The organism is Paracoccus stylophorae, assembly GCF_028553765.1.
GTDB classification, from domain to species: domain Bacteria; phylum Pseudomonadota; class Alphaproteobacteria; order Rhodobacterales; family Rhodobacteraceae; genus Paracoccus; species Paracoccus stylophorae.
Genome location: NZ_CP067134.1, coordinates 1,175,617 through 1,230,601 on the forward strand (window position 1 = coordinate 1,175,617; position 54,985 = coordinate 1,230,601).

Consider the following 54,985-nt stretch of genomic DNA (forward strand, 5'->3'; position numbering starts at 1 on the left):
CTGCCAGTTTCCCTTTTACATCGCGAGGCAATGCGGCATGACGCTTGACGACAAGCACGCCCCCACGCCCGATCCCGATGTCATTGCCGCCGCCGAAGCCACGGCGCTTGACGACGATATCGACGATTCCAAATACGTATCCGGCCTTCCCGGCATCCTGGGTGTCATCGACGTCGCCATCGCCCGGATCGAGGCGGTGCTGCTGGCCGTGGGCGTGCTGCTGATGGCGGTCAACACGATGGCCAATGTGATCGGGCGGTTCGTGATCGGCGAAAGCCTGTTCTTTTCCGAGGAACTGAACCGCGCCCTGATCATCCTGATCACCTTCGCGGGCATCTCTTATGCCGCGCGGCATGGCCGGCATATCCGCATGTCGGCCTTTTTCGACGCGATGCCGTTCCGGATGCGCAAGACGATGATGGTCGTCATCTCGGTCGTGACCTCGCTGGCGATGCTGCTGCTGGCCTGGTATTCGATGGATTACGTGCTGACGCAGGCGTCGCGCGGGCGGTTGCTGCCGGCGCTGCAGGTTCCGCAATGGTGGATCATCGTCTGGGCGCCGTTGGGGTTCTTTCTGACCGGGCTGCAATACGGGCTGACCGCGATCAAGAACATGCTGGACAAGGACATCTGGCTGTCGACCAGCACGCTGGAAGGTTACGACGACAGCGTGGAAGAGGAGGTCTGAGCCATGATGACCTGGCTGATTTTCGGCTCGATGATCGTTCTTCTGCTGCTTGGCTTTCCGATGATGATCCCGCTGATCGCCGGATCGCTGATCGGGTTCGTAGGGCTGTTCGGCGGTTTCGGCCAGCTGGACACGATGATCCAGCAGATCCTGGGCGGCATCCGCCCCGCCAGCCTGATCGCGGTGCCGATGTTCATCTTTGCCGCCGACATCATGACGCGCGGGCAGTCGGCCACGCGGCTGATCGACCTGGTGATGGCCTTCGTGGGCCATTTCAAGGGCGGTCTGGCCATCGCCACGGCCGGCGCCTGCACCATGTTCGGCGCGGTGTCGGGCTCGACGCAGGCAACCGTGGTGGCCGTCGGCGGGCCGCTGCGTCCGCGGATGCTGAAGGCGGGCTATAACGACAGCTTCATCCTGGCGCTGATCGTCAATTCCTCCGACATCGCCTTTCTGATCCCGCCCTCGATCGGGATGATCATCTATGGCGTGGTGTCGGGCACCTCGATTTCGGAACTGTTCATCGCCGGCATCGGCCCGGGTCTGCTGATCCTGGTGATGTTCTCGATCTACAGCTATATCTATGCGTCGCGAAACGGCGTGCCGACGCTGGAAAAGGCCAGCTGGGGCGAACGGTGGCAGGCGTTGCTGCGCGCGCTGTGGCCGCTGGGCTTTCCGGCCATCATCATCGGCGGCATCTATGGCGGCGTGTTTTCACCGACCGAGGCGGCGGCGGCCTGCGTGATGTATGCGCTGTTTCTGGAAATGATCGTCTTTCGCGAGATGGGGATGAAACAGCTTTACGCGACGGCGAAATCCACCGGGCTGATCACCGCGGTGGTGTTCATCCTGGTGGGCGCGGGCGCGGCCTTCAGCTATGTCATCAGTTTCGCGCAGATCCCGCAGCATATCCTGGGCGCCATCGGCATCGACCAGATGGGCCAGTACGGGGTTCTGTTCACGATTTCCATCGCGTTCTTCGTCGGCTGCATGTTCGTCGATCCGATCGTCGTCATCCTGATCTTCGTGCCGATCTTCGCGCCGGTGGTGCAGTCGGTCGGGCTGGACCCGGTTCTGGTCGGCACGATCATCACCTTGCAGGTCGCCATCGGCAGCGCCACACCGCCCTTCGGCTGCGACATCTTCACCGCCATCGCGGTCTTCAAGCGGCCCTATGTCGAGGTGGTGCGGGGCACGCCGCCCTTCATCGTCATGCTGCTGCTGGTTGCGGTGCTGCTGATCTTCTTCCCGCAGATCGCCCTGTTCCTGCGCGATCTGGCGTTCAACAAGTAAGAGAGTGCGATGTTCGAAAGGATTCTTGTCCCCTATGACGGGTCCACCGGGGCCGAGCGTGCGCTGTGGAAGGCCATCGACCTGGCCAAGCTGTGCGGATCGCATCTGATCGTGCTGACCGTCTATCGTCATCATTCGATGCTGGAGGCGTCGCTGTCGATGGTGCGCGGGACGCTGGACCCCGGCGGCAACCTGGACGAGACGATGCGCCAGACCGCGCGCGACGCGGCCGATTACGCCAAAAGCCAGGCCATCGACGCGGGCGTCGAAAAGGTCAGCGCGTTCATCAAGGCGGGACAGCCGGCGCGCTGCATCGTGACCATGGCGCGCGACAAGGAATGCGACCTGATCGTGATCGGCTCGCGCGGGTTGGGATCGACCGAAGGCTATCTTCTGGGGTCGGTCAGCCACAAGGTGACGGGGCTTTCCGACCGCCCGGTCATGGTCGTCTAGGGAAAGGCGGCACCCTGCATGTGGCGCGACAATCTAAGCCGTTTCGGGCTGATCGCCCTTGCCACCGACATGACCATCGAGGGGGATGCGCTGCGGCTGCTGCCCGACGGCTGCCGGCTGCACGTCACCCGGATCGCGTTCGACAATCCGACCACGGCCGAGAATCTGAAACGCACCGGCCCGCATCTGCGCGCGGCCTCGGACCTGCTGGTGCCGGGGGTCGAGTTGAAGGGGATCGGGTTCGGCTGCACCTCGGCCTCGGCGGTGCTGGGCGATGAGGTACAGACGGCCATCGGCGACCGCGCGCCGATCAGCACCCCCGTCGCCGCCGCGCTGCGCGGGTTCCGGGCGCTGAAGGTGGACCGGATCGCGCTGATGACGCCCTATCTGCGCGCGACCACCGATCTGGTCGGCGATCATTTCGAGGCCAACGGTCTGGGCGTCGTGTCGCGCATGTCGATGGAATATGCCGACGACCGCGACATGGCGCTGCTGCCGGGCGATGCGATCGTGGATTTCGCCCGCCAGTCCGATCACCCGGATGCGCAGGCGCTGTTCCTGTCCTGCACCGCGCTGCCCGCCGTCGCGGTGATCGACCGGATCGAGCAGGCGTTGGGCAAGCCGGTGGTCAGTTCCAACCTGGCGCTGTTCTGGTCGATGCTGGATCTGGCGCAGATCCCGGCGTCGGGGCCGGGCAGGCTGTTTCAGGTGCGGACATGGTGACGTTGCAGGATGTGTCCGCCGCCGCCGAACGCATCGGCGACATGATCCGCGTGACGCCGTGCCGGAGTTCGGCCAGCCTGTCGCGGCTGGCGGGCGGGCAGGTCTGGCTGAAATGCGAGCATCTTCAGGAAACCGGCGCGTTCAAGCTGCGGGGCGCGGCGAATGCGGCGGCGCGGTTGGGCGACGTGGCGGGGGTCACGACCGCCTCGACCGGCAATCACGGCCGGGCGCTGGCGCATGCGGCGCGACAGCTTGGCCTGCCGGCGGTGATCTGCGTGTCGCGGCTGGTGCCGCGCAACAAGCTGGATGCGATTAAGGCGTTGGGCGCCGAGGCGCGGGTGATCGGCGCCAGCCAGGACGAGGCGTTCGAGGAGGCAAGGCGGCTGAAACGGGACGAGGGGTTTGCCCTGATCCCGCCCTTCGACCACCCGGACGTGATCGCGGGGCAGGGGACATTGGGGCTTGAGATCATCGACCAGATCCCCGACGCTGCGACCATCGCCGTGCCGCTGTCGGGCGGCGGGCTGCTGGCGGGGGTGGCACTGGCGGTCAAGGGGCTGCGCCCCGACATCCGCATCGTCGGCATCAGCATGGAACGCGGCGCGGCGATGGCGGCCAGCCTGACGGCCGGCCACCCGGTCGCCGTGGAGGAGGTCGAGACGCTGGCCGACAGCCTGGGCGGCGGGATCGGGCTGAACAATCGGCTGACCTTCGCCATGTGCCGCGACCTGATGGACCGGATCGTCCTGCTGACCGAGGCCGAGATCGCCGCCGGCATCCGCCACCTGGCGCTTGAGGACGGCGAAACGGTCGAGGGCGCGGCGGCGGTCGGCGCAGGCGCCATCATCGCAGGCAAGCTGCGCGCCGAGGACGGGCCGCTGGTCCTGATCCTGTCGGGCGGAAATATCGACCCCGACCGCCACGCGGCCATCGTCAGGGGCGAGGCATGAGCGAGATCCGGATTCTGACCGAAGACCAGCTGCGCCAGCGCGTGACGCTGGACGCGGCCGCCATCGCGGTGATCGAGGATGCGTTCGCCACGCTGGCGCAGGGTCATGTGGTGATGCCCGACATCATGTCGATGCAGATGCCCGACGTGAACGGCGAACTGGACGTCAAGACCGCCTATGTGCCCGGTCTGCCGGGCTTTGCCGTCAAGCTGTCGCCGGGGTTTTTCGACAACCCGTCGCGCGGCCTGCCCTCGACCTCGGGGCTGATGGTGGTTCTGTCCAGCCAAACCGGCCGGGTGCAGGCGCTGCTGCTGGACAACGGCTATCTGACCGATCTGCGCACCGCCGCGGCCGGGGCCGTGGCCGCCCGGCACCTGTCGCGTTCCGATGCCAGCCGGGCGGCGATTTTCGGGGCCGGCTTGCAGGCGCGGATGCAGTTGCAGGCGCTGGAACTGGTCCGACCCATCGGCGAGGCGGTGATCTGGGCGCGCGATCACGATAAGGCGCGGGCGCTGGCCCAACGGCTGTCGCGGTCCGATCTGCCGGTTCGCGCTGTCAAGGACCCGCGCGAGGCCGCCGAAAGCGCCGATATCATCGTCACCACGACGCCCGCCAAGCATCCGATCATCCGCGCCGACTGGCTGCGGCCCGGCCAGCATCTGACCGCGATGGGCAGCGATCAGCAGGAAAAGAACGAGCTGGACCCGTTCTGTCTGGACCGCGCCGATCTTTACGTGGCCGACCGGCTCAGCCAGACCCGCCGCATGGGCGAATTGCGCGCCGCGGTCGAGGCGCGGCTGTTCGGCGGCGACGCCCATTTCCCCGAGCTGGGCGACATCGTGACCGGACGCCATCCCGGCCGCACCGCCGCCGGACAGATCACCATCGCGGACCTGACCGGCACCGGCGTGCAGGATACCGCCATCGCCAACCACGCGCTTGCCGCGTTTTCACCCGAGGTCTGAATGCCAGAACTGCAACGAACGCCCGAGCGTTTCTCGACCGAAGAATACGAGGAACGCCTGCGCAAGACCCGCGCCAGCATGGCCAGGCTGGGGCTGGACCTGCTGATCGTGTCCGATCCGTCGAACATGGCCTGGCTGACCGGCTATGACGGCTGGTCCTTTTATGTCCATCAATGCGTGATCGTGGGTCCCGACGGGCCGCCGATCTGGTATGGGCGCGGGATCGATGCGCCCGGCGCGTTGCGCACGGTCTGGATGACGGACGATCACATCATCGGCTATCCCGATTACTACGTGATGTCGGTCGAGCGCCACCCCATGGACTATCTGTGGGCGACGCTGGCCGACCGGGGATGGCATCGCGGCTTCATCGGCGTCGAGATGGACAATTACTGGTATTCGGCCAAGGCCCATGAACGGCTGGTCCACGGCCTGCCCGAGGCGCAGATCCTGGACGCGACCGGGCTGGTCAACTGGCAGCGCGCGGTCAAGACCCCGAAAGAGCTGTCCTATATGCGCCGGGCCGCGCGGATCGTGGAACGGATGCATCGCCGCATCGCCGACCGGATCGAGGTGGGGATGCGCAAATGCGACCTGGTGGCCGAGATCTATGATGCCGGGCTGCGCTATGACGAGTGGTCGGGCCATGGCGGCGATTATCCGGCCATCGTGCCCATGCTGCCCTCGGGGCCGGATGCGGCGGCCGCGCATCTGACCTGGGACGATCAGCCGCTGAAGATCAACGAGGGCACGTTCTTCGAGATCGCGGGCTGTTACCAGCGTTACCACGTGCCGCTGTCGCGCACGATCTTTCTGGGCAAGCCGCCGCAAGAGATGCTGGACGCCGAAAAGGCCGTGCTGGAGGGGATGGAGGCGGGCCTGGGCGCGGCCCGCGCCGGCAATACCTGCGAGGATATCGCCAACGCCTTTTTCACCGTTCTGGACCGCTATGGCATCGTCAAGGACAACCGCACCGGCTATCCCATCGGGCTGTCCTATCCGCCCGATTGGGGCGAACGGACCATGTCGCTGCGCCGGGGCGACCGGTCGGAACTGAAACCGGGCATGACCTTCCATTTCATGACCGGGCTGTGGATGGAGGATTGGGGCTATGAGACCACGGAATCCATCGTCATCACCGAAAGAGAGCCGGAACTGCTGTGCAACATGCCGCGCCGGATGCTGGTGAAATCATGAGCAGGAACCCGATCTCATCCACCGTTCCGCTGGACGGGCAGGGCAAGCAGCACGGCTTTCTGCGCCTGCCCTATTCCCGCAACGACAGCGCGTGGGGCAATGTGATGATCCCCATCACCGTGATCGCCAACGGCACCGGCCCGACCGCCCTGCTGACCGGGGGCAATCACGGCGACGAATACGAAGGCCCGATCGCGTTGCAGACCCTGTCATGGGAGATCGATCCTGCGGACGTCACCGGGCGCATCGTCATCGTGCCCTATATGAACTATCCCGCGTTCCGCAGCGGCACCCGCGTCAGCCCCATCGACCAGGTGAACCTGAACCGCTGTTTTCCGGGGCGGCCGGACGGGACGGTGACGCAGAAGATCGCGAATTATTTCCACGACGTGCTGGTGCCGATGGCGGATCTGGTGCTGGATTACCATTCCGGCGGCAAGACGCTGGATTTCCTGCCCTATGCCGCCGCCCATTATCAGGACGACCCGGACAAGGAGGCCGCCTGCGTCGCCGCCGTCAAGGCGTTCGGCGCGCCCTATACGATGATGATGCGCGAAATCGACAATGTCGGCATGTTCGACACCGCCGTCGAATCGCAGGGCAAGATCTTTGTCACGACCGAACTGGGCGGCGGCGGCACGGCCACCGCGCGTTCGGCCAAGATCGCGATCCGCGGCGCGCGCAACGTGCTGCGCCATGCCGGCATCCTGGCCGGAGAGATCGAGGTCGAGGGCGAAAGCCCGGTGCTGGACATGCCCGACGACGATTGTTTCCACTTTGCCACCCGCGACGGGTTGATGCATCCGCTGGTCGATCTGGGCGATCAGGTGCGCGCGGGCCAGCCCATCGCGTGGATCTGGCCGCCCGACCGCACCGGCGTCGATCCGGTCGAGGTGCTGGCAAATCGCGACGGCATCCTGGCCGCGCGGCATTTCCCCGGACTTGTCCAGACCGGCGACTGCCTTGCCGTTCTGGCGGTCAGATAGGCGGCGCGGAGCGCGCGGGGGCGGGCCTGCGTCAGGTCCGACCTTAGCGCCGCAATGTCACCACGTTCGAGGCGCTTGCGATTTCGACGGCGGTGATCCGGGCCAGCTGAATGCTCGACAGGGCCATGGCGGCGGTGATCAGGTCCGTCTCCGGACGGGCCGGCATCCGCGCCGCCGGGCTGTCGGGCAGGGGCGGCACACCGACCATGCGCAGGCGCAGCACGCCATCGGGGTCGGGCAGGATGCGCCCGCCCGGCGAAGGCCGCGTCGTGACCAGCTCGACCAGGCTGTAGCCCTTGGTCGGCGCCATTGCGGTGACGACCAGCAGCCGCCCCTCGCCCAAAGGCTGCCATGCGGCGCCGGTGATCTGCGGGATGGCCGGGCGGGCGTCGGCGACGCTGTCGTAACCCTCATCCGGCTCCAGCGTGGGGCGGGGCGCGTTGCCGCCGCCGAACCAGCCGAAAGGGTTCAATCCGCTGTCGCTGAACCGGCCGCCGCAGCCCGAAAGCAGCAGGGCCGAGATCAGCAGGGGTGCGGTCAGTCTGATCATGTCACCATCCCAAGGTCTTTGCCCGATTGTTAGGGGAAAGCGGGGCGCGGTGAAAGCCTCTTTGACCTTGCGCTTGCATCGCGCTAACCCGAACGCGCAGCCGACAGGAGTCCGCCATGGCCAGCGCCGCCTTCGAAGACATCGCCGAGACGTTCGAGTTCCTGGACGACTGGGAAGACCGATACCGCCACGTCATCGAACTGGGCAAGGCCATGCCGCCGATGGAACCCGCCTTGCAGGTGCCCGCCACCAAGGTCGAGGGGTGCGCCAGCCAGGTCTGGATCATGCCCCGGATCGAGGAGGGGCGGTTCGATTTTCAGGGCGACAGCGATGCGATGATCGTGCGCGGCCTGATCGCCATCCTGCATGCGCTGTATTCCGGGTTGCCGGTCAAAGAGGTCACCGCCGTCGATGCCCCGGCGGAACTGGCGCGGCTTGGGCTGGACGATCACCTGTCCGCGCAGCGGTCGAACGGGCTGCGCGCGATGGTCGAACGGATCAGGCTGCTGGCCGCCGACGCAGCGTGATCCAGCCGCCGCCCAGCACCCGCGTGCTGTCGGGCGCATAGAACACGCAGGCCTGTCCGGGGCTGACGCCTTCCTCGGGGTCCAGCAACTCGACCTCGGCGCGGGTCGCGCCGATGGGCCGCAGGATCGCGGGCCGGGGCGGACGGGTGGACCGGATCCGCACCATGCAGGAAATTTCGCCGGCAAATGCCTGATCGCCCAGCCAGTTCACCTCGCTGACCGGGACGATGGTCGTGGCCAGCGCGGATTTCGGGCCGACGACAACACGCCGCGTCTGCGGCTCAAGCCGCACGACGTAAAGCGGATCGCCCAGCCCGCCGATGCCAAGACCGCGCCGCTGCCCGATCGTATAGTGGATGACGCCACGGTGACGGCCCAGGACGGTGCCGTCCATATCCACGATCTCGCCCGGATCGGCCGCGCCGGGACGCAGCTTTTCGATGACGGCGGCGTAATCGCCGTTGGGAACGAAGCAGATGTCCTGGCTGTCGGGCTTGTCGGCCACCGACAGACCGTATTCGGCGGCCAGCGCGCGGGTTTCGGCCTTGTCCGCCAGATGACCCAACGGAAAGCGCAGGAAATCCAGCTGTTCCTGCGTGGTCGAGAACAGGAAATAGCTTTGATCGCGGGCGGGGTCGGCGGCCATGTGCAATTCGGCCCGCAGGGCGCCGTCCTTGCGCCTGATATAGTGGCCCGTCGCCATGCAGTCGGCATCCAGATCGCGGGCCGTTTCCAGCAGGTCGCGGAACTTCACCCGTTCGTTGCAGCGGATGCAGGGCACGGGCGTCGCGCCGGCCAGATAGGCGTCGGCAAATTCGTCAATCACCGATTCGCGGAACTTGTTTTCGTAATCCAGCACGTAATGCGGAAAGCCCATGCGCTCGGCCACCCGGCGCGCATCGTGAATGTCCTGCCCGGCGCAGCACGCCCCCTTCTTCGCCAGTGCCGCGCCGTGATCGTAAAGTTGCAGCGTCACGCCGATGACGTCATAGCCTTCCGATTTCAGCTTGGCGGCGACGACCGAACTGTCCACGCCGCCCGACATCGCCACCACCACGCGCGTCTGCGCCGGCGGCTTGGCAAAGCCCAGGCTGTTTCGGTCGGTATCCCCCGCACCGGCGGGGGAAGAAAGCGTCATCGTGGTCATGATTTTCCGGGCCTGTCGCGAACTGTGTCGAAATATAGGCAAATGCTGCGGATTCTCAACCGCGACGGGGCGGAAAAGGGGGCGGGACCTAACCGCGGCTTAAGGGCTTTGGGCCAAGGTCGCGGGACAGGACCGAAGGACAGGTGGAATGTTCGTGAAGAAAACCAGTGCCCCCCGCATCGTGACATTGCCGAATGGCACGATTCTAAGTGTGGCCGATCTGCCGCCGGTGGCGACGCGATGGGTGGCCAGCCGCAAGGAAACCGTGGTTCTGGCGGTGGAACACGGGCTGATCACCCGCGACGACGCCCTGCGCCGCTATGGCCTGTCCGACGAGGAATTCGACGGCTGGATTGCGGCGATGAAGCGGCACGGGCGGGCGGCGCTGAAGGTGACGGGGTTGCAGAAATACCGACAACCACAGGTTGTAAATCCGACTTCTGCCGGGCATAAGTAACAGGATCTTAAACATATCGGCCGAATGTCGGCGCAGGATCTTAGACGAATCGAGGGCAAGACACGTCATGCGTATACTTCTGGTTGAAGACGATCCCAGCACGGCGCGCGCGATCGAACTGATGCTGACTGCGGCAAGCTATAACGTCTTTCGCACCGATATGGGTGAGGAAGGAATCGATCTGGCCAAGCTGTATGATTACGACCTGATCCTTCTGGATCTGGATCTTCCCGACATGCACGGGATGGAGGTGCTGCGGCATCTGCGGCTGGCCCGGATCGACACGCCGATCCTGATCCTGACCGGATCGGACGATACCGAAAGCAAGCTGCGCGGGTTCGGGTTCGGCGCCGATGACTATATGACCAAGCCCTTCAACCGGGAGGAATTGCAGGCCCGCATCCAGGCGATCATCCGCCGGTCAAAGGGGCACAGCCAGTCGCTGATCCAGACCGGCGAAATCGTCGTGAATCTGGATGCGCGCGCGGTCGAGGTTCGGGGAAAGCCGGTGAACCTGACCGGCAAGGAATACCAGATCCTTGAACTGCTGAGCCTGCGCAAGGGCACGACGCTGACGAAGGAAATGTTCCTGAACCATCTTTACGGCGGCATGGACGAACCTGAACTGAAGATCATCGACGTGTTCATCTGCAAGCTGCGCAAGAAACTGTCCGAGGCGCTTGGCGGCGAAAACCATATCGAGACGGTGTGGGGCCGCGGCTATGTCCTGCGCGATCCCGGCCCCGCCAGCGACGAACGCCTGGCCATCGGCGCCTGATCCGCGTCGACGCAGGATCGGGCCGGCGCGCGCAGGCGATGCCGGCCCTCGCGTTGCGCGCGGGCGTCAGCGTCTTGCGCACGCCGCCGGTCTGCGCGACATCTGTTCCGTTCATGTCGCCACGGGTGGCTGGCGCCCGTCGGATCGGGCATTTTCGGGCAGGATCGCAGGAACGGGACGAACGACGATGGCGCGCAGCAGGGGACAGGATCGGGACGCCGCGATCGGGGATCGCGCCCCCGCCGAGGGGCTGAGCGCGCAACAGGCCGCGGATGAGATCGCGGATCTGACCGCGCAAATCGCCCAGGCGAACGAGGATTATCACGGCCGCGACGCGCCCCAAATCACGGATGCGGAATACGACGCGCTGAAACGCCGTCTGGCCCAGCTTGAGCAGGCTTTTCCCGATCTGGCCGCGCCCGACAGCCCCACCGGCAAGATCGGTGCGGCCCCGTCCGAAGGCTTCGGCAAGGTCACGCATGCGCAGCGGATGATGTCGCTGGCCAATGCCTTCGACCGCGACGAGGTGGTGGATTTCGTCCATCGCATCCGCAATTTCCTGAACCTGCCCGCCGACGCGCCGCTGGATTTCACCGCCGAGCCGAAGATCGACGGGCTTTCGCTGTCGCTGCGCTATGAAAAGGGCAGGCTGGTGCAGGCCGCGACGCGCGGCGACGGCACGGTGGGCGAAAACGTCACCGCCAATGCAAGCATGATCGCGGACATCCCCGACCGGCTTGCAGCCAAGGCGCCCGGCATCGTCGAGATCCGGGGCGAGGTCTATATGTCGCACGACGATTTCGCGCGCCTGAATGCCGGCGGCACGGGCCGGGTCTTTGCCAATCCGCGCAACGCCGCCGCAGGCTCGCTGCGCCAGCTTGATCCGCAGATCACCGCCCAGAGGCCGCTGAAGTTCTTTGCCTATGGCTGGGGCGAACTGTCCGAGCCGCTGGCCCGGACCCAGATCGAGGCGATCGCGCGGCTGGACCGATTCGGCTTTCGCACCAACAGCCTGACCCGGCTTTGCCACGATGCCGACGGGCTGATTGATGCCTGGGCCGATATCGAACAGCAGCGTGCGACGCTTGGCTATGACATCGACGGCGTCGTCTACAAGGTCAACGATCTGGATCTTCAGGCGCGTCTGGGTTTTCGCTCGACCACGCCGCGATGGGCGCTGGCGCATAAATTCCCGGCCGAGACCGCGTGGACGCGGCTGAACCGGATCGAGATCCAGGTCGGGCGCACCGGTGCGCTGTCGCCGGTGGCGCGGCTGGAACCGGTGACGGTGGGCGGTGTGGTCGTGTCGAACGCGACGCTGCACAACGAGGATTACATCGCCGGGCGCGACAATACCGGCGCCCCGATCCGCGAGGGGCGCGATATCCGCGAGGGCGATTGGGTCAAGATCTATCGCGCGGGCGACGTGATCCCCAAGATCGCCGATATCGACCTTGCCCGCCGGCCGTCGGGCAGCCGCCCCTATTCGTTTCCGACGCGCTGTCCCGAATGCGGCTCGGACGCGATCCGGGAACCAGGCGATTCCGTGCGCCGCTGCACCGGCGGTCTGATCTGCCCCGCGCAGGCCATCGAGAAGCTGAAACATTTCGTCAGCCGCGCCGCCTTCGACATCGAGGGGCTGGGCGCGCGGCAGATCGAGATGTTCTTTGCCGACGATATCCTGCCGATCCGCGAACCGGCCGACATCTTCACGCTGGCGCGCCGCGACGCCGCGAACCTGACAAAGCTGAAGAACCGCGAGGGTTTCGGCCCGCGCTCGGCGCAGAAGCTGTTCGACGCGATCGAGGAACGGCGGACCATCCCCTTGAACCGGTTGATCTTTGCGCTTGGCATCCGGCATGTGGGCGAGGTGGCCGCCGCCACGCTGGCGCGGCATTTCGGCACATGGGACGCCCTGATCGCGGCGGTCGATGCGGCGGCGCGCGAACCCGCCTTCGCGGCCGGCGACGACAAAACCCGGCGCGCGGCCTTGCCCGAAAGCCCGAACTGGGCCGACCTGACCGGCATAGACGGGATCGGCGCGGTGCTGGTCAATTCGCTGGTCACGACGTTCCAGCAACAGGCCGAACGGGCCAGTATCGACCGGCTGACCGCGCAGCTGACCATCCTGCCCGACCAGACGCAGACGGCCCGCGATACCGAAATCAGCGGCAAGACCCTGGTCTTCACCGGCACGCTGGAGCGGATGACCCGCGCCGAGGCCAAGGCCGTGGCCGAACGGATGGGCGCCAAGGTGGCGGGATCGGTCAGTTCCAGGACCGATCTGCTGATTGCGGGACCGGGGGCGGGGTCCAAGGCCACCAAGGCCGCCGAACTGGGCGTCACCGTCATAGACGAGGATGAGTGGCTGCGGATCGCGGGACAATGACGCAGCCCAAGGGCCGGCCTCCGGCGCTGTTTCCGCTGTTCGCCTCGGTCGAGACACTGCCGGGGATCGGCCCCAAGGGGCAGGCGGCGCTGGCCCAGATGGGGATCGAGCGGCCGCGCGACCTGATCCTGACCCTGCCCGGCAGCGGCGTCACCCGCCGGCGCATCGCCCGGATCACCGAGGCCCGCGCGCCCGAAATCGTGACGCTGACCTTGACCGTCGGCCGCCATCACCCGCCGACCGTGCGGGGCCGCCCGTGGCGGGTGCACTGCACCGACGATCATGGCGGCGACCTGTCGCTGGTATTCTTCCATCCCCGGCGCGACTGGATCGAAAGCCAGCTGCCGACCGGTCAGCGCCGCGTCGTCAGCGGCAAGCTGGAACTGTTCGACGGGCTGGCGCAGATGGTCCATCCCGACCACATCCTGCGCGACAGCGACGCCCCCCTTCCGGCCGAGTTCGAGCCGGTCTATCCGCTGTCCGCCGGGCTGACACAGCGCGCGATGTCCGGGGCGGTCGCGGCGGCCCTGACGCGGGTGCCCGCCTTCGAGGAATGGATCGATCCGCAGGTGCTGTCCGCGCGCGGCTGGCCCGGCTTTGCCGACGCGCTTGGCATGGCGCATCGGCCGGAATCGCCGCGCGATCTGTCGCCGGACAGCCCGGCGCGGGCGCGGCTGGCCTATGACGAGTTTCTGGCCCATCAGATGACGCTGGCGCTGGTGCGGCGCGAAAAGCGGCGGTCGCGGGGGCGGGCAAGCACGGGCGACGGTCGGCTGCGCCGGGCGGTGCTGAACAGCCTGCCCTGGCCGCCCACCGCCGCGCAGATCCGCGCGGTCGATGAGATCGCCGCCGATATGGCTGGCGACCACCGGATGAGCCGGCTGTTGCAGGGCGATGTCGGGGCCGGAAAGACGCTGGTGGCGATGCTGGCCGCGCTGATCGCGGTCGAGGCGGGCGGACAGGCGGTGCTGATGGCCCCGACCGAGATCCTGGCCCGCCAGCATGCCCGCGCGCTGGAGCCGCTGGCGCGGGCGGCGGGCGTGCGACTGGCCGCGCTGTCCGGGCGCGACAAGGGCGATCTGCGGGCGCAGTTGTTACAGGATCTGGCCGAGGGGCGGATCGACATTCTGGTCGGCACCCATGCGGTGTTCCAGAAGGACGTGCATTTTCAGGATCTTCGCCTGGCGATCATCGACGAACAGCACCGCTTTGGCGTGGCGCAGCGGTTGCAGTTGTCGGCCAAGGGTCACGCGCCGCCCGACATGCTGGTGATGACGGCGACGCCGATTCCGCGGTCTCTGGCGCTGACGCAATACGGCGATCTGGATCTGTCGGTGCTGGGCGAAAAGCCGCCCGGACGCCAGCCGATCACCACGGTGATGATCAGCGATCAGCGGCTGGACGAGGTGACAGCCCGTCTGCGCCGCGTGCTGGATCAGGGGGCGCGCGCCTTCTGGGTCTGTCCGCTGGTCGAGGAAAGCGAGGTCAGCGACCTGACCGCCGCCGAGGCGCGGTTCCAGTCGCTGCGCGCGCAGTTCGGCGACCGGGTGCGGCTGATCCACGGCCAGATGCCGCCGGAACAGCGCGACGCGGCGATGGCGGATTTCGCCGGCGGGGCGGCTTCGGTCCTGGTCGCGACGACGGTGATCGAGGTCGGCGTGGACGTGCCCGAGGCGACGATCATGGTGATCGAACGCGCCGAAAGCTTTGGTCTGGCGCAGTTGCACCAGCTGCGCGGGCGGGTCGGGCGCGGGCGCGGCGCCTCGACCTGCGTGCTGATGTATCACCCGCCCTTGAGCGAGGCGGGCGCGCGCCGGCTGACCACCCTGCGCGACACCGAGGACGGGTTCCGCATCGCCGAGGTCGATCTGGACATGCGCGGGGCGGGCGACGTTATCGGCACCGCGCAATCGGGCCTGCCGCGATTCCATATCGGCGATCTGGAACATCAGGCCGGGCTGATGGCGGTGGCGCGCCAGGACGCCCGCCTGCTGCTGGAGCGTGACCCGACGCTGGACAGCCCGCGCGGCCGCGCCCTGCGCCTGCTGATGTGGCTGATGAGCCAGGACGAGGCGATCCGGCTGATCGGCATCGGTTAGGCATTTCTTAGGATGTTCTTAAAAAGTTCTTTACAGCGCCGCGCGGATATGGGAACAAAGAGGCAACAGAGAGGAGTTGCCCAATGCCGCACCGCTTCACGTCCCGCGAATTTCTCAGCGACGCCCTTGGCTTGGCCGCGCTGTCCGTCACCACCATCGTCGTGCTGTGGCTGCCCGCAATTCTTCAGGCCTGATATCTGCCCCGCGATGCACCCCGGCGCCTTCGCCTGTGCGCCGACCTGTCCTGCTTCGCGCAACTGGACGGCCCTTGAAAGGGTCGTCTTTTTTTTTGTGCCTCAGGCGGCGGCCAGCGCCTGATCGATCGCCTCAAGCGTGGCGTCCCATGCCAGCAGGATCGAGGCGTGGCGATTGGGATATTCGCGCGCGGGCAACAGCGCCTCCAGATCCGCGAAAGGCGCTGCGGGACCGTCGCCGCCATCGGTCAGCATGGCGCGCAGCTGATCGCGCGTGGTCTGGATCTCGGCCCGGTCCCGCCCGATCACCGCGCTTCCCAGCACCGCGGCCGAGGCCTGTCCCAGGGCGCAGGCCCGGACCTGTTGCGCGAAATCCCGGATGCGCCCATTCGCAAGCGCGACATCGACCGTCACCGACGATCCGCATTGCGGAGAGCGGCGCATGGCGCTGCCATCGGGCGCATCCAGCCGGCCCTGATGCGGAATCGCCGTCGTCAGCGCCAGAATACGGCGCGAATAAAGCTGCATCAGGTCGCTGTCGGCCATCGGTTCTTCCCCGCGCGGTCCATCCGTCCTAGATAGGTGCGGCAGTCGCGAAAGGGAACCCGATGTTCGACCCCGCCAACCTTCAATTCGATCGTGACGGTCTGATCCCCTGCATCGCGCAGGACGCCGCATCGGGCGAGGTTCTGATGATGGCGTGGATGAACGCGCAGTCGGTGTCGCGGACATTGCAGACGGGGCGCGTGACCTATTGGTCGCGGTCGCGCGCGGCGTTGTGGGTCAAGGGTGAAAGCTCGGGCCACGTGCAGGAACTGGTCGAGCTGCGCATCGATTGCGACCGGGACTGCCTGCTGGCCCTGGTGAACCAGACGGGTCCTGCCTGTCACACCAACCGGCGCAGCTGTTTCTATACTTCGATCCGCGAGGGCTCTGAACAGACGATCATGCAGCCGGTCGAAGGGGGCTGAGCGGGCTGTCCGACGCGAATGACGGTTACAGGCCCACGGCGCGGCGGATGTCGTCCGGCGTCGCCCCGTCCTTGCGGAACGCGCGGATGGCGCGGGCATCGTCGCGCTTGGCAAGGCGGTGGCCGGCATGGTCGCGGATCAGCCGGTGGTGATGATACAGCGGCGTCGGCAGGTCCAGCAGGCGTTGCAGCAGCACGTGGATCCAGGTCGAGTCGAACAGATCCCTGCCGCGCGTGACCACGGTGATGTTCTGGGCGGCATCGTCCACCACGACGGCAAGGTGATAGGATGTGCCCATACCCCGCCGCGACAGGATCACATCGCCGATCCGGTCGCGAAACTCATCGCGCGTCAGGATCTGGTCGCGATCCGGCCCGACGACCTCGTCGCGAAAGCGCAGATCGCCTGTCCCAAGCGCATCGAAGGCGCGGGCAACGTCCAGGCGGATGACATCGCCCGCCGCCGCATCCGCCATGTCGCGGTGGCGACAGGTGCCCGGATAGATCAGCCCGTCGGGACCGGCGGCCAGATCGGCTGTGTGCCGCGCCCCCTCTTGCGGCGCCGACAGGGCCGCGCGGATGTCGCCGCGCCGGCAGCGGCAGGGATAGCACAGCGGCGCAAGCCGGTGCAGCGCGTCGCGATAGGCGTTCATGCGCTCGGACTGGCGCAGCACCGGGCGCTGCCAGTCAAGCCCCAGCCACGCCAGATCCTCAAGGATGGCGGCCTCGTATTCGGGCCGGCACCGGTCGCGGTCGATATCCTCGATCCGCAGCAGGAATTCGCCCCGGTCCGCCGCGCGCGCGGCGACCAGCGCGGCATAGGCATGGCCCAGATGCAGAAACCCCGTCGGCGAGGGGGCAAAGCGGGTGCGTCTTACTGCGCGTCCAGCCATGCCTTGAAACCGTCCTTGGCGCGCTGCGTATAGGCCGGATAGCGGTCCTTGCGCCCCTTGCGGCCGCCGCGCATCTGGTCCAGCGGCGGGAACAGCCCGAAATTGACGTTCATCGGCTGGAAGGTCCTGGCCTCGGCGCCGCCGGTGATGTGGTTGACCAGCGCGCCGGTCGCGGTGGTGACGGGCGGCGGCCCCAGATCGCGGCCACGGGCCTGCGCCGCGGCCATGCGCCCGGCCAGCAGCCCCATCGCGGCGCTTTCGACATATCCCTCGACCCCCGTGACCTGACCGGCGAAGCGCAGATTGGGCCGGTGGCGCAGCCGCATCCGGTCGTCCAGAAGCGTGGGCGAATTCAGGAACGAGTTGCGGTGGATGCCCCCCAGCCGCGCAAAGCTGGCCTGTTCCAGACCGGGGATCATGCGGAACACCTGCGACTGCGCGCCGTATTTCATCTTGGTCTGAAAGCCGACGATATTGTAAAGTGTTCCCAGGGCGTTATCGCGGCGAAGCTGAACCACCGCGTAAGGCTTGTCCTGGGGCCGGTGGGCGTTGGTCAGCCCCACCGGCTTCATCGGCCCGTGGCGCAGGGTTTCGCGGCCGCGTTCGGCCATCACCTCGATGGGCAGGCATCCGTCGAAATAGCCGGCGGTCTCGCCTTCGCGGAACTGGGTCTTCTCGGCCGCCAGCAGCGCGTCGATGAACGCCTCGTATTGCGGCTTGTCCATCGGGCAGTTGATATAGGCGCGACGCTCGGCCTCGGTCGCGCCCTTGTCATAGCGGCTTTGTTCCCATGCCACGGACATGTCGATCGTGTCGGCATGAACGATGGGCGCGATCGCATCGAAAAACGCCAGCGCGTCGGTGCCGGTCAGGTTGCGGATCGACGTCGCCAGCAGGTCCGAGGTCAGCGGCCCGGTGGCGACGATCCAGTTGCCGTCCTGCGGCAACTCGGACACCTCTTCGGTGCGGATCTCGATCAGCGGATCGGCCCGCAGGGCCTGGGTGACGGCGCGGGCGAATTCCTCGCGGTCGACGGCCAGCGCGCCGCCGGCGGGCAGCCGATGCCGGTCGGCCATCGCCATGATCAGCCCGCCGGCCGCCCGCATTTCCCAGTGCAGTTGTCCGACCGCGTTCGTCACATCGTCGTCCGAGCGGAACGAGTTCGAACAGACCATCTCGGCGCAATCGCCAGTCTTGTGGGCGAAGGTGGCGGTGTTGGGGCGCATTTCGTGCAGGATGGCGGGCACGCCTGCCCGCGCGACCTGCCACGCGGCCTCGGACCCGGCCAGTCCGGCGCCGATGATATGGACGGGCTGCATGCGCGATCTCCCTGATATGCACGGCCGCATCTGCTAGCAGCGGCGGCGGCAATTGGAAAGGGCGGCGCCAGCGGCACCGCCCTTGATGTCGTGCCGTGCCCGAAACGGGCCGGGCCTATTCCTCGACAGGCTCTTCGGCCGGCGCGGCCTCTTCCGTCTCGGTGTCCTCGTCATCGCTGGAGCGCAGCGCCGACGGGGCGGCGATATTGGCGATCACGAAGTTCCGGTCGATGCTGGGCCGGGCGCCGGCGGGCAGGTCCACATCGCTGATATGGATGCTGTCGCCGACCTCGCGGCCGGACAGATCGACGGTGATGTGATCGGGAATGTCGCCCGCCGTCACGACCAGTTCGACTTCGGGGCGCACCGTGACCAGCGTGCCGCCCTTGCGCAGGCCGGGGCAGTCGTCATGGCCCACGAATTCCACCTGGATGAACAGGTTCACCTTCGAGGTGCGGCGCAGGCGCATGAAGTCGATATGGATCGGCAGATCCTTGACGACATCCTTCTGCACGGCGCGGCAGATGACGCGCACATCGTCCTGACCGTCGACCTTCAGGTTCCACAGCGTGGACATGAAGCGACCGGCGCGCAGCTTGGTCAGCAGGTTGTTGAAATCGAACGCAACGGCGACCGGGTCCTTGTGGTCGCCATATACGATGCCGGGCACCTTGCCTTCGCGGCGAGCTTGGCGGGCGGCCCCCTTGCCTGTCCCCGCGCGTGCCTCGGCCATCAGATCAGGGATCTCTTTGGCCATGATAATCGTCCTAACAGTTGTGAACGCCGCCATCCTCCAAGGGTGCATGACGGCAGGATGCAGGGCGATACTGCGAAATCGCGCGCAAGGAAAGCCCCGTTTTCGCTTTCCCCCGTGAAATGTTGACTAGGCGGATTGTTGCCGATTAGGGTGAAGATCTGATTCGTACAGCGTTATCCAGTTCAGGGGTCCCATGCAGCCGGCATATCCGCGATATCATGGTGTGGACCTGCTTCGTGTGATCCTTGTCTGCGGCGTGGCGGCCGCGCATGCCGGATTGCTGACCGGGCACGATGACGGCTGGTTGGCGATCTTCGGTCTTGGCATCCTGCGATCCGTGGTTCCGGCCTTTGCGGTGGTGTCCGGATACGGGGTGTATCAGACTGTCCGGCGCGACAGGCTGAAGGGGTGGACCATCGGGCTGCTGCTGCTTTACCTGATCTGGTGCGTGATCTATGCGCCGCTCTGGCTGCGCGATGTCGGCAGCGTGGCGGACCTCGTGCGGATGCTGATCATGGGTCCGGCGCATCTGTGGTATATCGCCGCGCTGTTGCAGTCGATCGCGCTGATGCTGGTGCTGTTTGCATTGATCGGCGACCGGCGGCGCGCGACGAGGGCGATCCTGCTGATCGCGGTCGCTTTCGCGCTTCTGGACGGGGTGGTGCAGTACGGGGTGCTGCTGCAACTTCTGGATCCGGGGCTGGCCGTGTTCCATTCAGGCGCGCTCTATCTGTTTCCCTTCGTGGCGATGGGCTATCTTCTGGCCCATGTCATGGACGGTCGCGGGCGCGATTTCCTGCCGCCGGCCCCATGGCTGTGGCTGGGCGTGATCGTGCTGTCGGTGCTGCGCCTGGTCGAGGCGATCTATTTCGCGTCCCTGTCGAGTGGGGACAAGCTGATCGCGCCCGAATTTCCGCTTCTTGCCTATGCCTATCCGCTGGTCGTCGTGCTGGCGTTCATGCGGCTGCGGATGCCGCAGCCCAATGTCGATCTGGTGACGCTTTCGGCGATGATCTATCTGATGCATCTTGGGGTGATCGTGGCGGTGATGTATGCCGGAGTGAACGATCTGTGGGTGAATTTCGCCGCCTCGGTGCTGATCCCGTCGGTTCTGGTGGTCGCGACGCCCGGCATCCCGTGGATGGGGTTTCGGCAACGGAAACGCGCCACAGCCTGACAACGGCCGCCTGCCGCTGCCAAGCCGCGCGACTGTGGCTGGCTAGGCGCCGTATTCGGTTTCGAACCCCTGCGGTATCAGCAGGTTGTGCCGCCCCACATCGGTCACCTTGCGTTCGCCGCACAGGGCCATGCTGACATCCAGCTCCTTGCGGATCAGCTCCAGCACGGCGGTCACGCCGGCCTCGCCCATCGCGCCCAGCCCGTGGATGAAGGCGCGCCCGATCCAGGTCGCATGCGCCCCAAGCGCCAGCGCCTTCAGCACGTCCTGTCCGCTGCGGATGCCGCTGTCCATGTGGATCTCGACCCGGTCGCCCACCGCCTCGACGATATGGGGCAACATGCGGATCGCGGACAGCGCCCCGTCCAGCTGCCGTCCGCCGTGATTGCTGACCACGATCGCGTCGGCACCGAAATCGGCGGCGATCCGTGCATCCTCGGGGTCCATGATGCCTTTCAGGATCAGCTTGCCGCCCCACATGTCACGGATCCTGGCAATCTTGTCCCAGTCCAGCCGGTCGTCGAACTGCTCGGCCGTCCAGCTCATCAGCGAACTGGTATCGCCGACGCCCTTGGCGTGGCCGACGATATTGCCGAACTGGCGCCGCCTGGTGCGCAGCATTCCCATGCCCCACCGCCATTTCGTCGCCAGATCCATCATCACCGGCAGGGTCAGGCGCGGCGGCGCGGTCAGCCCGTTCTTCAGATCCTTGTGCCGCTGGCCCAGGATCTGCAGATCCAGCGTCAGCACCAGCGCGCTGCAATTGGCGGCCTTCGCCCGGTCGATGATGCCGGCCAGAAATTCCTGATCCTTCATCACGTAAAGCTGGAACATGAAGGGCGCGGTCGTGTGCGCGGCCACATCCTCGATCGAACAGATCGACATGGTGGACAGCGCGAACGGCACGTTGAACCGTTCCGCCGCGCGCGCGGCAAGGATTTCCCCGTCGGCATGCTGCATCCCGGTCAGCCCCACCGGCGCCAGCCCCACCGGCATCGCGACCGGCAGACCGACCATCTCGGACGCGGTCGAGCGGTTGGACATGTCCACCGCCACCTTCTGGCGCAGCTTCAGCCGCGCGAAATCGGTCGTGTTCTCGCGGAATGTCTGTTCGGTATAGCTGCCCGATTCGGCATAGTCATAGAACATCCGCGGCGTTCGCGCGCGGTGCAGGGCCTTCAGATCGTCGATGCAGGTGATGATGGGCATGGATGGCCTCCGCAGGATGGGCAGAACAAGGTTTAGCGGGTCGCGCGGCCCCGCACAATCATCCGCCTGCCGCCCGCATCCTGTCGCGCGCGTCAGGCTCGATCACCGGCCCGCGCAGCGTGTCTGCCCGCTGTCGCAGGGCGTCGGCACGATCCTCGGTCCGTGTGCTCACGGCGGCGGGGCTGCCTGTTGCGGCGGTCGCGTGATCGGGCAGCCGCGGTTCCGCCAGGATCGCCTCGGTCGGCAGCAGGTTTGGATAGTCTTCGCCATCGCTGCCGCAGGCCGCGAGGGTGAACAGGATGGCAAACGCGGCGCAGCTTCGCAGATGTTTCATGGCGTGCAGGTTACGACTGAAGCCGCGGCCCGGCAACGGCCTGACTTGCGGGGCGGGTCGTCGGCTGACAGGGCTTTCCGACGCCGCGCCCGCGCACTAGTAAGGCGGATATGGCACGCACCCAGGGTTCCCGCAGCGAGATCACCGGCCCGCTTATCCGCGAAAAGTCCCGCAAGCTTTTCGCGCGGCACGGCTATGCCGCCGTGTCGATGCGCCAGATCGCCTCGGCGGTGGGCGTGCAGGCAGGCGCGCTTTACGCCTATACCGCCGACAAGCAGGCGTTGCTGTTCCAGCTTCTGGAAAGCCACATGCAGACCCTGCTGGCCGCGTGGCAGGACGATGCGACCGCCGATCCGCTGACGCGCCTGGAACGGTTCGTGCGCTTTCACATCGATTTCAGCCTCGATCATTCTGACGCGGTGTTTTTGTCCTATATGGAACTGCGCAACCTGACGCCCGAGAATTACCGTGCCATAGCCGCCTTGCGCGGCCGGTACGAGGCGCTGCTGGAGGGAATCCTGCGCGACGGGATCGAGGCCGGGCTGATGCGGATCGCGGATCGCAAGCTGGCGTCGATGGCGCTGATCGCGATGCTGACCGGCGTCACCACCTGGTATCAGGAGGGGGGGCGGCTGGATCGCCGGCGGATCGGCGACATCTATTGGAGCCTGACGCGCGGGGCCGTGGGCGCGGATTGATCCGCGACGCAGCCGTTGTCGCCATCGCCCCGTTCCGCCGCTTGCCGCCGCGCCCGCGCGGGCTGATAATCGCGCCATGAGTCTGCCGCCCGGCTTCCTTGACGAATTGCGCAACCGCGTCCCGATCAGCCGTGTGATCGGGCGCAAGGTCGTGTGGGATCTGCGCAAGTCGAATCAGGCGCGGGGCGACTGGTGGGCGCCATGTCCGTTCCATCAGGAAAAATCCGCCAGCTTTCACTGCGACGACCAGAAGGGATTCTATTACTGCTTCGGCTGTCAGGCCAAGGGCGATGCGCTGACATTTCTGCGCCAATCCGAAGGGCTTGAGTTCATCGAGGCGGTCCGGATGCTGGCGACCGAGGCCGGCATGCAGATGCCCGAACCGGGCCCGCGCGCCCGCGAACGCACCGACCGCCGCACCCGGCTGTTCGAGGTGACCGAGGCCGCGTGCCGTTGGTTCCGCCTGCAATTGCAGACCGGCGCGGCGGCCGATGCCCGCGCCTATCTGGACCGGCGCGGGCTGGACGCGGGCACGGTCGAGTTGTTCGAGATCGGGTTCGCGCCCGACAACCGCACCGCCCTGACCGCCGCGCTGCGCGAAAAAGGGTTCGACGAGGCGCTGATCGTCGAGGCCGGGATGGCCGCGAAACCCGATTCGGGCGGGGCCGCCTATGACCGGTTCCGGGGCCGGATCGTGTTTCCGATCCGGGACGGGCAGGGGCGCTGCATCGGGTTCGGCGGGCGCGCGATGGACCCGAATGCGCGCGCGAAATATCTGAACAGTCCCGAAACCCCGCTGTTCGACAAGGGCCGCAATCTTTACAATCTGGGACCCGCGCGCGCGGCGGTGGCCAAGGGCCAGACGCTGATTGTCGCCGAAGGATACATGGACGTGATCGCCCTGGCGCGGGCCGGTTTCGGCGCGGCGGTGGCACCGCTTGGCACCGCCATCACCGAAGACCAGCTGCGGCTGATGTGGCGCATCTCGCCCGAGCCGGTGATTGCGCTGGATGGCGATCCGGCGGGTCAGCGGGCGGCGCAGCGGCTGGTCGATCTGGCGCTGCCGCTGACCGGGCCGGGACAGGCGCTGCGCTTCGTGATGCTGCCGTCGGGGCAGGACCCCGACGATCTGATCAAGGCGGCGGGGCCGGGCGCGATGACGGAGCTGCTGGAGCAGGCCCGGCCCTTGGTCGATGTGCTGTGGGCGCGCGAGACCGAAGGCCACAGCTTTGACAGCCCCGAACGCAAGGCCGCGCTGGACCGCCGCCTGCACGACGCGATCGCGAAGATCCCCGACGAATTGACCCGGCGCCATTACACCGACGAGATCCGGCGCAAGCGGCGCGAGTTGCTGGGCGGGTATTGGCAGGATCGCAAGGGGCGGCAGGGCGGCAGGGCGCAGGCGAGTGGGCGGCCCGGCCGGCGGGGTGGCGGCCCGATGCCCGCGCAGGCGCCGCGGCCGATGATCGCGCTGGACGGGCCGCGCGCGGCCGCCTCGCTGCTGGAAGGCGCCTGTCTGCTGATCTGCGCGCTGCGGCCGGAATTCGTGGCCGCGCACGAATCGCGGCTTGAACGGCTGTTGCCGCAGGACGCCGACCGCGCCGCGCTGCTGCACGATCTGCTGACCGGCGACGACAGCGCGCCGGGCCGGCGCGCCCTTGAAAGCCTGCGCGCCGACGCCCATCTGGGCCTGACGCCTCGGCTGATCGAGGCGCAGGACCGCGATTCCGCAGAAACGATCCTGACCAACCTGCTGGATCGGCTGGAGGCGCAGCGCGCGGCCGGTGCCGAAGCCGCGCGGGCCGAGACCGAGATCCAGGGCGACGCCGACGAAGGCCTGACCTGGAGGATGCAGCAGATTACCCGCGCGCGGCACCGGGCCGAGCGCCCCGACATGGAGGATACCGGTGATCTGAACGAAGATCGCGATGCGTTGCAGGCGCAGCTCGACCAGTTCATCAGCACCGAAATCTGGCGCAAGCCGCCGCGCCGCTAGACCCCGTTCCAGCCGTGCGGATCACGCGAATCATCGGCGCGAATCACCGTCGCGCCGGCCTTTGATTCGGCCCCGATGCGCGCTAGAACTAACCGATTCCCCGCCGATTCGCGGCCCGACCCCCGCGAGTCTCGCCCCGAGAAGGAGCCCTGGATGGCCGCCAAGGAAGACGATCAAGACAAGACCGAGAAGGACGAGAATGCCCACACGCTGGACATGAGCCAGGCGGCCGTCAAGAAGATGATCGCCGAGGCGCGTGAGCGGGGGTATATCACCTACGACCAGTTGAACTCGGTTCTGCCTCCCGATCAGGTCAGCAGCGAGCAGATCGAAGACGTGATGTCGATGCTGTCCGAAATGGGCATCAACGTCATCGAGGACGAAGAGGCCGAGGAGGCCGAAGGCGGCGCGGTGGCGACGACCGCCTCGACCTCGCGCGAGGTGGCGGTCGCGGCGACCGAAACCGAAAAGCTGGACCGCACCGACGATCCCGTCCGCATGTATCTGCGCGAGATGGGCAGCGTCGAATTGCTGTCGCGCGAGGGCGAGATCGCCATCGCCAAGCGGATCGAGGCCGGGCGGAACACCATGATCGCCGGGCTGTGCGAAAGCCCGCTGACCTTCAAGGCCATCACAATGTGGCGGCAGGAGCTTCTGGACGAGGAGATCCTGCTGCGCGACGTGATCGACCTTGAAACCACCTTCGGCCAGTCGATGGAGGACGAGGAAGGCGAGGACGAGGAAGAGCTGGGTGGAGAAAGCGGCGGCGACAGCGCATCGCAAAAGCGCGAGGAACTGGATGCCGACGGCAATCCGATGCGCAGCGACGAGGACGACGAGGAAGAGGACGGCGCGAACCTGTCGCTGGCCGCGATGGAAGCCAGCCTGAAGCCCAAGGTTCTGGAAACGCTGGAAGCCATCGCGCTGGACTATGAAAAGCTGGCCGACATGCAGGATCAGCGCATGTCCGCGACCCTGAACGAGGACAGCAGCTTTTCCGCCAGCGCCGAATCCGACTATCAGAAGCTGCGCAGCGAAATCGTCGTGCTGGTGAACTCGCTGCATCTGAACAACAGCCGCATCGAGGCGCTGGTCGATCAGCTTTACGGCATCAACCGCCGGATCGTGACCATCGATTCGGGCATGGTCAAGCTGGCCGACGCCGCCCGCATCAACCGCCGCGAATTCGTCGACGCCTATCGCGGCAGCGAACTGGACCCGGGTTGGGTCGACCGATTCTCGCAGAACGCGGGGCGCGGCTGGCAGGCGCTGTTCGAACGCTCGCGCGACAAGGTCGAGGATCTGCGCGGCGAGATGGCGCAGGTCGGCCAGTATGTCGGCGTCGATATCGAGGAATTCCGCCGCATCGTCAGCCAGGTCCAGCGCGGCGAGAAAGAGGCGCGCCAGGCAAAGAAGGAAATGGTCGAGGCGAACCTGCGGCTGGTCATCAGCATCGCCAAGAAATACACCAATCGCGGCCTGCAATTCCTTGATCTCATTCAGGAAGGCAATATCGGCCTGATGAAGGCCGTGGACAAGTTCGAATACCGCCGCGGCTACAAGTTCAGCACCTATGCGACGTGGTGGATCAGGCAGGCCATCACGCGCAGCATCGCCGATCAGGCGCGCACGATCCGCATCCCGGTGCACATGATCGAGACGATCAACAAGCTGGTGCGGACCGGCCGCCAGATGCTGCACGAGATCGGCCGCGAACCCACGCCCGAGGAACTGGCCGAAAAGCTGCAGATGCCGCTGGAAAAGGTCCGCAAGGTGATGAAGATCGCCAAGGAACCGATCAGCCTTGAAACCCCCATCGGGGACGAGGAAGACAGCCAGCTTGGCGATTTCATCGAGGACAAGAACGCCGTCCTGCCGCTGGATTCCGCGATTCAGGAAAACCTGAAGGAAACCACGACCCGCGTTCTGGCCAGCCTGACCCCGCGCGAGGAACGGGTCCTGCGGATGCGGTTCGGCATCGGCATGAACACCGATCACACGCTGGAAGAGGTCGGCCAGCAGTTCAGCGTCACCCGCGAACGCATCCGCCAGATCGAGGCCAAGGCGCTGCGCAAGCTGAAGCATCCCTCCAGAAGCAGAAAGCTGCGGTCCTTCCTTGACCAGTGATGCGATCGTTTTCGAAGGTCTGGGCTTCTTCCTGTATCGCAGCACCGCCCGAGACGGGCTGAGCGCGGGCGATCTTGACAACATCCGGACCGTGGCGCGGCAACGCAACGGCGCCTGCGATCTGTCGGGCTGCCTGCATCACGAAGGCGGGCTGTTCTTTCAATGGCTTGAGGGGCCGCAGACGCAGCTGCGCGCGGTGGTGGACTCGATCCTGCAGGACAGCCGCCACCGCGACATCACCGTTCTGGACGAAGGTCCGCTGACCCATCGCCGGTTTCAGCACTGGCGGATGCGGTTTTCGGACCGGGATCAGGCGTCGCTGCTGGACTGGTTCGCCCAATCGCGGGCATCGACCGTCGATCCCCACGATTATGCCGGCGGCGTGGCGGCATTTCTGCAAGCGGTCTCGGTCTGATCGTTAAAGCTTGACCGAACGGGTTGTGTCGCGGCACAAAAAGTGAACACTGCACCATGACGCGCCGCTCATCGGAGGATGCATGCCGCAGGATCTGTCCGTTCGTCTTCAATCCTTGTTCAGCGATCCTGACGCTGTTCTGACGATGCTGGCCGCGTCGACGGTCTGCCTTGTGCTGCTGGCCCTTCTGGCATGGCGATGGCGGCGCGACCTGCGTGCAGGCGCGGCGCGCGAGGCTGCGGCGCAATCCAAGCTGCGCGATCTGGACGGCCATGTCAGAAAGCTGGAACTGGATCTGGGTCAGCGCGACGTCCGGCTGGAATCGCAACAGGCGCGTCTGGCGGAACTGGCCGAAGAACGCGACGGACTGACCGATGCGCTGCATCAGGCCCGGCAGCAGACATCGCGCATCCAGACCGAACTGGCCGAAGCCAAGTTGCGGGCCGAAAAGGATCGCGAGGCGGCCGAGCGTGAAATCGCGATGCTGCGCGAACTGCGCGAGGAAATGACCGGGCAGTTCAAGCTGATGGCATCCGAAACGCTGCGCACGCAGCGCGACGACATGCAGCGCGTGCAGGGCGAACAACTGACCGCGCTGCTGACCCCGTTCCGCGATCAGGTCCACCGCTTTCAGACGGAACTGCAAAGCCGGAACAAGGTGCTGGACGAAGAAGGTGCGCGGCTGCGCGAACAGATCGCCTTCCTGCACAAGAGGTCCGAGGACATCTCGCGCGAGGCGGTGAACCTGACCCGTGCGCTGAAGGGCGAAAAGCAGCGTCAGGGCGCCTGGGGCGAGATGGTACTGGAACGCATCCTGGAAGAATCCGGTCTTCAGGCGGGCACGCATTACGACATGCAGTCAAGCTGGCGCGACGATGACGGCAAGCTGTGGCGGCCCGATGTCGTGGTCAAGATGCCGCGCCAGAAGATCATGGTGATCGACAGCAAGGTCTCTCTCAACGATTACGAGACGGCGGTGAACGCCGAGGAACCGGCGGATGCGCAGGCGGCGTTACGCCGCCACGTCGCCGCGCTCCGCACCCATATCGGCACGCTGTCCGATAAGGGCTATCACAAGATGGACGATTTTTCCGTCGATTACGTGCTGATGTTCATTCCCATCGAAGGCGCCTTCTCCGAGGCGCTGCGCGCCGATCCGACGCTTGCCAGTTTCGCGCTTGAACGTGGGGTCGGCCTGACCACCCCGACGACGCTGATGCTGACGCTGCGGACGGTCGAACATATCTGGGCAGTCGAGCGGCGCGAAAGCAACGCGCTGGACATCGCCCGGCGCGCGGGTCAGCTTTACGACAAGGTCGCGGGGTTTGCAGAGTCGATGGAGGGCGTCGGCAAGGCGCTGGATCAGGCCGCGCGCAGCCACGGGCAGGCGATGGACCGGCTGACGCGCGGTCCCGGCAATGTCATCCGCCAGATCGAGATGCTGCGCGAACTGGGCGCAAGGGCGCAAAAGAAGATCGCGCTCGACCACGACAGCGACCAGCCCGCGTCGCTGGACGGCCCCGCCCCGCCCGAGGCGGCGGAATGATCCGCGCGCGTCGATGCACCGCTGCGCCGGACGGCTGCGCTAGTCCTGCGGCATCAGGAAGATTTCGCGGATATTGGCGCGCGGCGGCGCGTCGATCATCTGCATGATCGCCGCCGCCACGTCCTGCGGCTGCAACTTGTCAGGTGCGCCATCGGCGAAGAAGGGCGTGTCCACCATGCCAGGTGCCACGACACAGCAGCGACCGCCCCATTCGCGCATCTCTTCGGCCATGTTGCCGGCATAGCCATGGACGAACCATTTCGTCGCGCCATAGATCGACCCCGCGATGTGCCGCCGCCCGGCGCCCGATCCGGTCAGGACCAGTGTGCCTTGCGTCTTGCGCAACTCTGGCAGGGTCGCCCGCGCCGTCTGCACAAGGGCGGTGACGTTCAGATCGATCATGCCGCGTATGTCGTCCAGATCGCCGTCTTCCGTGCCCGGTCTGGACATGCCGCGCCCGGCATTGGCGAAGGCCGCGTCCAGCCCGCCGAACCGGTCCACCGCGCGGCCGACGCACTCGTCCAGATCGTCCATCCGCGTGACATCGCCCGGAACCGCCAGGGCAGCGTCGCCCAATTCCCCGGCAAGTGCGGTCAGTTTTTCCCTCGACCGCGCCATCAGGGCGACGTTCCAGCCACCCGCAACCGCCTGTCGCGCCGTCTCGGCGCCGATTCCCGAGGATGCACCGGTGATGAAAAGCGTTCTGGTCATGCTGTGTCCGATCGTTTGAAAAAGGGCTGTGTCTGCGGCTGCGTATGCAGTTGCATGTGCCGCTGGCGAACGCGGCTTTCGGGTCACAGGTTCCCCGGTCCGCATTTTGTGGCCTGTGGATAACGCTACCCAAATCCTGCGGTGCTGCCTATAGTGGCTGCGGATATCGCGGCCGAGGGGACAACCGAATGCGCTGCCCGTTTTGCGGAAACAACGACACGCAGGTCAAGGATTCACGCCCGGCCGAAGACAACGTGGCCATCCGGCGCCGACGTTTCTGCCCGGCCTGTGGCGGGCGGTTCACCACCTATGAACGGGTTCAGCTGCGCGATCTGGTCGTGGTCAAGTCGAACGGCAAGCGCGAGGATTTCGATCGCGACAAGATGGCGCGGTCGATCCGCATCGCGATGCAGAAACGACCGGTCGAGCCCGAACGGATCGAGCAGATGATTTCGGGCATCGTCCGGCGTCTGGAAAGCACGGGCGAGACCGACATCCCCTCGAAGGTCATCGGCGAGATCGTGATGGAGGCGCTGTCGCGCATCGACAATGTCGCCTATGTCAGATTTGCCAGCGTTTACAAGAACTTTCAGGATGCGGACGATTTCGACAAATTCGTGTCCGAATTGCGGCCGGGGTCACTGCCCGAGTGACCGATGCCGCGCAGGACCACCGGCACATGGCGCATGCCCTGCGGCTGGCCCGGCGCGGGCTGGGCAATGTCTGGCCGAATCCCGCCGTGGGGTGCGTTCTGGTGCGTGCGGGCCGCGTGGTCGGTCGCGGGTGGACGCAGCCGGGCGGGCGGCCGCACGCCGAACCGGTCGCGCTGGATCAGGCGGCGGGGCTGGCGCGCGGCGCGACCGCCTATGTCACGCTTGAACCCTGCGCCCATCATGGCCGCACCCCGCCCTGCGCCGAGGCGCTGGCCCGGGCTGGAATCGCCCGCTGCGTCACCGCGCTGACCGATCCCGATCCGCGTGTTGCGGGACAGGGTCACGCCATCCTGCGCGCGGCGGGGATCGAGGTCACGGAGGATGTTCTTGCGGATCGGGCCCGCGATCTTCAGGCGGGTTTCTTGTCACGGATCACGCGCGGCCGGCCCTTTGTGACGCTGAAGCTTGCGACCAGTTTCGATGGCCGCATCGCCACCGCCCTGGGCGAAAGCCGCTGGATCACCGGACCCGCCGCGCGCGCCCATGTCCACGCGCTGCGCCTGCAGCATGATGCGATCATGGTCGGCGGAGGCACGGCGCGCGCCGATCTGCCGGCGCTGAACGTGCGCGGCTTCGGCCCGGTTCGACAGCCGGTGCGGATCGTCGTCTCGTCCCGGCCGCTGCCCGATCTGCCGGTCGAAGGACCCGATCACGGGCCGTTATGGCAGATGTCGGGCCGGATCGACGCGATCCTGTCGGATATCGCCGGGCGCGGCATCACGCGGCTGTTCTGCGAGGGCGGGGGGCAACTGGCCGCCAGCCTGCTTGAGGCCGGGGCGGTGGATCAGCTTGCAGGTTACGGCGCGGGCGTGGTGTTGGGTGCGGACGGGCGTCCGGCGGTCGGGTCCTTGCCGCTGCCGCGGCTTGCCGACGCGCCGCGATTCCGGCTGGTCGAGACGCGCAGCATCGGGCCGGACCTGTTCCACCGGTGGATGCGCGACTGAACGCGCGGATCAGCGCCGCCAGATCCAGCTGTGCCCGGCCAGCGCGCCCTGCGCCTTTGCAAGCAGCCGCAGTCCCGGCCCGGGCTTTCCTGCCGCCTGATCCGTCAGCCGTTCCAGCGCCAGTTCGGGCGGGCAGGGCAGGCCGGTCAGCGGATCGCGATAGCGCGGATAGGCGATCAGGCAGGCATGGACAAGCTGCGCCAGATCGGGCCGGGCCCTCCGGCGCGACGGAACCGGCCCCAGATCGCGCGTCAGGCCCCACCCGGCATAGAACGGGGCGCCAAGCGTCGTCACCTTCACCCCGCGCAAAAGCGCCTCGAACCCCAGTGTCGACGTGATGGTCCACACCTCGTCGACCTGCGCCAGCACGGCGACGGGGTCGGCGTCCCGGATCACATGATCGGCCAGCAGGGACAGATCGCGTGGCGGGATCGCACCTTGCCGCAACCCGGCCTCGACATCCGGATGCGGCTTGTAGATCAGAAAGGCGTCCGGGTTTTCGGCCCGCACGCGTTTCAGCAGGTCCAGATTGCGGCGTTCGTCCCCGGCGCCAAGGCGGATCGAGGCGTCATCCTCGACCTGTCCCGGAACCAGGATCACCCGTCTTCCGTTCGGGTCCGGCAGCGCACGGGGCGGTCCGCCGATATTGTATTTCGACAGCTTTGCCGCCCGGATCGCGGCGACCAAAGCCTGGGCGCGATCCCGCCCGCCCGGTGGCAGCGGTTGCGCGATCAGCCGTTCCAGCCGGCTTTCCCGCGTCGGGTCATAGTAGATCCCCAGATCGTCGGCGACCAGCGACAGCGGCGGCGTCAGTTCCGCGCCCAGCCCGCGCGAGCGCAGAAACCCGTCCTCGACCCGCGCGGCCTGCGGCGTGGCGCCGGCACGGCCGGCCCAGGCCAGCGTCACCCGGGGCGAGGGGCGCGACACGAAGCGGACCGGGCGCGCATCGCCGAAGGCGCGGTCGATGAAGGGACGTTTCCACAGCCGCATGCCATAGGCCGTGTGGCCGTGGCGATCCTGCCGCCAGACCGCGGCTTCGGCCTGCAACTGGTGCAGCGCGCCGTCGAAATCGGTCAGCCGGTCGCGGCACGGATCGTACCAGACCGGCGCCAGCAGATGGCTGGCCGCGAACAGCGTCTGCCGGCTGGCGCGGCCGCGCCGGTCTGGGGGCAGCGGCGCCTCATCCTCGGTCAGGCCCCAGCCGGCATAGAAGGGCTGGCCGAACAGGCGCGGCCGGTGGCCCGCCAGAACAGCCTCGTATCCAAGCTGCGAACTGACCGCATAGACGGCGCTTGCCCCCTCCAGCAGCCGCCAGGGCGAGATCGGGGCGTCGCAGATCGCATCCTCGGCGCGCAGATCCGTCCGGTGCAGATGGCCGGGACGCAGCCCGGCGGCGGTTTCCGGGTGGGTGCGCAGCACGATCCGGCGGGCCGGATGCTCGGCGCGGGCGGCGTGCAGCATGGCCAGGAAGGTCTCGCGCCCCGCGCCCATCAGCGATGCGTCGCCCTGTGTCTGGTCGATCACCAGCACATATCCTGGATCGGGGGCGGGCAGGTCGGGGTCGTGGGCGTTGTATTTCGACAGATCCAGCGCCCGCAGCCGGGCGATGCCGTCCTTCGCGCGCCGTGTCATGGCGTCGCCGATCCCCGACAGCACCAGCCGTTCGATCCGCGAGGGGCGCGAGGGGTCGAAATGCAGCCCGTCAGGGTCGATCAGCAGGCCGATGGGGCCGCGCCGCGCCACCCGTCCGCGCGCCCGACCGGGCAGGACGCTGCGCAGAAACGCATCCTCGACGCTCACCACGGCTGCGCCCCGCCGCGCCGCGATGGCGCGCCCGCGCCACGCCACCGGGCTGGCGCCCCACACGCCGACATCGCCGCCCGCGCGCGGCAGCCCGACGGTCAGGCGCCAGCCGGCCAGCTCCAGAATGCGGCGCAGGCGCGGTTGCCTCCAGAAGCCGCCATTATAGACGAAAAGCCGCCGGAGAGGTTCCCCGGCGGCCCCGTCGTGTCGGTCGGACATGCAGCGTCAGTCGCCGATCGAGGTCAGGGCGTCGGCCGAATCGGCGCTGCCGGTGACGGCGTTCAGCACCTTGGCGAACTGGACATAGGGCGCCTCGGTCACATAGACGGTGTCGCCGTCGCGGATCAGGAAATCGCGCGCAAGGAACAGCCCGTTCGGCCGCGTCAGATCCAGCACATAGGCGATGCGCTGCATCCCGAAGACCGGCTTGCCCAGAACCTTGCCGGCGACCGATTCGGGCTCGTCGCGCAGCACGAACACGCCCGTCGGATCCGCCAGGGCCGAGCTGAGACCGCCGACCATGGCAATCGCCTCGACCGCGCTGATCGCCTCGTTGCCCAAGGGAACGCGGGTCTGTCCGCCAAGCGCGCCCAGGGCGGTGAAGTTGCGCTGATCCTCTTCCACCAGAATGATGTCGCCGGGGCGCAGCGCGATGTCGTTCGACCGGCTGCTGTAAAGATCGGTCATCCAGACCTTGCCCTGCTGATTGCCGCGCTTGACGGTGATCACCGCCACCTCGGGCTCGATCCCGACGCCGCCGGCCTTTGCCAGCATCGCCGACAGCGTGCGCGTCGGACGCTCGATCGGATAGACGCCCTGCGCGACCACCTTGCCCATCACCGACACGGTGGCGCCGTTGCCGGCCACGCGGGTGACGGTCACCTGCGGATCGGGCGTCTGCGCGCTGAGCCGTTGCGTGATCACCTGCCGCAGCTGTTCGGGGCTGTTGCCGGCGGCGCGGATGCGGCCGGCATAGGGCACGAAGATGTAACCCGCGCTGTCGACCTGAATTTCCTGAAGCGAGGTCGAACTGGCGCCGAGCGATGTCAGCAGCCCGTCATCGACGTTTTCCCAGATCGACAGACCAAGCACGTCACCGGCCCGGATCTCGTCCGCGCCGACCTGGCCGGCGCTGCGGAAACTGGACGAGAAGCCATAGACGGGCATGAAGTTCGTGGCCCGCGTGACGTGATCGTTGACATAGATGACATGGGTATTGCCGCCCCGTTCGACCGCGCCCGCATAGATTTCCTTCTTGTTGGGCCCCGAGCGGGGAAGACTGCATGCGGTCAGCAGCATCAGCGTCACGATCATGGCCATCCGGAAGACGCCGGCCTGCGAAGAAAGAACTGTCACCTCGGACTCCTGTTATCGTTGCGCCGGTGGACGACGGATTTTGCAAACAGCCTAGCGACCGGCACGGGGATGCGCCACCCTTTCACGCATCCTCAGCCGATGCGATCGCCGATCTGATGCCGATGCGCTACAGGCCCGCGCGCCAGCGCCTGATACGGATCGTCGGGCGACAGGATCATGTCGGCCACCAGACGAAGGGCGTGGGCGCGCGAGCGGCGGGAATAGAAACCGCCGGGGATCTGGCTTGTCTGAAGAAGATAGTCGCGCAGGACGCGATAGGCCTGCGGGTCGGGCGGCTGCGGATCGGCCAGGAAATCGGCCAGGGTCTGATCCGACACGATGCCCGGCTTGTCATAGATCGCGCGCCCCAACGCCTTCACCGGAATTCCGCGCCACAGCGCCTGTTGCGCCGCCGTCGAGTTCACCGTGATGACGGACCGGGCATGGGCCAGCTGTTCGGCCAGCTTGCCGCCGCGAAGATAATGGACGCGCCCGGCCACCCCGTGACGGGCCGCGGCCGCCTGGATCGCGGCGCGATTGCCGGCCCGCCCGTCCTCTAGCGGGTGCGCCTTGAAGATCAGGTGGTGATGGCGGGGGGCGGCGCGGGCGAACTGGTCGGTCAGCAGGTCGATGAACTGGGCATTGCTGGTGAAGGGCGAATGGCCGAGGAAATTCGAATCGTGCTCCAGCTGCATCGGCGCCAGCGAATAGGGCCAGCCCGCGAACTTGAACCGCCGCCATTGCAGCCGGGTCTTCAGGCTGAACAGCGGCGCCATCAGGAACCGGCGCAGGTTCAGGCGGAATTCCTGCGCCACCGAAATCGCGCGGTGCCCGCGATACCGGCGATAGCGGCCATTCGCCACAAGAACCATGAAATGATAGAATGCGCCGTAGAATTTGTGATGGCGCATGTCGCCCCAATGCGCGGGCGGACGCCGGATCTCGGACCCGCCATCGCGCAGCGCGGCCCGCATCTGCGACAGCGGAATCCGCAGCAGGGCCGAATGTCCGTTCGATCCGCCGCGTTCATAGCTGATCCAGTAGGGACGCAGATACCCTTCCTCGAACACATGGACGCGCAGGCCGTCGTCGCGGGCCGCGCTGCGGGCGATGTCGTGGATCGGCCGGACATCGCCATAAAGCACGATATCGGTCACCTGTTTTTCGACCAGGATGCGATCCAGATGCTGCGGCCAGTCCTGCATGGTGCCGCAATGGCGGATGAAATGCGCCTTGTCCGACCAGAAGAATTCGTCGCCGGCGTTGAAGCCGCAGCGCCACACGGTCGCGCCCGCATCGCGCAGCAGCGCGCCCAGACGGTCGAAGAACGGCCCGTGCGGACCCTGCAGCAGCAGAAACACCCGATCCTCTGCCGCGATGGGCAGATCCGGGGCGGTCAGATCCGGAGACAGCGTCTGATGCAGCATGGTGTTCCGTGACGATGGCTTCGCAGAGTTGGGCTTTGCAGACTTGATGGGACGCAGGCGTCGGTGGGTCAATCCGTAATGACACGCAGAGGTTAACGACTTCCCCAACGTCGCCGCCAAAAATGCCGGGCTTTCGATGCTTTCGGGCGCCGGGTGCTGCTTGCGCGGGCACACGCGATCGCCTAGGTCATGGGCACGGACAGGGGGCTTGGCGATGTTTACCGGCATCATCACGGATATCGGCACGGTGCGCGCGGTCGAGATGCGCGGCGACATGCGGGCGCGGATCGGCTGCGGATACCCGATGGACAGCGTCGATCAGGGCGCCTCGATCGCGTGCGACGGGGTGTGCCTGACCGTGGTGTCCAAGGGCGATGACTGGTTCGAGGTGGACATATCGGCCGAGACCCTCAGCAAGACCAATATCGGCGCGAATGGCTGGACGGTGGGCCGGCTGCTGAACCTGGAACGCGCGCTGAAAGTCGGCGACGAGCTGGGCGGGCATATCGTCAGCGGCCATGTCGACGGCGTGGCCGAGATCGTCGGGCTGAGCGATGACGGCGACAGCCTGCGCCTGACACTCGAAACACCCGCGGCGCTGGCGCGCTTCATCGCGCCCAAGGGGTCGGTCGCGCTGAACGGCACTTCGCTGACGGTGAACGACGTGGACGGCACCCGTTTCGGCGTGAACCTGATCCCGCACACGCAGCAGGTGACGACATGGGGCCGGGCGGCGACGGGCGATCTGGTCAATCTGGAAATCGACACGCTGGCCCGTTATGTCGCGCGTCTGGCCGAAGCCGACGCAGCCATGACCTGATGCCGGCGACAGGATATGCGCCAGGATTCGGAGATCGGGACCGAAGGGTCGGCCCGCGGCGGCACGCCGCCGGACATCACGGTCGGATCGGTCGGGCGGCACGCGCCGGCCGGACCCGGCAGCTTGAAGGAAGCCAGCATGCAATATGAACAGCCCGGCCCGGTCGAAAGCGATCTGCGCGACGCCATCTCGTCCATCGAGGAGATCATCGAGGATGCCCGCAACGGCCGGATGTTCATCCTTGTCGATCACGAGGACCGCGAGAACGAGGGCGATCTGGTCATTCCCGCGCAGATGGCGACGCCCGATGCGATCAACTTTATGGCCACCCACGGGCGCGGCCTGATCTGCCTGTCGCTGCCGGGTGAGCGGATCGACGCCCTGGGACTGACGCTGATGAGCCCCAAGAACTCCAGCCGGCACGAGACCGCATTCACCATGTCCATCGAGGCGCGCGAGGGGGTGACGACCGGCATCAGCGCCCATGACCGCGCCCGCACCGTCAGCGTGGCCATCGACCCGGCCAAGGGCGCGGCCGACATCGCCACGCCGGGCCACGTCTTTCCGCTGCGCGCGCGCGAGGGCGGCGTGCTGGTCCGCGCCGGCCATACCGAGGCGGCGGTCGATATCTCGCGGCTGGCGGGCCTGAACCCTTCGGGCGTGATCTGCGAGATCATGAACGAGGATGGCAGCATGGCGCGGCTGCCCGACCTGATCGCCTTTGCCCAGAAGCACGGGCTGAAGATCGGCACGATCAGCGATCTGATCCGCTATCGCCGCCGCCACGACAACCTGATCGCCGAACGCAGCCAGAAGGCGGTGCAGTCGATCCATGGCGGCGACTGGATGATGCGGATCTTTGCCGACGAGACGCAGGGCACCGAACATATCGTGCTGACCAAGGGCGATCTGACGGGCGGGGGGCCGGTGCTGGTGCGCATGCACGCGCTGGACCCGCTGCACGATGTGCTGGGCATCGGGCGCGAGGACGCCGGCAGCCTTCCCGCCGCCATGGCCGAAATCGCGCGCGAGGGCAGGGGCGTCGTGGTGCTGATCCGCGATCTGACCAATGTCGTCACCGTCCCGGGCGAGGTCGGGCCGCACACGTTGCGCCAATACGGGCTGGGCGCGCAGATCCTGTCGGCCCTGGGCCTGTCCGAACTGATCCTGCTGACGAATTCGGCGCCGGTGAAGGTCGTGGGGCTTGACGCCTACGGGCTTTCCATCCATTCCACGCGGCCTATTCCCAAGGACTGAACTCATGGCCTCGAATACCCCGCATCATCAGCTTGATCTGCCGCCATTCGACGCGCCCGTGCGTCTGCTGGCGGTTGTCGCGCCCTATTACCGGGATATCGCCGACGGGCTGCTGGCCGGCGTGCGCGCCGTCACGGCGCGGGCGGGCGCGACGCTGGACGTGGTCGAGGTGCCGGGCGCGCTGGAAATCCCCACCGCCATCGGCATCGCTGCGCGTCAGGCCGATTATGACGGGTTCGTGGCCCTTGGCTGCGTGGTGCGGGGCGAGACGACCCATTACGAGACGGTGTGCAACGACAGCTCGCGCGGGCTGACGCTGTTGGGGTTGCAGGGCGTGTGCATCGGCAACGGAATCCTGACGGTCGAGAACATGGATCAGGCGCGGGTCCGCGCCGATCCGGACGATCAGGACAAAGGCGGCGGCGCGGCGCAGGCGGCGCTGCATCTGGTGGCGCTTGCCCGCAGATGGACCGGGCGCGGCGACCGCGCGCGGCCGGCGGAGTCGGATCCCATCCGTCTGGCCGGACGACTGGACGGGCAGGACCGGGCATGAGCGGCAAGACCGGCAAGCCTGCGACCCCGCGCCCCGACCGGCGCGCGCTGTCCAGCGCCGCCCGTCTTTACGCGGTGCAGGCGCTGTTCCAGATGGAGGCGTCGGGCCAGTCCGCCGACCGGGTGTTGCAGGAATTCCAGACCTATCGCATCGGCGCCGAGGACGACGAAGGACGCTCGGCCGATGCCGACGAGGCGCTGTTCGGCCGGCTGATCGATGACGCGGTGACATGGCAGTCGCGGATCGACCAGGCGACGGACCGGGGGCTGGTCGCGAAATGGCCGATCAACCGTATCGACCCGGTGCTGCGGGCGCTGTTCCGCGCCGCCGGGGCCGAACTGGTCACGCCGCGCACGCCGCCCAAGGTGGTGATCGCGGAATATGTGCGCCTGGCCGAGGCGTTCTTTCCCGACGGGAAAGAGCCGAAATTCGTGAATGCCGTCCTGGATCATGTCGCGCGCCAGCTGCGGCCCGATGCATTCACCGACGCGACGAACTGACCTGTTCCCATATGGCCTCGATCGGCTATGATAGGGGTGAACAGACCCGTCCGACCTTGCCGGTTTCCTGCCATGCCACGCCTTGTCCGCCTTTACATCGTCAGTGTCGCGCTTGGCTTTGCCCTGTCGCTGCTGTTCGTGACGCTGCTGCTGGTGCTGGATGTCGGCGGTCTGCGGCATCTGGTGTTGGGCAGCTGGTCCGGCTGGCTGGGCGGGCTGATGCTGGTTGTCTTCAACACCATCGTCTTTGCGGGCGTGCAGTTCGGGATCGCGGTCATGCGCCTGGCCGACCCGCCCGAACCGCGCGGCGGCCGCAGGATACCGATGCCGCTTGGACCGCCGGCGCGGGCGGCGGCCGTTCCGGGGCGGCGCAGACAGGAAGATCAGCGCCGCACGGATGCGGCAAAATTCCGACAAAGCGTGTTCTAAATACAACAAGCCGGCGCGCGTCCAGACCGCAGAGAAATGACCAATTCTTGTGCGGTCACGCGGATATTTCAACGCGCAAGGAAGCCGTGCATCCCTGTATTTCCTGCCGGACCCCGTAAAGTCGCCTTAAAACGGACGGTTGCAGCAAGTGGCGCAAAGTTCCGTCCTGCGCGATCACGACTTTATGTCGGCGGAAATGGGCCGATGCGGAAATGTCACAGCTTCCCTCATGTTTCCGGCAGGTTTCGCCGTGTCGCGCGACCCTATGAACCTGCGACGGGGCATACTAATTGATGTGTCGCAGAGATGCTCTGGCAACCGAATTGGCCAGAACAACGAAAAACTCAGATCGTGAGGACACAATGAAAAAAGTTACGCTGCTGACCGGCACCGCCGCGATCATCGCCGCCCTGTCGGTTCCGGCTTTCGCCCAGACCGAGATCGCGACCGGCGCAAGTGCAACCGGCGTGAGCGCCGTTGATGACCGCATCACCGACATCGAAGACGATGTGATCGACGATTTCGACCGTTCCAACGATCCCGACCGCTTCGGTCCTTCGGATCGCCGTCAGGGCCTGTTCGGCTCGATGTCGCTGCAGTACAGCGGCTCGACCGGTAACTCGGACGCGCAGGATCTGGCGATTGCCGGCCGCGTGTCCTATAATCAGGCACCGTTCGCGCAAAGCGTCGGTCTGGCCATCGAGTTCGGCGAGAACGACGACGGCGTGAAGGACACCGAAAAAGTCAGCGCGATCTATGACGCGCAGTACTATTTCAACGACCGCTTCTATGCCTTCGCCCTGGGCCGGTTCACCGTTGACGGGCTGGTTGACGGTCTGGACAACGCCGACGAAACCGTCCGCGACTTCGACGAAGACGACGATCTGCGTCGCGACGGCTTCCTGGGCTTCGGTCCGGGTTATCGCGTGATCAACACGCAGGACACCGCATGGCGCGTTCAGGCCGGTGTCGGCGTCCGTTACACGCAGACCGGCTATCAGGATCTGGTCGATGACGGTTCGGAAACCGAAGTCGGCTATATCGTGTCGTCGCGCCTGTATCACCGCTTCAACGAGATGATGTTCGTGACCAACGACACCGACTTCCTGTCGTCGGACGCCAACGACGTCATCACCAACGAGCTTGGCCTGAACTTCCGCATGTCGGAGCAGCTGGCCACGCGCGTCAGCTATCAGACCGAGTATCAGTCGGACCGCGCGATCCGCACCGACAACAAGCTGGGCGTTGCGATCGTCTATGGTTTCTGATCCATCCTGATGGATTGACCAATGGAAGAGGGGCGGGTGCAAACCCGCCCTTTTTCTTTGCGACAAAAGAAAACCGCCGCTGACCGGAGGGTCAGGGCGGTATCTGGGGTGGCGGGAACCGCTGCGACCGCGGCAGCGCGAGATTTCCCGAAAGCCTGGATTACCAGGTGGGCGCCGGGTAACGAGACCAGGGCCTCGACAGAGCCGGCTCCCTCGGAAAAGTTATAGGCCAGTGGAAAAATGGCCGCTCGCGGGAAGAGCAGAAACCCGCCACAGCCGAGAGATAGGCCCGATCCGCGCGGCTTTCAAGATGGCCCGCCGGGTTTTGCGCGGACAGGACACTTGCAGCCTGTTTCCGCTTCGTTCTAATCTGTGGCGATGGAACAACAGACGATCTCTTTGCCGGGTCTGCCCGGCCAGCGGCTGGCGCGCGGCGTCGGTCGCCTGCTTGCCAGCATGGATCACGCCGTGCTGACCGAATTCGTGCCCGCGCGCGGGTTGCGCGTCGATCTGATCAGCCTTGGCCCCAAATCCGAAATCTGGATCGTCGAATGCAAAAGCTGCCGCGCCGATTTCGTCACCGACCGGAAATGGCACGGCTATCTGGAATGGTGCGACCGGTATTTCTGGGCGGTCGATCACGAATTTCCGATGGACCTGCTGCCCGAGGGGACGGGGCTGATCATGGCCGATGCCTTCGGGGCCGAAATTCAGCGGATGGCGCCGGAGACGCGCCTGCCCGGCGCGCGCCGCAACCGGCTGTTGCGCGACGTCGCGCGGGTGGCATCGCGCCGGTTGCAGGTCTTGCAGGACCCCGAGTTCAGCGGCGGGGCTTTTTAGGCTTGCCGCCCTTGCGGCCCATCTGGCGGGCCGCCTCGACCGCGGCCATCAGCTCTTCCGCGATCTCGACGGCTTCATCGGGGTCGAAATCCAGCGGCAGGTCGATGCCGTCCCCCTCGACATAGATGCGCACCATTCCCTGATCGGTCGGCCCGACCTGAAGATTGGCGGCGGTGTTGCTTTCGCTGTTGATGCTCACCGGTGCGTCCTCGCATTGATCACGCTTTCTCTAGCGCGCTGCGGAATTCGCGGCAAGTCGGGCTTGCAACCGGGGCAGGGCGGCGTTACACACCGTTTCCGTGCCGCCTTAGCTCAGTTGGTCAGAGCGCTGGATTGTGGATCCAGAGGTCCCCCGTTCAAGCCGGGGAGGCGGTACCATGCCCTCGTCACCCCTCAAATCCGCCCGAACCGACCGTAACCCGTGCCGGTGCAGGGAAATTTCCTGCCGCATGGAACAATGCCGCAGGACAGCGTGTTTGCTGTCTGAAGTGACAACAAGACCTGCGAAGAGGATTTCCCATGGCCCAATCCACCCCCACTGCCGATCAGGTTCAGCGCGACGCGAAGGCCGCCGCGAACGAAGCCCAGGACGATCTGCGCGACGGCGCGCGCCGCATTGCCGATGACGTGCGCGAAACCGCGCGCGACCTGTCGGACAATTCCGGCATCGACAAGCTGAAAGAGCGGGGCGCCGACCTTGCCGACACCGCCCGTCAGGCGGGTCGCGAATATGCCGACATGGCCCGCGAAAAAGGCGAGGAATATGCCGAACGCGCGCGCGCCGAGGCGGATCGCCTGTATGCCGCCGGACAGCGCAAGGCGGACGAAGTCGCGCATTACGCCGAGGATCGTTACGACGAACTGTCCGACATGGTGCGCCGCCATCCGGCCCAGTCCCTTGGGATCGCCGCCGGTGTCGGCTTTCTTGTCGGCCTGATCCTGGCTCGTCGTTAAGAGGCGCCGATGTTCGACTACGCCCAGAGGCTTCAACTGGCGTTGGGCGATGTCGTCCGGCGCTCGGCCCTGAAGGTGATCGCCGGCGTCGTGCTGGCGGTCGCCGTCGGGTTCCTGCTGGCCGCATTGTGGTCGTGGCTTGCGCACGGGCTTGGCTGGGGTGCGACGATGGCGTCCCTGGCCATCGGCGGCGGCTTTGTCGTGATCGGCGCGATCATCCTGATGGTCGCATCGCGCGAACGCCACCCCATGCCCACCGGCGACGATCTTCGTCGCGAGGTCGAGGCCCGCGCCAGTCTGGCAGCCGATGCCGCCGTCAACCGGGTCCAGGCCGAGGCTTTGCGCGTGGCCGACATGGCCGAGAACAAGGTCCATTCGCTGATCGACCATGCCGGCTTTCGCGCCAACAAGCTGGCCAGCGACACCGAACGGCGCGCGCAGGAAATGTTCCGGGGCGCGGCGGGCAGCATCGGCCTGACCGGCCAGAATATCGGTAAGGCGCGGAACCGCGCTGCGGGCGCGGCCAGACAGGCATCGCGCGCGGCGGACAGCGACGCGGGCAACATGGCAAAGCTGATCGGCGCGTTCGCTGTCGGCGTGACCCTGGCCGCCAAGTTGCAGGAACGACGCCGCAGCAGATCGGATTTCGACGACGCCGATTTTCTGTGAGATGCGAAGGGGGCGGGGCTGCGATGGCGGCCTTGCCCTATTCGACGCAGCTTTCGGACAGTTCTTCGGCCAAGGCGGCCAGATCGTCCCAGGTAAAGGGCGATGCAAGGCTAAGCCAGCCGCGGGCGGTGACCTCTTGCGGGCTGTCTTCGCCCAGTCGCACGACGATGGCGGCATTTCGGTCGCGGGCAAGCTGGGAAATGCCGTTCTGATCCAGCTGCGCCAGCGATAATTTGGTGATGATCACGGCTCTCGCATCGCCGGCAGACGCGTCCGCCAAGTGATCGGACAGCTGACCCGGATGGCACAGACGCCTGATGTCGCATCCGGGCACGACGGATTGCAGCCCGTCCTGCATGTCGCGGGCAACAAAACTGTCCTTCTCGATGATCACAAACCGGAACTTTGAAGCTGTCATGATGGTGCAGCATCACATCCGGTTTACCGCAATGCAATTAAACCTTTTTAAGCTCTGCGCGGTTCGATCCGAGGCGGCTTATTTCCTGGCGCGCGGGCAGGGTCGCAGACGGATCGGACCGCCCGCCGCCTGCCCAAGCTCCTGACACCGCTTGCCGTCGCAGATCCGCCACCCGCCGCCCGTCGCGCCGCTGGCCGCAAGCAGCAGTTCGGCCTGCGGCGCAAGATCCGGCGTCCATTGCCACCAGCCATCGCGCAGCACCGCATCCTGACCCGGCTCCATCCCGGCGCCCGAGCCTTTGACGGCGGCGCGGATCAGGTGCAGGCGGTCGCCCTCGATCCGCCATTCCTCGCGCCAGGCGACATGTTCGACCGAGTGGGTCCATTCCAGCCGGAAATCGCTGCCCTGCAAGGCCAGTGCGGTCAGCCCCGCCAGCAGGCAGCCGGTCACGCGCGCCGCCTGCGCAGCCACCACAGACCGGCAAACAGCGCGGTCAGCGCCAGCCCGGCCTCATCCGTCATCGGCAGCGCCGCGATCAGCGTCAGCGCGGCCAGCGCCGCCAGCAGCCGTTCCCATATCGCCAGCCGGTGTCCCAGCCAGCCGATCACCGCGATCCCCCACAACCCGATCGCGATCACGCATTTCGCAACGATATAGGCGACGGCCGCGGCATAGCCGATGCTTTCCGCCAGCGGCCCGCCATCCTGCAACATCAGCGCCGGCGTATAGACCGCCATATAGGGAATGACGAACCCGGCGGCCGCGACCTTCAGCGCCTCCATGCTGATCCTGAAGCCGCTTTCGCGGGCGATGGGCGCGGCGGCGAAACAGGCCAGCGCGACGGGCGGCGTCAGATCGGCAAGGATGCCGAAATAGAACACGAACATGTGGCTGACGATCAGCGGCACGCCCAGTTGCAGCAGCGCAGGCGCGGCGATGGTCGAGGTGATGATATAGTTGGGGATGGTCGGAATCCCCATGCCCAGCACGATGCAGGTGATCATCGTCAGGATCAGCGACAGGATCAGGCTGTTCTGGCCGACCGACACGATATACAGGCCAAACGTGTTCGCGGCCCCGGTCAGGGTCATGGTGCCGATGATGACGCCCACCAGCGCGCAGGCGACGCCGACGGGCAGTGCGGTCTTGGCCCCCTCGGCCAGGCTGTCGATGACCTGCCAGATGGTCTTGCGCCCGCCGGCATAGATCAGGTTCCAGACCAGCAGCGCGCCGATCCCGCCCCACAGGGCAGAGTTGCCGAATTGCAGGAAACTGGCCGCGACCAGCCCCAGTCCGATCCAGAAGATGATGCGCAGCACGCCCTGCGGCAGGCCCAACGCCGCCGACGCCCCCAGGATCAGCATGATCGTCAGCCCCAGACCGACCGTGCCCGCAAACAGCGGCGTGTAGCCGGAAAACAGCAGATAGACCAGCACCGCCAGCGGCAGGATCAGATACCACCCCTCTTTCAGCGCGTTGCGGATCGAGGGCAGGTCCTCCTTGTTCATGCCGTGCAGATTGCGGCGTCCGGCCTCAAGATGGACCATCCAGAAGGCGCTGGCGAAATACAGGATCGCCGGGATGATCGCGGCGCGCACGACCTCGACATAGGCCACGCCAAGCGTCTCTGCCATGATGAAGGCGACCGCGCCCATCACCGGCGGCATGATCTGTCCGCCCATGGAGGCCGTGGCCTCGACCCCGCCGGCAAACGCCGCGCGATAGCCGAAGCTTTTCATCAGCGGGATGGTGAACTGCCCGGTGGTCACGACATTGGCCACGCCCGACCCGGAAATCGTGCCCATCAGCCCTGAACTGACCACCGACACCTTGGCCGCCCCGCCCATCCGGTGGCCCACGAACCCCAGGCTGACATCGGTGAACAGCTTGATCATCCCGGCCTTTTCCAGAAACGACCCGAACAGGATGAACAGGAAGATATAGGTCGCGCTGACATAAAGCGGGGTGCCATAGATGCCTTCGGTGCCGAAGGACATCTGTTCGATCACCTGCGCGAAATCGTATCCGCGCGTGACCATCGGGCCCGGAAAATACTGCCCGAACAGCGCATAGACCAGGAACAGCCCCGCAACGATGGGCAGCGCCGGACCCATCACCACATAGGCCGCGGCAAAGGTCGTCGCCAGCGCGATCACCCCGATTGCCACGTCGATGTCGTTCAGCATCCCCGACCGCATCATCAGCGGCACGTATTCCGCCCATTGATACCCCGCGACGACCACGCCCGAGGCGGCCAGCACCCATGCCAGCACCTTGGCCGGCACCCCGCGACCGTGCAGCGCCGCCAGCAGCGGAAAGCACAGCAGCATCAGGAAACCCAGATGCAGCGCGCGCTGGATCTGGCTGGACAGGGTGACGATATGGGCGGCAATGGCGATCTGGTAAAGCGAGAAGGCGACGGCGATCCAGAACAGGATCTTTCCCTCGGTGCCGGCGGGAAAGCTGTCGGCCAGCGGATCGTGCAGGCCAAGATCGGAGTCGCCGGCCGGGGCCGAGGGCCGGGCTTCGGTCATGATGTCATCCGATGCTGATGATGGTGGGGGCCGGGACCCGCGTCCCGGCCCGCGACACGCGCCTTATTCGGCGGTGACGCCCACCTCGTCATAGTAACGCTGCGCACCGGGATGGACCGGCACCGGCATGCCCTTCAACGCGTTCTGCACGTCGATGCTGGCGGTCGCCGCGTGGGCCGATTTCAGCTCGTCCAGGTGATCGTACATCAGCTTCGTCATCTGATAGGCCAGATCGTCGCTGACCGCGTCCGATGTGATCAGGAAGTTGATGACGGCGACGGTCGGCACGTCTTCGGTCTGCCCGTCATAGGTGTCCGCGGGAATCGTCTCGGCCACATAGGGCGCGCCCAGGGTCGAGGCGATTTCGTCGGGGATGGCCACGACCGTGATCGGGATCGAGGTGGACAGATCCTTCAGCGACGCGACGCCCAGGCCCGCGGATTGCAGGGTGGCGTCAAGCTGACGGTTCTTCATCAGTTCGACCGATTCCGCGAAGGGCAGATATTCGACCTTGCCCAGATCGTCATAGGTCATCCCGGCGGCCTGCAGAATGGCGCGGGCGTTCAGTTCCGTGCCCGATTTCGGCGCGCCCACCGACAGCGCCTTGCCCTTCAGATCCTCCAGCGTCTTGATGCCGGATTCCTCGCTGGCGACGATCTGGATGAAGTTGGGATACATGGCCGAGATGCCGCGCAGCTTGTCCAGCGGTTCGGGGAAACCGGCCTCGGCATTGCCTTCGGCGGCGAATTTCACGGAATCGCCAAGCGCGATGCCGATCTCGCCCTTGCCCTGTTGCAGCAGGTTCAGGTTCTCGACGCTGGCTTTTGTGGACTGCACCTGCACCTTGGCGTCGGGAATGCCGTCGGTATAGATCTTCGACAGCGCCCCGCCCACCGGATAATAGACCCCGGAGGTGCCGCCGGTCAGAATGTTGATGAATTGCTGCGCGCCGGCCGATATCGGCACGACGCCAAGCGCGACCACGGCGGCGGCTGCGGCCACCTTGTTGCGGATGGTCATGTCTTCCTCCCTGAATGCGTTTCTTTGCGGCAGGCTAAGAGGCTTTGGGGCCGAGGTCAAAGCCCAAAATCCTGTCGCCCGCACCTGCCGCAGAACGCCGCAAGGATCGTCCGCCACGGCTGGCGGGACGATCCGTCAGGGACGGATCATGCGTTCGCTTCGCGGATCTTTTCGGCGGCGTCCTTGTCATAGGTGACGCCTTTCTGGTCGAAAAGCTGGTCCAGCTCGCCCGACAGCGTCATCTCGGTGATGATGTCGCAGCCGCCCACGAACTCGCCCTTGACGTAAAGCTGGGGGATGGTCGGCCAGTCCGAGAAATCCTTGATCCCCTGGCGGATCGATTCATCGGACAGCACGTTCACGTCGCGGAAATCCACGCCCATATAGTTCAGCACACCGGCCACGCGGCTGGAAAACCCGCATTGCGGCATTTCCTTGGTGCCCTTCATGAACAGCACCACATCGGCGGCATCGACCATGCCCTGAATCTCGGTTTTCACATCGCTCATCGCGTCGGTCCTTGTTTCGCGTGATGGCCAGCCCGCGGCAGGCCGAAATCGTCCCCGTGCCGGGCAGAAGCCGGTCTAGTCCGGGGCCTTCGTCGTCAGCGCAAGGGCGTGCAACTCTCCGGCGGGGCCGTCCATCCTGCCCTGCAACGCCGCATAGACGGCGCGTTGCTGCTGCACGCGGTTCTTGCCGCGAAAGCTTTCGTCGATCACTTCGGCAGCATAGTGATTGCCGTCCCCCGCCAGATCCCTGATCGAGATCTGCGCGTCGGGAAACGCCTCGCGCAGCAGGGCCTCGATGTCGTGAGCTTCCATCGCCATGACGCTGTCCTTACGTTCACTCTCCAATGATGTAGGTGAAGCGGGGTGGGGCCGCAAGGCCGCAGGGTCCGCGGCGCTGTCCCGCGGCCGCGTTCCACGGACTGCTTGGCGGCGGGTGTGGCCGCGTCAGCTTTCCTCGACCAGTTGGCGGCTGGTGCGGGCATGGCGTCCGGCAAGCTGGCGCCCCTCGCGTCCGGTCAGCATCCGTCTTGCGCCGGCGGGGCGGAACGAGGGGTCGGACAGATGCGGGAACAGGGCCAGGATCTCGCGCTGCGCCGCCGGTCCCAGCACCTTCATCGCCTGCGGGCCGGTGAACAGGCTCTCGCTCCAGGCGCCGTCCGACAGCACCACCTCGTGCCCGTCGAACAGCATGTGCCAATAGGTGACCCCGCCTGCGGGGCAAATCGCCTCGATCCCCGGCAGGCCGATCAGATGTTTGGCGGCCACGAGGATCTCGTCCTCGCCGAACAGGCGCCGCGCGGTGGCCGAGCGGAGAAGGATCCGGTGCTGCGGCGATACGGTCAGATCGCGCGCGGGCACCCCATCGGCCAGGGCACCGGCGCGGATGCGGACCGGCCGCAGGTTGGGTTGCAGATCAAGCTGCGCGGCTCCGATGCGGACCGAGCCGACCCACGACAGCCAGCGCATCCCGTTGTCGCGGGTGCGGATCATGTCGCCCGCCGCCAGGGTTTCGATGGCGCGCGGCCCGAACATGGTGTCGATCAACGTGCCCGCGACGAAACAGGGCGCGGCGGCGGGCGGGGGATAGGTGGGCGCGTTGCCGTCGCCCGAAGTGGGCGTGATCTGGCGCACGAAGCGGAATGTTTCGGTGGGGTCGAAGGTCGGATAGACCGGCTGGCCCGTGACCGGATCGGGCTTTGGCTGGGGCAGGATCAGCACCGAATGGCGCCCGCCCAGCTCCTCGCCGTGTGGCCCGGAGAAATCGCGCGGAAACAGGGCGCGGAACTCGTTGCCCTGTCCGTCGCGGATCAGCGAGGCGAGGAAATTGCTGATCTTCGTGCCCGCCGGCACGGTCTGCGCGCCCGCGCCATGGCCGAAGGTCGTGGCCGTGGTCAGATATTGTTCGGTTTCGTTGGGCGAGTAGGAGCGGGAATTCAGCACCTGGTCGTCATCGCGGATGGTGATGGTGCTGAGCGTGGGATTGGCAAGGGTGAACGGGTATTTGTTGGCGGACCAGGGGATGTATCGGGCAGTGCTGCTGCCGCTTGCCACCGCCTGTCCAAGCGTCACCATCGTGATCTGATAGTCCATTCCGCCCGCAGCCCTGTTCCGATCGTTGCCCCTAAACATCCGGTTACGCCGGATTTTCCTGTGTTCCGGGCCACAATCCCGCCCGTCGCAAGATTGACTAGCGACAGAAGGTTAACCAGTGATTAACGAAGCTGAAGAATGCGTGACCCGTTCGGGATCAATCCGCCTTTCCCGGCGCGGCGGAACTTGTGCCGCGTTCGCGATAGGGGGTGCTGCCATATTGCGCGCGATAGCATTTCGAGAAATGCGACGGGCTTGAAAAGCCCGAGGCCAGCGCGACCTCGATGATGGACATCTCGGTCTGCATCAGCAGGTTTCGCGCCCGCGCCAGCCTTGTTTCCATGTAATAGCGTTTGGGGCTGCGGCTGAGATAGCGGCGGAACAGCCGCTCAAGCTGGCGGGTGGACATGCCGGCATCGGCGGCCAGCTGCGCGGGGCTGACCGGATCTTCCAGATTGGCCTCCATCCGCGCGATCACCGCCGCAAGCCGGGGGTGGCGGACGCCGATCCGCGTGGGAATCGACAGGCGCTGGCGGTCCTGGTCGGTGCGGATCGCGGTGTGCAGCAGCTGATCGGCCACCTCGGCCGTCAGCCCGTCGCCATGCGCCTGCGAGATCAGGTGCAGGATCAGGTCGATCGACGACGTGCCGCCGGCCGCGGTCAGCCGGTTGCCGTCCGCGACAAAGACCGACCGGACCAGCTGGATGTCGGGGAAAGCCTCGGCAAAGCCGTCATGGTTTTCCCAGTGGATCGTCGCGCGCCGCCCGTCCAGCAGCCCGGCCTCGGCCAGAACCCACGCGCCGGTGCAGACCGCGCCGATGGCAGCGCCGCCGCGTTCCTGCCTGCGCAGCCAGTTCAGGACCGGGCGTGTCGCCTCGCGCGCAATCTCGGTGCCGCCGCAGACGATGGCCACATCGTCGCGCCCCACCGCCACCTCTCCGTCAAGTCCGCCATCCAGTTCGATCCGCGTCCCGTTCGAACAGGCGGCAACGTCGCCGGACGGGCCGACCAGCCGCCAGTCGAACAGCTGTTTGCCCGCCGCGCGGTTGGCCAGCCGCAGCGGCTCGATCGCCGCCGCGAACGGCATCATCGTGAACCGGTCCAGCAGCAGGAAGGTGAAACGACGCGGTCTGTCGGCAGCCATGGGAATGTCTTTGCACTTCTGTGTCGGCCAGCACTCAGCAGGGAACGGCGTCCGGCGCAAGGGTACAAGCCTTGCGGTCGTCCTGTGCCCTTTCCCTGACGGCCAATGCGGACTATATCGTGACGACGTCTTTTTCCCAAGGAGTGCGTGCCATGACGCAGGAGATCCGCAAGACCGCCGCCCAAAGCTGGGACAAGGCCGGCTGGCGCGCCTATCCGCGCGTCCAGATGCCGGACTATACGGATCCTGCCGCGTTGCAGGCGGTCGAGGCGCAGCTGCGCCGTTATCCGCCCCTGGTGTTCGCCGGCGAGGCGCGTCGTCTGCGCGACCGTCTGGCCGATGTCGCCGCCGGCCGCAGTTTCCTTTTGCAGGGCGGCGATTGCGCCGAAAGCTTTGGCGAATTCAGCGCCGACAATATCCGCGACACGTTCAAGCTGCTGTTGCAGATGGCGGTGGTGCTGACCTGGGGCGCGCAGCTGCCCGTGGTCAAGGTGGGCCGGATGGCCGGCCAGTTCGCGAAGCCGCGCAGCGCGGCCACCGAAACCGTGGACGGGGTCGAACTGCCCAGCTATCGCGGCGATATCGTCAACGGCTTTGACTTCACGCCCGAGGCGCGGACGCCCGATCCCAACCGGATGCTGGCGGCCTATACGCAGGCGGCGGCGTCGCTGAACCTGCTGCGGGCGTTTTCGACCGGCGGTTATGCCGACATGCACCGCGTCCAGAACTGGATCGCCGATTTCGTCGGCGGTCCCGAGGCGGCCAAATATCGCGACATCGCCGACCGCATCCGCGACGCGATGGCGTTCATGCAGGCCGCAGGGGTGAATTCGGATACCGCGCATCAACTGGGCAAGGTGGATTTCTACACCAGCCACGAGGCGCTGCTGCTGGAATACGAAGAGGCGCTGGCGCGCACCGATTCGACCACCGGCCTGCCGGTCGCGGGATCGGGTCACATGATCTGGATCGGCGACCGCACCCGTCAGCCCGACGGGGCGCATGTCGAATTCTGCCGCGGCGTGCAGAACCCGATCGGCCTGAAATGCGGTCCGACGACGACCGCCGACGATCTCAAGGTGCTGATGGCCCGGCTGAACCCCGATAACGAGGCCGGACGCCTGACCCTGATCGCGCGGTTCGGTGCGGGCAAGGTGGGCGATCATCTGCCGCGCCTGATCCGGGCGGTGCAGGAAGAGGGCGCGAATGTCGTCTGGTCCTGCGATCCGATGCACGGGAACACGATCAAGTCGGCCTCGGGCTACAAGACGCGGCCCTTTGATTCGGTCTTGCGGGAGGTGCGCGAGTTCTTTGCGATCCACAATGTCGAGGGCACGATCCCCGGCGGGGTGCATTTCGAGATGACCGGCCAGGACGTGACCGAATGCACCGGCGGCGTCCGCGCCGTCACCGACGAGGATCTGTCGGACCGCTATCACACCGCCTGCGATCCGCGGCTGAACGCCAGCCAGTCGCTGGAACTGGCGTTCCTGGTGGCCGAGGAACTGCGCGCCCGGCGCGAGGCGGCCGCCCCGGTCCGCAGCGCGAAGGTTGCCGGCTGAAAAGGCCCGATCCCGATCACGGCAGGCAGCCGCCGGAAATGCCCGGCGGCTGTCGTACATCCGGCCTCTATTTCCAGCGCCGGTGCACCCAGAACCACTGATCCATGTGCTGACGGACCAGCGTTTCCAGCCCGTCATTCAGCGTCTGCATCATCTCGCGCGGGTCGCCATGGTCCAGCGGCGCGCCGACATGGACGCGAAAGCTGAGACCGTCCTGCTGCCGGATGGCGTGGATCGGCAGGATCAGCGCGTCATACCGGATCGCCAGTTCGGCGGGCGTCAGCACCGTTTTTGCGGGCAGATCGAAGAACCGCAATTCCGGCGCGTGCCGGTCATGCTGGTCGAACCCTAGGGCCAGCCACCCGCCGCCCTTCAGGAAGCGCAGCATCCCGGCCAGCCCGGCGCGGCCGCGCGGAAACAGCGGCTCGGCGATGGCCGAGATGGCGGGGATATAGTGGCGGTTGAACGCCTCGTTGTTCATCGGACGATACAGCGCGCCGACCGGCCAGCCGCGCGCCGACAGCGCCGCGCGCATCGCGTCGTAATTGCCGAAATGCGCGCAGGCGATGATCACCGGGCGATGGCTGTCGAAAGCGGCTTCCAGCGCCGGCAGGCCCGGACCCTCCAGCGGGTCGTCGGCCTGGATGCGGTCGGTGAACTCGGCCCCGGCATAGATCTCGGCCACGGACCGGCCGGCGTTTTCGGGCACCGCGCGGGTCAGGCGTTCGACCTGGTCGCGGGGCAGGTCGGGCCGCGCCAGCGCAAGGTTTTCGCGGATCCGGCGCCGCCAGCCCGCGACCGGCCCCAGAAGATGCGCAAAGACCCATCCCATCGCGGGAATGCGCCGGCGATAGGGCAGCAGCCGGGCCAGCCGCATCACCGCCAGAAACGCGCCATTGGCCAGCCGGTCGGTCAGGGTCGATCCGTCGTCGTTTCTCATCCGTCCATCCGCGCCGCCCGGGCCTCGCGCCACCAGACGTACAGGCCCGCGCCCACGATAATCGCGGCACCGGTAATGGTCCAGTTGTCGGGCAGTTGCCCGAAGAACAGCCACCCCCACAGCCCCGCCCAGACCAGCCCGGTATATCCGAACGGCGCCAGCACCCCGGCCTCGGCGATGGTGAAGGCGCGGATCAGCAGGGCCTGGCTGATCGTGCCGAAGACGCCAAGCGCGACAAAGACCCACAGATCGCCGGTGCCGATGGGCTGCCAGAAGAACGGCACCACGGCCGATGTCAGGATCGCGCCGGTGACCGCCGACCACAGCACCGATGTCGCGATCGAATCGCTGCGCACCATCCGCGTCAGCAGCGCGTTCGCGGCATAGGTGAAGGCGCCGATCATCGGCAACAGCGCCGCCGGCTGGAACACGCCCATGCCGGGCCGGATCACGATCATCGCGCCGGCCAGCGCGGCACCGATGCCCAGAATGCGGCGCAGGCCGATCCGCTCGCCCAGAAACAGCGCCGCGCCAAGCGTGATCAGGACCGGGTTGGTATCCATGATCGCCGTGGCCTCGGCCAGGCCGATGAACTGCAACGAGGTGAAGAACAGCGCAACCGAGGCGATCTGCGTCAGCGCCCGCCCGAATTGCAGCCCCGGCTGGCTTGACCGGATCAGCGCCGGCATCCGGCCGCGAAACAGCAGCGCCAGCAGCGCGACATTGACGACGAAACGCGCCCAGACCACCTGTGCCGCATGATAATCCTGCGTCAGATGCTTGGCGCAGGCATCCATCAGCGTGAAGCACAGAACCGCAAGGCAGATCAGAAGGATGCCGGTCCCCTGCGATCCCGTCCCGCCCGGCTGCGCCCCCGGCCGCTGCGCGCCCATCAGCGCGAATGCGCGCGCCAGCGTCCGCATCTCAGCGCGATCCGAAAACGGCCGGACAGGTGCCCGGCCGCGTCTTCCCCGTCGGTTCGGCCCCGCCCCGGGCGGAAACCGGGCTCACAGCATCGCCCGGACGCGCTTGACCACGGCCTCGGCGGTGATGCCGAATTCCTTGTACAGATCGGGTGCCGGGGCCGAGGCGCCAAAGCCGGTCATGCCGACGAAATCGGATTTCTCCTCTTGCCCGCGCTCGCCCAGCAACAGCCAGTCCCAAGGCTGGCGCACGGCCGCCTCGATGGCGACGCGGACATTGCCGGCGGGAAGAACCTGTTCGCGATAGGCGGCAGTCTGGTCGCGGAACAGCTCCATCGAGGGCACCGACACGACGCGGGTGGGGGTGCCGTCGGCCTCCAGCGTCTCGCGCGCGGCGACGGCAATCTCGACCTCGGACCCGGTCGCCAGCAGCACGACCGCAGGCTTGCCGCCGCTGGCCTCGCGCAGGACATAGGCGCCCTTGGCCGACAGGTTCTCGTCCTTGTGGGTGGTGCGCAGGGCCGGCAACCCCTGACGCGACAGCGCCATGATCGTGGGACGGTCGGTCTGCGACAGCGCCAGTTCCCACGCCTCGGCGGTTTCGACCTGATCGCAGGGCCGCAGGGTCAGCATGTTGGGGGTCGCGCGGGCGATGGCCAGATGTTCGACCGGCTGGTGGGTCGGTCCATCCTCGCCCAGACCGATGCTGTCATGGGTCATCACATAGACGACCGGCAGCCCCATCAGCGCCGACAGGCGGATCGCGCCGCGCGCGTAATCGGTGAAGGTCAGGAACGTGCCGCCATAGGGGCGGAACCCGCCATGCAGCCAGATGCCGTTCATCGCCGCCGCCATGCCGTGTTCGCGGATGCCGAAATGGATATAGCGGCCCAGCCTGTTTTCGGCCGAGAACACGTCCATGTCGCCGGTGCGGGTGTTGTTCGACCCGGTCAGGTCGGCCGAGCCGCCGAAATTCTCGGGCATGTGCGGGTTCAGCACCTCCAGCACGTTTTCGCTGGCCTTGCGGGTGGCGACCTTGGGCTTGCCCTCGGCCGCCTGCGCCTTCAGCGCGCAGACGGTCTGCTGAAGCTGCGGGTTCGGCTTGTTGTCGATGCGGCGCACGAACTCGTCGCGCATGTCCGCCGACAGCGCGTCGACGCGATCCTGCCACGCCTTGCGGTCCGACGCGCCGCGCCCGCCGATCTTGCGCCAGTCCGACAGGATCTGGTCGGGGATCTCGAAGGCGGGGGCGTCCCAGCCATAG

At 66.5% G+C, this 54,985-nt stretch carries 56 protein-coding genes, 1 tRNA gene and 1 other RNA gene (1 of these 58 cut by a window edge); 33 read left to right on the forward strand and 25 right to left on the reverse strand.

The annotated features are described in order from the left end of the window. Positions 1–37 precede the first annotated feature (37 nt). From JHW45_RS05785 to doeB, 8 genes are read left to right on the forward strand one after another with little or no spacing between them, the layout of a single operon-like run. Positions 38–688: a TRAP transporter small permease gene (locus tag JHW45_RS05785; protein ID WP_272859982.1), complete on the forward strand. Its 651-nt coding sequence runs from the start codon at positions 38–40 to the stop codon at positions 686–688. A gap of 6 nt (positions 689–694) precedes the next feature. Further along, the gene (locus JHW45_RS05790) at positions 695–1,981 is read left to right on the forward strand and encodes a TRAP transporter large permease (protein WP_272860557.1); all 1,287 of its coding nucleotides are present in this window, start codon (positions 695–697) and stop codon (positions 1,979–1,981) included. Positions 1,982–1,990: 9 nt separating this feature from the next. Beyond that, positions 1,991–2,434, forward strand: coding sequence for a universal stress protein (locus tag JHW45_RS05795; RefSeq protein ID WP_272859983.1), 444 nt, complete (start codon positions 1,991–1,993; stop codon positions 2,432–2,434). 18 nt (positions 2,435–2,452) lie between these two features. Continuing rightward, complete coding sequence (locus JHW45_RS05800; protein WP_272859984.1) at positions 2,453–3,157, forward strand: maleate cis-trans isomerase family protein; 705 nt, start codon at positions 2,453–2,455, stop codon at positions 3,155–3,157. Further along, entirely contained in the window at positions 3,151–4,107 is a 957-nt protein-coding gene (gene eutB / locus JHW45_RS05805) for a hydroxyectoine utilization dehydratase EutB (RefSeq protein WP_272859985.1), read from the forward strand. The genes JHW45_RS05800 and eutB overlap by 7 nt, the downstream gene beginning before the upstream one ends. Then, complete coding sequence (locus JHW45_RS05810; protein WP_272859986.1) at positions 4,104–5,072, forward strand: cyclodeaminase; 969 nt, start codon at positions 4,104–4,106, stop codon at positions 5,070–5,072. The genes eutB and JHW45_RS05810 overlap by 4 nt, the downstream gene beginning before the upstream one ends. Continuing rightward, entirely contained in the window at positions 5,073–6,269 is a 1,197-nt protein-coding gene (gene doeA, locus JHW45_RS05815) for an ectoine hydrolase DoeA (RefSeq protein WP_272859987.1), read from the forward strand. After that, positions 6,266–7,255 carry a N(2)-acetyl-L-2,4-diaminobutanoate deacetylase DoeB gene (gene doeB / locus JHW45_RS05820; RefSeq protein ID WP_272859988.1) on the forward strand — a complete coding sequence of 330 codons (990 nt, stop codon included), beginning with the start codon at positions 6,266–6,268 and terminating at the stop codon, positions 7,253–7,255. Before doeA ends, doeB begins: the two co-directional genes overlap by 4 nt. Positions 7,256–7,298: 43 nt before the next feature. Here the strand turns inward: doeB and JHW45_RS05825 are convergent, their stop codons facing one another. Next, positions 7,299–7,805, reverse strand: coding sequence for a hypothetical protein (locus JHW45_RS05825; protein WP_272859989.1), 507 nt, complete (start codon positions 7,803–7,805; stop codon positions 7,299–7,301). Between the two features lie 116 nt (positions 7,806–7,921). Here JHW45_RS05825 and JHW45_RS05830 point away from each other — a divergent pair, with 116 nt between their 5' ends. Next, entirely contained in the window at positions 7,922–8,332 is a 411-nt protein-coding gene (locus JHW45_RS05830) for a SufE family protein (RefSeq protein ID WP_272859990.1), read from the forward strand. Here JHW45_RS05830 and mnmA read toward each other — a convergent pair. After that, positions 8,304–9,470, reverse strand: coding sequence for a tRNA 2-thiouridine(34) synthase MnmA (mnmA, locus tag JHW45_RS05835; RefSeq protein WP_419181856.1), 1,167 nt, complete (start codon positions 9,468–9,470; stop codon positions 8,304–8,306). The two genes, JHW45_RS05830 and mnmA, sit on opposite strands and share 29 nt — an antisense overlap. Positions 9,471–9,627: 157 nt before the next feature. Between mnmA and sciP the strand changes: the two genes are divergently transcribed. The 4 genes from sciP (at position 9,628) to recG (ending at position 15,202) form a co-directional block, all read left to right on the forward strand. Further along, on the forward strand, positions 9,628–9,936 hold the full coding sequence (gene sciP / locus JHW45_RS05840) for a CtrA inhibitor SciP (protein ID WP_272859992.1): 309 nt from the start codon (positions 9,628–9,630) through the stop codon (positions 9,934–9,936). Between the two features lie 67 nt (positions 9,937–10,003). Further along, positions 10,004–10,714, forward strand: coding sequence for a response regulator transcription factor CtrA (gene ctrA, locus JHW45_RS05845; protein ID WP_272859993.1), 711 nt, complete (start codon positions 10,004–10,006; stop codon positions 10,712–10,714). Positions 10,715–10,901: 187 nt separating this feature from the next. Continuing rightward, a complete protein-coding gene (gene ligA / locus JHW45_RS05850; protein ID WP_272859994.1) occupies positions 10,902–13,103 on the forward strand; it encodes an NAD-dependent DNA ligase LigA in 2,202 nt (733 codons plus the stop codon). Further along, a complete protein-coding gene (gene recG / locus JHW45_RS05855) occupies positions 13,100–15,202 on the forward strand; it encodes an ATP-dependent DNA helicase RecG (RefSeq protein ID WP_272859995.1) in 2,103 nt (700 codons plus the stop codon). Before ligA ends, recG begins: the two co-directional genes overlap by 4 nt. Before the next feature lie 296 nt (positions 15,203–15,498). On the opposite strand, the gene JHW45_RS05860 is transcribed toward recG, so the two are convergent. Further along, a complete protein-coding gene (locus tag JHW45_RS05860) occupies positions 15,499–15,942 on the reverse strand; it encodes an iron-sulfur cluster assembly scaffold protein (protein ID WP_272859996.1) in 444 nt (147 codons plus the stop codon). Positions 15,943–16,004: 62 nt separating this feature from the next. Between JHW45_RS05860 and hisI the strand changes: the two genes are divergently transcribed. Further along, positions 16,005–16,367 (forward strand): phosphoribosyl-AMP cyclohydrolase, encoded by a 363-nt coding sequence (gene hisI, locus JHW45_RS05865; protein WP_272859997.1) that lies wholly within the window; start codon positions 16,005–16,007, stop codon positions 16,365–16,367. Positions 16,368–16,392: 25 nt separating this feature from the next. Here hisI and gluQRS read toward each other — a convergent pair whose 3' ends face one another. From gluQRS to JHW45_RS05880, 3 genes are all read right to left on the reverse strand, one after another. Next, a complete protein-coding gene (gluQRS, locus tag JHW45_RS05870; protein WP_272859998.1) occupies positions 16,393–17,259 on the reverse strand; it encodes a tRNA glutamyl-Q(34) synthetase GluQRS in 867 nt (288 codons plus the stop codon). Then, the gene (gene trmFO / locus JHW45_RS05875; RefSeq protein ID WP_272859999.1) at positions 17,241–18,578 is read right to left on the reverse strand and encodes a methylenetetrahydrofolate--tRNA-(uracil(54)-C(5))-methyltransferase (FADH(2)-oxidizing) TrmFO; all 1,338 of its coding nucleotides are present in this window, start codon (positions 18,576–18,578) and stop codon (positions 17,241–17,243) included. The genes gluQRS and trmFO overlap by 19 nt, the downstream gene beginning before the upstream one ends. Positions 18,579–18,693: 115 nt before the next feature. Next, positions 18,694–19,335, reverse strand: a complete 642-nt coding sequence (locus tag JHW45_RS05880; protein WP_272860000.1) for a 50S ribosomal protein L25/general stress protein Ctc — start codon at positions 19,333–19,335, stop codon at positions 18,694–18,696. A gap of 223 nt (positions 19,336–19,558) precedes the next feature. Here JHW45_RS05880 and JHW45_RS05885 point away from each other — a divergent pair, with 223 nt between their 5' ends. Further along, positions 19,559–20,512, forward strand: a complete 954-nt coding sequence (locus JHW45_RS05885) for an acyltransferase family protein (RefSeq protein ID WP_272860001.1) — start codon at positions 19,559–19,561, stop codon at positions 20,510–20,512. A gap of 42 nt (positions 20,513–20,554) precedes the next feature. Here the strand turns inward: JHW45_RS05885 and JHW45_RS05890 are convergent, their stop codons facing one another. Both JHW45_RS05890 and JHW45_RS05895 read right to left on the reverse strand, forming a co-directional pair. Next, positions 20,555–21,721, reverse strand: a complete 1,167-nt coding sequence (locus JHW45_RS05890) for an alpha-hydroxy acid oxidase (protein WP_272860002.1) — start codon at positions 21,719–21,721, stop codon at positions 20,555–20,557. A 58-nt stretch (positions 21,722–21,779) separates the two neighbouring features. Then, on the reverse strand, positions 21,780–22,055 hold the full coding sequence (locus JHW45_RS05895; RefSeq protein WP_272860003.1) for a hypothetical protein: 276 nt from the start codon (positions 22,053–22,055) through the stop codon (positions 21,780–21,782). 110 nt (positions 22,056–22,165) lie between these two features. On the opposite strand from JHW45_RS05895, the gene JHW45_RS05900 reads away from it, so the two are divergent. The 5 genes from JHW45_RS05900 (at position 22,166) to JHW45_RS05920 (ending at position 28,837) form a co-directional block, all read left to right on the forward strand. Continuing rightward, the gene (locus tag JHW45_RS05900; protein WP_272860004.1) at positions 22,166–22,753 is read left to right on the forward strand and encodes a TetR/AcrR family transcriptional regulator; all 588 of its coding nucleotides are present in this window, start codon (positions 22,166–22,168) and stop codon (positions 22,751–22,753) included. A 76-nt stretch (positions 22,754–22,829) separates the two neighbouring features. After that, the gene (gene dnaG, locus JHW45_RS05905; RefSeq protein ID WP_272860005.1) at positions 22,830–24,749 is read left to right on the forward strand and encodes a DNA primase; all 1,920 of its coding nucleotides are present in this window, start codon (positions 22,830–22,832) and stop codon (positions 24,747–24,749) included. 153 nt (positions 24,750–24,902) lie between these two features. After that, positions 24,903–26,876: an RNA polymerase sigma factor RpoD gene (gene rpoD, locus JHW45_RS05910; protein WP_272860006.1), complete on the forward strand. Its 1,974-nt coding sequence runs from the start codon at positions 24,903–24,905 to the stop codon at positions 26,874–26,876. Further along, the gene (locus JHW45_RS05915; RefSeq protein WP_272860007.1) at positions 26,866–27,291 is read left to right on the forward strand and encodes a BLUF domain-containing protein; all 426 of its coding nucleotides are present in this window, start codon (positions 26,866–26,868) and stop codon (positions 27,289–27,291) included. The genes rpoD and JHW45_RS05915 overlap by 11 nt, the downstream gene beginning before the upstream one ends. A gap of 145 nt (positions 27,292–27,436) precedes the next feature. Continuing rightward, positions 27,437–28,837, forward strand: a complete 1,401-nt coding sequence (locus JHW45_RS05920) for a DNA recombination protein RmuC (protein ID WP_272860008.1) — start codon at positions 27,437–27,439, stop codon at positions 28,835–28,837. 39 nt (positions 28,838–28,876) lie between these two features. On the opposite strand, the gene JHW45_RS05925 is transcribed toward JHW45_RS05920, so the two are convergent. After that, positions 28,877–29,548, reverse strand: coding sequence for an SDR family oxidoreductase (locus JHW45_RS05925; RefSeq protein ID WP_272860009.1), 672 nt, complete (start codon positions 29,546–29,548; stop codon positions 28,877–28,879). Between the two features lie 188 nt (positions 29,549–29,736). On the opposite strand from JHW45_RS05925, the gene nrdR reads away from it, so the two are divergent. After that, complete coding sequence (nrdR, locus tag JHW45_RS05930) at positions 29,737–30,201, forward strand: transcriptional regulator NrdR (RefSeq protein WP_272860010.1); 465 nt, start codon at positions 29,737–29,739, stop codon at positions 30,199–30,201. Between the two features lie 26 nt (positions 30,202–30,227). Beyond that, positions 30,228–31,205 carry a bifunctional diaminohydroxyphosphoribosylaminopyrimidine deaminase/5-amino-6-(5-phosphoribosylamino)uracil reductase RibD gene (ribD, locus tag JHW45_RS05935; RefSeq protein ID WP_272860011.1) on the forward strand — a complete coding sequence of 326 codons (978 nt, stop codon included), beginning with the start codon at positions 30,228–30,230 and terminating at the stop codon, positions 31,203–31,205. 9 nt (positions 31,206–31,214) lie between these two features. Here ribD and JHW45_RS05940 read toward each other — a convergent pair whose 3' ends face one another. The 3 genes from JHW45_RS05940 to JHW45_RS05950 all read right to left on the reverse strand — a co-directional run bounded on the left by JHW45_RS05940 (position 31,215) and on the right by JHW45_RS05950 (position 35,791). Beyond that, positions 31,215–33,227 (reverse strand): capsular polysaccharide biosynthesis protein, encoded by a 2,013-nt coding sequence (locus JHW45_RS05940; RefSeq protein WP_272860012.1) that lies wholly within the window; start codon positions 33,225–33,227, stop codon positions 31,215–31,217. Between the two features lie 6 nt (positions 33,228–33,233). Next, positions 33,234–34,328, reverse strand: coding sequence for a polysaccharide biosynthesis/export family protein (locus JHW45_RS05945; protein ID WP_272860558.1), 1,095 nt, complete (start codon positions 34,326–34,328; stop codon positions 33,234–33,236). Between the two features lie 128 nt (positions 34,329–34,456). Next, positions 34,457–35,791: a capsule biosynthesis protein gene (locus JHW45_RS05950; RefSeq protein ID WP_272860013.1), complete on the reverse strand. Its 1,335-nt coding sequence runs from the start codon at positions 35,789–35,791 to the stop codon at positions 34,457–34,459. Between the two features lie 214 nt (positions 35,792–36,005). On the opposite strand from JHW45_RS05950, the gene JHW45_RS05955 reads away from it, so the two are divergent. From JHW45_RS05955 to JHW45_RS05980, 6 genes are all read left to right on the forward strand, one after another. Continuing rightward, positions 36,006–36,611: a riboflavin synthase gene (locus JHW45_RS05955; RefSeq protein ID WP_272860559.1), complete on the forward strand. Its 606-nt coding sequence runs from the start codon at positions 36,006–36,008 to the stop codon at positions 36,609–36,611. 138 nt (positions 36,612–36,749) lie between these two features. Further along, a complete protein-coding gene (gene ribB / locus JHW45_RS05960; RefSeq protein ID WP_272860014.1) occupies positions 36,750–37,868 on the forward strand; it encodes a 3,4-dihydroxy-2-butanone-4-phosphate synthase in 1,119 nt (372 codons plus the stop codon). Between the two features lie 4 nt (positions 37,869–37,872). After that, complete coding sequence (locus JHW45_RS05965) at positions 37,873–38,421, forward strand: 6,7-dimethyl-8-ribityllumazine synthase (protein ID WP_272860015.1); 549 nt, start codon at positions 37,873–37,875, stop codon at positions 38,419–38,421. Further along, complete coding sequence (gene nusB / locus JHW45_RS05970; protein WP_272860016.1) at positions 38,418–38,921, forward strand: transcription antitermination factor NusB; 504 nt, start codon at positions 38,418–38,420, stop codon at positions 38,919–38,921. Before JHW45_RS05965 ends, nusB begins: the two co-directional genes overlap by 4 nt. A 72-nt stretch (positions 38,922–38,993) precedes the next feature. Then, the gene (locus JHW45_RS05975) at positions 38,994–39,350 is read left to right on the forward strand and encodes a hypothetical protein (protein ID WP_272860017.1); all 357 of its coding nucleotides are present in this window, start codon (positions 38,994–38,996) and stop codon (positions 39,348–39,350) included. A 362-nt stretch (positions 39,351–39,712) separates the two neighbouring features. Next, complete coding sequence (locus JHW45_RS05980; RefSeq protein ID WP_272860018.1) at positions 39,713–40,618, forward strand: DUF481 domain-containing protein; 906 nt, start codon at positions 39,713–39,715, stop codon at positions 40,616–40,618. 111 nt (positions 40,619–40,729) lie between these two features. Here JHW45_RS05980 and ssrS read toward each other — a convergent pair. Beyond that, a non-coding RNA gene (gene ssrS, locus JHW45_RS05985) (6S RNA) lies at positions 40,730–40,887 on the reverse strand. A 109-nt stretch (positions 40,888–40,996) separates the two neighbouring features. Between ssrS and JHW45_RS05990 the strand changes: the two genes are divergently transcribed. Then, a complete protein-coding gene (locus tag JHW45_RS05990) occupies positions 40,997–41,458 on the forward strand; it encodes an MmcB family DNA repair protein (protein WP_272860019.1) in 462 nt (153 codons plus the stop codon). Here JHW45_RS05990 and JHW45_RS05995 read toward each other — a convergent pair. Beyond that, the gene (locus JHW45_RS05995; RefSeq protein ID WP_272860020.1) at positions 41,439–41,657 is read right to left on the reverse strand and encodes a DUF6324 family protein; all 219 of its coding nucleotides are present in this window, start codon (positions 41,655–41,657) and stop codon (positions 41,439–41,441) included. The genes JHW45_RS05990 and JHW45_RS05995 overlap by 20 nt on opposite strands. A gap of 102 nt (positions 41,658–41,759) precedes the next feature. Between JHW45_RS05995 and JHW45_RS06000 the strand changes: the two genes are divergently transcribed. The 3 genes from JHW45_RS06000 (at position 41,760) to JHW45_RS06010 (ending at position 43,081) form a co-directional block, all read left to right on the forward strand. Beyond that, positions 41,760–41,836: transfer RNA gene (locus tag JHW45_RS06000), tRNA-His, on the forward strand. A 141-nt stretch (positions 41,837–41,977) separates the two neighbouring features. After that, complete coding sequence (locus JHW45_RS06005; RefSeq protein ID WP_272860021.1) at positions 41,978–42,412, forward strand: ElaB/YgaM/YqjD family protein; 435 nt, start codon at positions 41,978–41,980, stop codon at positions 42,410–42,412. 9 nt (positions 42,413–42,421) lie between these two features. Next, positions 42,422–43,081: a phage holin family protein gene (locus JHW45_RS06010; RefSeq protein WP_272860022.1), complete on the forward strand. Its 660-nt coding sequence runs from the start codon at positions 42,422–42,424 to the stop codon at positions 43,079–43,081. A 37-nt stretch (positions 43,082–43,118) separates the two neighbouring features. On the opposite strand, the gene JHW45_RS06015 is transcribed toward JHW45_RS06010, so the two are convergent. The 8 genes from JHW45_RS06015 to JHW45_RS06050 all read right to left on the reverse strand — a co-directional run bounded on the left by JHW45_RS06015 (position 43,119) and on the right by JHW45_RS06050 (position 50,296). Then, positions 43,119–43,499: a hypothetical protein gene (locus tag JHW45_RS06015; protein WP_272860023.1), complete on the reverse strand. Its 381-nt coding sequence runs from the start codon at positions 43,497–43,499 to the stop codon at positions 43,119–43,121. A 78-nt stretch (positions 43,500–43,577) separates the two neighbouring features. Then, positions 43,578–43,949: a DUF1850 domain-containing protein gene (locus JHW45_RS06020; protein WP_272860024.1), complete on the reverse strand. Its 372-nt coding sequence runs from the start codon at positions 43,947–43,949 to the stop codon at positions 43,578–43,580. Continuing rightward, positions 43,946–46,033, reverse strand: coding sequence for a TRAP transporter permease (locus JHW45_RS06025; RefSeq protein WP_272860025.1), 2,088 nt, complete (start codon positions 46,031–46,033; stop codon positions 43,946–43,948). Before JHW45_RS06025 ends, JHW45_RS06020 begins: the two co-directional genes overlap by 4 nt. Before the next feature lie 63 nt (positions 46,034–46,096). Beyond that, positions 46,097–47,053 (reverse strand): TAXI family TRAP transporter solute-binding subunit, encoded by a 957-nt coding sequence (locus JHW45_RS06030; RefSeq protein ID WP_272860026.1) that lies wholly within the window; start codon positions 47,051–47,053, stop codon positions 46,097–46,099. Positions 47,054–47,199: 146 nt separating this feature from the next. Next, positions 47,200–47,562 carry a Grx4 family monothiol glutaredoxin gene (gene grxD / locus JHW45_RS06035; protein WP_272860027.1) on the reverse strand — a complete coding sequence of 121 codons (363 nt, stop codon included), beginning with the start codon at positions 47,560–47,562 and terminating at the stop codon, positions 47,200–47,202. 75 nt (positions 47,563–47,637) lie between these two features. Continuing rightward, positions 47,638–47,880 carry a BolA family transcriptional regulator gene (locus tag JHW45_RS06040; protein ID WP_272860028.1) on the reverse strand — a complete coding sequence of 81 codons (243 nt, stop codon included), beginning with the start codon at positions 47,878–47,880 and terminating at the stop codon, positions 47,638–47,640. A 126-nt stretch (positions 47,881–48,006) separates the two neighbouring features. Continuing rightward, positions 48,007–49,152: a Hint domain-containing protein gene (locus JHW45_RS06045; protein WP_272860029.1), complete on the reverse strand. Its 1,146-nt coding sequence runs from the start codon at positions 49,150–49,152 to the stop codon at positions 48,007–48,009. A 157-nt stretch (positions 49,153–49,309) separates the two neighbouring features. Continuing rightward, entirely contained in the window at positions 49,310–50,296 is a 987-nt protein-coding gene (locus JHW45_RS06050) for a GlxA family transcriptional regulator (RefSeq protein ID WP_272860030.1), read from the reverse strand. 152 nt (positions 50,297–50,448) lie between these two features. Between JHW45_RS06050 and JHW45_RS06055 the strand changes: the two genes are divergently transcribed. After that, on the forward strand, positions 50,449–51,858 hold the full coding sequence (locus JHW45_RS06055) for a class II 3-deoxy-7-phosphoheptulonate synthase (protein WP_272860031.1): 1,410 nt from the start codon (positions 50,449–50,451) through the stop codon (positions 51,856–51,858). A 67-nt stretch (positions 51,859–51,925) separates the two neighbouring features. On the opposite strand, the gene JHW45_RS06060 is transcribed toward JHW45_RS06055, so the two are convergent. The 3 genes from JHW45_RS06060 to tkt form a co-directional block, all read right to left on the reverse strand. After that, entirely contained in the window at positions 51,926–52,798 is an 873-nt protein-coding gene (locus tag JHW45_RS06060; RefSeq protein ID WP_272860032.1) for a lysophospholipid acyltransferase family protein, read from the reverse strand. Continuing rightward, the gene (locus JHW45_RS06065; protein ID WP_272860033.1) at positions 52,795–53,721 is read right to left on the reverse strand and encodes a DMT family transporter; all 927 of its coding nucleotides are present in this window, start codon (positions 53,719–53,721) and stop codon (positions 52,795–52,797) included. The genes JHW45_RS06060 and JHW45_RS06065 overlap by 4 nt, the downstream gene beginning before the upstream one ends. An 84-nt stretch (positions 53,722–53,805) precedes the next feature. Continuing rightward, positions 53,806–54,985, reverse strand: the 3' portion of a protein-coding gene (gene tkt / locus JHW45_RS06070; protein ID WP_272860034.1) for a transketolase. The gene runs 845 nt beyond the window's last position; only the last 1,180 of its 2,025 coding nucleotides appear in the window; its start codon lies beyond the right edge, outside the window; the stop codon is at positions 53,806–53,808.

Bases quoted from the DNA above. Each gene is read 5' to 3' on its own strand.
- JHW45_RS05785 (WP_272859982.1), top strand. From the start codon at position 38: ATGACGCTTGACGACAAGCACGCCCCCACGCCCGATCCCGATGTCATT.
- JHW45_RS05790 (WP_272860557.1), top strand. From the start codon at position 695: ATGACCTGGCTGATTTTCGGCTCGATGATCGTTCTTCTGCTGCTTGGC.
- JHW45_RS05795 (WP_272859983.1), top strand. From the start codon at position 1,991: ATGTTCGAAAGGATTCTTGTCCCCTATGACGGGTCCACCGGGGCCGAG.
- JHW45_RS05800 (WP_272859984.1), top strand. From the start codon at position 2,453: ATGTGGCGCGACAATCTAAGCCGTTTCGGGCTGATCGCCCTTGCCACC.
- eutB (WP_272859985.1), top strand. From the start codon at position 3,151: ATGGTGACGTTGCAGGATGTGTCCGCCGCCGCCGAACGCATCGGCGAC.
- JHW45_RS05810 (WP_272859986.1), top strand. From the start codon at position 4,104: ATGAGCGAGATCCGGATTCTGACCGAAGACCAGCTGCGCCAGCGCGTG.
- doeA (WP_272859987.1), top strand. From the start codon at position 5,073: ATGCCAGAACTGCAACGAACGCCCGAGCGTTTCTCGACCGAAGAATAC.
- doeB (WP_272859988.1), top strand. From the start codon at position 6,266: ATGAGCAGGAACCCGATCTCATCCACCGTTCCGCTGGACGGGCAGGGC.
- JHW45_RS05825 (WP_272859989.1), bottom strand. From the start codon at position 7,805: ATGATCAGACTGACCGCACCCCTGCTGATCTCGGCCCTGCTGCTTTCG.
- JHW45_RS05830 (WP_272859990.1), top strand. From the start codon at position 7,922: ATGGCCAGCGCCGCCTTCGAAGACATCGCCGAGACGTTCGAGTTCCTG.
- mnmA (WP_419181856.1), bottom strand. From the start codon at position 9,470: ATGACGCTTTCTTCCCCCGCCGGTGCGGGGGATACCGACCGAAACAGC.
- sciP (WP_272859992.1), top strand. From the start codon at position 9,628: ATGTTCGTGAAGAAAACCAGTGCCCCCCGCATCGTGACATTGCCGAAT.
- ctrA (WP_272859993.1), top strand. From the start codon at position 10,004: ATGCGTATACTTCTGGTTGAAGACGATCCCAGCACGGCGCGCGCGATC.
- ligA (WP_272859994.1), top strand. From the start codon at position 10,902: ATGGCGCGCAGCAGGGGACAGGATCGGGACGCCGCGATCGGGGATCGC.
- recG (WP_272859995.1), top strand. From the start codon at position 13,100: ATGACGCAGCCCAAGGGCCGGCCTCCGGCGCTGTTTCCGCTGTTCGCC.
- JHW45_RS05860 (WP_272859996.1), bottom strand. From the start codon at position 15,942: ATGGCCGACAGCGACCTGATGCAGCTTTATTCGCGCCGTATTCTGGCG.
- hisI (WP_272859997.1), top strand. From the start codon at position 16,005: ATGTTCGACCCCGCCAACCTTCAATTCGATCGTGACGGTCTGATCCCC.
- gluQRS (WP_272859998.1), bottom strand. From the start codon at position 17,259: ATGGCTGGACGCGCAGTAAGACGCACCCGCTTTGCCCCCTCGCCGACG.
- trmFO (WP_272859999.1), bottom strand. From the start codon at position 18,578: ATGCAGCCCGTCCATATCATCGGCGCCGGACTGGCCGGGTCCGAGGCC.
- JHW45_RS05880 (WP_272860000.1), bottom strand. From the start codon at position 19,335: ATGGCCAAAGAGATCCCTGATCTGATGGCCGAGGCACGCGCGGGGACA.
- JHW45_RS05890 (WP_272860002.1), bottom strand. From the start codon at position 21,721: ATGCCCATCATCACCTGCATCGACGATCTGAAGGCCCTGCACCGCGCG.
- JHW45_RS05895 (WP_272860003.1), bottom strand. From the start codon at position 22,055: ATGAAACATCTGCGAAGCTGCGCCGCGTTTGCCATCCTGTTCACCCTC.
- JHW45_RS05900 (WP_272860004.1), top strand. From the start codon at position 22,166: ATGGCACGCACCCAGGGTTCCCGCAGCGAGATCACCGGCCCGCTTATC.
- dnaG (WP_272860005.1), top strand. From the start codon at position 22,830: ATGAGTCTGCCGCCCGGCTTCCTTGACGAATTGCGCAACCGCGTCCCG.
- rpoD (WP_272860006.1), top strand. From the start codon at position 24,903: ATGGCCGCCAAGGAAGACGATCAAGACAAGACCGAGAAGGACGAGAAT.
- JHW45_RS05920 (WP_272860008.1), top strand. From the start codon at position 27,437: ATGCTGGCCGCGTCGACGGTCTGCCTTGTGCTGCTGGCCCTTCTGGCA.
- JHW45_RS05925 (WP_272860009.1), bottom strand. From the start codon at position 29,548: ATGACCAGAACGCTTTTCATCACCGGTGCATCCTCGGGAATCGGCGCC.
- nrdR (WP_272860010.1), top strand. From the start codon at position 29,737: ATGCGCTGCCCGTTTTGCGGAAACAACGACACGCAGGTCAAGGATTCA.
- ribD (WP_272860011.1), top strand. From the start codon at position 30,228: ATGGCGCATGCCCTGCGGCTGGCCCGGCGCGGGCTGGGCAATGTCTGG.
- JHW45_RS05940 (WP_272860012.1), bottom strand. From the start codon at position 33,227: ATGTCCGACCGACACGACGGGGCCGCCGGGGAACCTCTCCGGCGGCTT.
- JHW45_RS05945 (WP_272860558.1), bottom strand. From the start codon at position 34,328: ATGGCCATGATCGTGACGCTGATGCTGCTGACCGCATGCAGTCTTCCC.
- JHW45_RS05950 (WP_272860013.1), bottom strand. From the start codon at position 35,791: ATGCTGCATCAGACGCTGTCTCCGGATCTGACCGCCCCGGATCTGCCC.
- JHW45_RS05955 (WP_272860559.1), top strand. From the start codon at position 36,006: ATGTTTACCGGCATCATCACGGATATCGGCACGGTGCGCGCGGTCGAG.
- ribB (WP_272860014.1), top strand. From the start codon at position 36,750: ATGCAATATGAACAGCCCGGCCCGGTCGAAAGCGATCTGCGCGACGCC.
- JHW45_RS05965 (WP_272860015.1), top strand. From the start codon at position 37,873: ATGGCCTCGAATACCCCGCATCATCAGCTTGATCTGCCGCCATTCGAC.
- nusB (WP_272860016.1), top strand. From the start codon at position 38,418: ATGAGCGGCAAGACCGGCAAGCCTGCGACCCCGCGCCCCGACCGGCGC.
- JHW45_RS05975 (WP_272860017.1), top strand. From the start codon at position 38,994: ATGCCACGCCTTGTCCGCCTTTACATCGTCAGTGTCGCGCTTGGCTTT.
- JHW45_RS05980 (WP_272860018.1), top strand. From the start codon at position 39,713: ATGAAAAAAGTTACGCTGCTGACCGGCACCGCCGCGATCATCGCCGCC.
- JHW45_RS05990 (WP_272860019.1), top strand. From the start codon at position 40,997: ATGGAACAACAGACGATCTCTTTGCCGGGTCTGCCCGGCCAGCGGCTG.
- JHW45_RS06005 (WP_272860021.1), top strand. From the start codon at position 41,978: ATGGCCCAATCCACCCCCACTGCCGATCAGGTTCAGCGCGACGCGAAG.
- JHW45_RS06010 (WP_272860022.1), top strand. From the start codon at position 42,422: ATGTTCGACTACGCCCAGAGGCTTCAACTGGCGTTGGGCGATGTCGTC.
- JHW45_RS06015 (WP_272860023.1), bottom strand. From the start codon at position 43,499: ATGACAGCTTCAAAGTTCCGGTTTGTGATCATCGAGAAGGACAGTTTT.
- JHW45_RS06025 (WP_272860025.1), bottom strand. From the start codon at position 46,033: ATGACCGAAGCCCGGCCCTCGGCCCCGGCCGGCGACTCCGATCTTGGC.
- JHW45_RS06030 (WP_272860026.1), bottom strand. From the start codon at position 47,053: ATGACCATCCGCAACAAGGTGGCCGCAGCCGCCGCCGTGGTCGCGCTT.
- grxD (WP_272860027.1), bottom strand. From the start codon at position 47,562: ATGAGCGATGTGAAAACCGAGATTCAGGGCATGGTCGATGCCGCCGAT.
- JHW45_RS06040 (WP_272860028.1), bottom strand. From the start codon at position 47,880: ATGGCGATGGAAGCTCACGACATCGAGGCCCTGCTGCGCGAGGCGTTT.
- JHW45_RS06045 (WP_272860029.1), bottom strand. From the start codon at position 49,152: ATGGACTATCAGATCACGATGGTGACGCTTGGACAGGCGGTGGCAAGC.
- JHW45_RS06050 (WP_272860030.1), bottom strand. From the start codon at position 50,296: ATGGCTGCCGACAGACCGCGTCGTTTCACCTTCCTGCTGCTGGACCGG.
- JHW45_RS06055 (WP_272860031.1), top strand. From the start codon at position 50,449: ATGACGCAGGAGATCCGCAAGACCGCCGCCCAAAGCTGGGACAAGGCC.
- JHW45_RS06060 (WP_272860032.1), bottom strand. From the start codon at position 52,798: ATGAGAAACGACGACGGATCGACCCTGACCGACCGGCTGGCCAATGGC.
- JHW45_RS06065 (WP_272860033.1), bottom strand. From the start codon at position 53,721: ATGCGGACGCTGGCGCGCGCATTCGCGCTGATGGGCGCGCAGCGGCCG.